38 protein-coding genes (2 of these 38 cut by a window edge) are annotated in these 57,671 nt (G+C 55.6%); 20 read left to right on the forward strand and 18 right to left on the reverse strand.

Annotated elements, in window-relative coordinates; genetic code table 11:
- From IPM39_15470 to IPM39_15485, 4 genes are all read left to right on the forward strand, one after another.
- Window positions 1–484, forward strand: partial view of a type II secretion system F family protein gene (locus IPM39_15470; GenBank protein MBK8987451.1) — the 3' portion only. It extends 458 nt beyond the left edge of the window; only the last 484 of its 942 coding nucleotides appear in the window; its start codon lies beyond the left edge, outside the window; it ends in the stop codon at window positions 482–484.
- Window positions 485–873: 389 nt separating this feature from the next.
- Window positions 874–1,389, forward strand: coding sequence for a ComF family protein (locus IPM39_15475; GenBank protein MBK8987452.1), 516 nt, complete (start codon window positions 874–876; stop codon window positions 1,387–1,389).
- Window positions 1,390–1,433: 44 nt separating this feature from the next.
- Window positions 1,434–1,997, forward strand: coding sequence for a ribosome-associated translation inhibitor RaiA (gene raiA, locus IPM39_15480; protein ID MBK8987453.1), 564 nt, complete (start codon window positions 1,434–1,436; stop codon window positions 1,995–1,997).
- A gap of 51 nt (window positions 1,998–2,048) precedes the next feature.
- Window positions 2,049–2,561, forward strand: coding sequence for a hypothetical protein (locus tag IPM39_15485; protein MBK8987454.1), 513 nt, complete (start codon window positions 2,049–2,051; stop codon window positions 2,559–2,561).
- Here IPM39_15485 and IPM39_15490 read toward each other — a convergent pair.
- The gene (locus IPM39_15490) at window positions 2,545–3,048 is read right to left on the reverse strand and encodes an HNH endonuclease (protein MBK8987455.1); all 504 of its coding nucleotides are present in this window, start codon (window positions 3,046–3,048) and stop codon (window positions 2,545–2,547) included. The two genes, IPM39_15485 and IPM39_15490, sit on opposite strands and share 17 nt — an antisense overlap.
- A 109-nt stretch (window positions 3,049–3,157) precedes the next feature.
- Here IPM39_15490 and IPM39_15495 point away from each other — a divergent pair, with 109 nt between their 5' ends.
- Both IPM39_15495 and IPM39_15500 read left to right on the forward strand, forming a co-directional pair.
- A complete protein-coding gene (locus IPM39_15495) occupies window positions 3,158–3,913 on the forward strand; it encodes a Nif3-like dinuclear metal center hexameric protein (GenBank protein MBK8987456.1) in 756 nt (251 codons plus the stop codon).
- A 73-nt stretch (window positions 3,914–3,986) separates the two neighbouring features.
- A complete protein-coding gene (locus IPM39_15500) occupies window positions 3,987–5,168 on the forward strand; it encodes a glycine C-acetyltransferase (GenBank protein ID MBK8987457.1) in 1,182 nt (393 codons plus the stop codon).
- A gap of 94 nt (window positions 5,169–5,262) precedes the next feature.
- Here the strand turns inward: IPM39_15500 and IPM39_15505 are convergent, their stop codons facing one another.
- The 3 genes from IPM39_15505 to IPM39_15515 form a co-directional block, all read right to left on the reverse strand.
- The gene (locus IPM39_15505) at window positions 5,263–5,559 is read right to left on the reverse strand and encodes a hypothetical protein (protein ID MBK8987458.1); all 297 of its coding nucleotides are present in this window, start codon (window positions 5,557–5,559) and stop codon (window positions 5,263–5,265) included.
- Window positions 5,560–5,801: 242 nt separating this feature from the next.
- Window positions 5,802–7,211, reverse strand: a complete 1,410-nt coding sequence (locus tag IPM39_15510; protein MBK8987459.1) for an MBL fold metallo-hydrolase — start codon at window positions 7,209–7,211, stop codon at window positions 5,802–5,804.
- 27 nt (window positions 7,212–7,238) lie between these two features.
- Window positions 7,239–8,372 carry a ribonuclease D gene (locus IPM39_15515; protein MBK8987460.1) on the reverse strand — a complete coding sequence of 378 codons (1,134 nt, stop codon included), beginning with the start codon at window positions 8,370–8,372 and terminating at the stop codon, window positions 7,239–7,241.
- A 218-nt stretch (window positions 8,373–8,590) separates the two neighbouring features.
- On the opposite strand from IPM39_15515, the gene IPM39_15520 reads away from it, so the two are divergent.
- The gene (locus IPM39_15520) at window positions 8,591–9,844 is read left to right on the forward strand and encodes a response regulator (protein MBK8987461.1); all 1,254 of its coding nucleotides are present in this window, start codon (window positions 8,591–8,593) and stop codon (window positions 9,842–9,844) included.
- Window positions 9,845–9,853: 9 nt separating this feature from the next.
- On the opposite strand, the gene IPM39_15525 is transcribed toward IPM39_15520, so the two are convergent.
- The 4 genes from IPM39_15525 to IPM39_15540 form a co-directional block, all read right to left on the reverse strand.
- Window positions 9,854–10,804, reverse strand: a complete 951-nt coding sequence (locus IPM39_15525) for an SDR family NAD(P)-dependent oxidoreductase (protein MBK8987462.1) — start codon at window positions 10,802–10,804, stop codon at window positions 9,854–9,856.
- On the reverse strand, window positions 10,801–12,546 hold the full coding sequence (gene recJ, locus IPM39_15530) for a single-stranded-DNA-specific exonuclease RecJ (protein MBK8987463.1): 1,746 nt from the start codon (window positions 12,544–12,546) through the stop codon (window positions 10,801–10,803). Before recJ ends, IPM39_15525 begins: the two co-directional genes overlap by 4 nt.
- 35 nt (window positions 12,547–12,581) lie before the next feature.
- The gene (locus tag IPM39_15535) at window positions 12,582–14,060 is read right to left on the reverse strand and encodes a GAF domain-containing sensor histidine kinase (protein ID MBK8987464.1); all 1,479 of its coding nucleotides are present in this window, start codon (window positions 14,058–14,060) and stop codon (window positions 12,582–12,584) included.
- 170 nt (window positions 14,061–14,230) lie between these two features.
- Window positions 14,231–15,142 carry a pseudouridine-5'-phosphate glycosidase gene (locus tag IPM39_15540; GenBank protein MBK8987465.1) on the reverse strand — a complete coding sequence of 304 codons (912 nt, stop codon included), beginning with the start codon at window positions 15,140–15,142 and terminating at the stop codon, window positions 14,231–14,233.
- Window positions 15,143–15,629: 487 nt separating this feature from the next.
- Here IPM39_15540 and IPM39_15545 point away from each other — a divergent pair, with 487 nt between their 5' ends.
- The 13 genes from IPM39_15545 to IPM39_15605 all read left to right on the forward strand — a co-directional run bounded on the left by IPM39_15545 (window position 15,630) and on the right by IPM39_15605 (window position 36,215).
- Window positions 15,630–15,929, forward strand: coding sequence for an isoamylase early set domain-containing protein (locus IPM39_15545; protein MBK8987466.1), 300 nt, complete (start codon window positions 15,630–15,632; stop codon window positions 15,927–15,929).
- 136 nt (window positions 15,930–16,065) lie between these two features.
- On the forward strand, window positions 16,066–16,929 hold the full coding sequence (locus tag IPM39_15550) for a transporter substrate-binding domain-containing protein (protein ID MBK8987467.1): 864 nt from the start codon (window positions 16,066–16,068) through the stop codon (window positions 16,927–16,929).
- 267 nt (window positions 16,930–17,196) lie between these two features.
- On the forward strand, window positions 17,197–17,988 hold the full coding sequence (locus tag IPM39_15555) for an amino acid ABC transporter permease (GenBank protein ID MBK8987468.1): 792 nt from the start codon (window positions 17,197–17,199) through the stop codon (window positions 17,986–17,988).
- 1 nt (window position 17,989) lies between these two features.
- Window positions 17,990–18,730, forward strand: coding sequence for an amino acid ABC transporter ATP-binding protein (locus IPM39_15560; GenBank protein MBK8987469.1), 741 nt, complete (start codon window positions 17,990–17,992; stop codon window positions 18,728–18,730).
- 113 nt (window positions 18,731–18,843) lie between these two features.
- Window positions 18,844–19,749, forward strand: a complete 906-nt coding sequence (locus tag IPM39_15565; protein MBK8987470.1) for a hypothetical protein — start codon at window positions 18,844–18,846, stop codon at window positions 19,747–19,749.
- Between the two features lie 105 nt (window positions 19,750–19,854).
- The gene (locus tag IPM39_15570; GenBank protein ID MBK8987471.1) at window positions 19,855–21,531 is read left to right on the forward strand and encodes a CHAT domain-containing protein; all 1,677 of its coding nucleotides are present in this window, start codon (window positions 19,855–19,857) and stop codon (window positions 21,529–21,531) included.
- Window positions 21,532–21,768: 237 nt separating this feature from the next.
- On the forward strand, window positions 21,769–26,139 hold the full coding sequence (locus IPM39_15575; GenBank protein MBK8987472.1) for a CHAT domain-containing protein: 4,371 nt from the start codon (window positions 21,769–21,771) through the stop codon (window positions 26,137–26,139).
- 15 nt (window positions 26,140–26,154) lie between these two features.
- Window positions 26,155–28,119: a CHAT domain-containing protein gene (locus IPM39_15580; GenBank protein ID MBK8987473.1), complete on the forward strand. Its 1,965-nt coding sequence runs from the start codon at window positions 26,155–26,157 to the stop codon at window positions 28,117–28,119.
- A complete protein-coding gene (locus tag IPM39_15585; GenBank protein MBK8987474.1) occupies window positions 28,104–29,090 on the forward strand; it encodes a MoxR family ATPase in 987 nt (328 codons plus the stop codon). Before IPM39_15580 ends, IPM39_15585 begins: the two co-directional genes overlap by 16 nt.
- A gap of 120 nt (window positions 29,091–29,210) precedes the next feature.
- Window positions 29,211–30,632, forward strand: a complete 1,422-nt coding sequence (locus IPM39_15590; protein ID MBK8987475.1) for a hypothetical protein — start codon at window positions 29,211–29,213, stop codon at window positions 30,630–30,632.
- Window positions 30,629–34,180: a CHAT domain-containing protein gene (locus tag IPM39_15595; protein MBK8987476.1), complete on the forward strand. Its 3,552-nt coding sequence runs from the start codon at window positions 30,629–30,631 to the stop codon at window positions 34,178–34,180. The genes IPM39_15590 and IPM39_15595 overlap by 4 nt, the downstream gene beginning before the upstream one ends.
- Window positions 34,177–34,995, forward strand: a complete 819-nt coding sequence (locus IPM39_15600) for a PD-(D/E)XK nuclease family protein (protein ID MBK8987477.1) — start codon at window positions 34,177–34,179, stop codon at window positions 34,993–34,995. The genes IPM39_15595 and IPM39_15600 overlap by 4 nt, the downstream gene beginning before the upstream one ends.
- A 50-nt stretch (window positions 34,996–35,045) precedes the next feature.
- On the forward strand, window positions 35,046–36,215 hold the full coding sequence (locus IPM39_15605; GenBank protein ID MBK8987478.1) for a methyltransferase domain-containing protein: 1,170 nt from the start codon (window positions 35,046–35,048) through the stop codon (window positions 36,213–36,215).
- 35 nt (window positions 36,216–36,250) lie between these two features.
- Here the strand turns inward: IPM39_15605 and IPM39_15610 are convergent, their stop codons facing one another.
- The 10 genes from IPM39_15610 to IPM39_15655 form a co-directional block, all read right to left on the reverse strand.
- Window positions 36,251–36,640 carry a response regulator gene (locus IPM39_15610; protein MBK8987479.1) on the reverse strand — a complete coding sequence of 130 codons (390 nt, stop codon included), beginning with the start codon at window positions 36,638–36,640 and terminating at the stop codon, window positions 36,251–36,253.
- Window positions 36,641–36,783: 143 nt separating this feature from the next.
- Window positions 36,784–40,266: a GAF domain-containing protein gene (locus IPM39_15615; protein MBK8987480.1), complete on the reverse strand. Its 3,483-nt coding sequence runs from the start codon at window positions 40,264–40,266 to the stop codon at window positions 36,784–36,786.
- Window positions 40,267–40,281: 15 nt separating this feature from the next.
- Window positions 40,282–42,696, reverse strand: a complete 2,415-nt coding sequence (locus IPM39_15620; protein ID MBK8987481.1) for a GAF domain-containing protein — start codon at window positions 42,694–42,696, stop codon at window positions 40,282–40,284.
- A gap of 48 nt (window positions 42,697–42,744) precedes the next feature.
- The gene (locus tag IPM39_15625; GenBank protein ID MBK8987482.1) at window positions 42,745–43,107 is read right to left on the reverse strand and encodes an STAS/SEC14 domain-containing protein; all 363 of its coding nucleotides are present in this window, start codon (window positions 43,105–43,107) and stop codon (window positions 42,745–42,747) included.
- A 19-nt stretch (window positions 43,108–43,126) separates the two neighbouring features.
- Window positions 43,127–47,497, reverse strand: a complete 4,371-nt coding sequence (locus IPM39_15630) for a PAS domain S-box protein (protein ID MBK8987483.1) — start codon at window positions 47,495–47,497, stop codon at window positions 43,127–43,129.
- A 30-nt stretch (window positions 47,498–47,527) separates the two neighbouring features.
- Complete coding sequence (locus IPM39_15635; GenBank protein MBK8987484.1) at window positions 47,528–49,030, reverse strand: GAF domain-containing protein; 1,503 nt, start codon at window positions 49,028–49,030, stop codon at window positions 47,528–47,530.
- Complete coding sequence (locus tag IPM39_15640; protein ID MBK8987485.1) at window positions 49,027–51,096, reverse strand: PAS domain S-box protein; 2,070 nt, start codon at window positions 51,094–51,096, stop codon at window positions 49,027–49,029. Before IPM39_15640 ends, IPM39_15635 begins: the two co-directional genes overlap by 4 nt.
- Before the next feature lie 92 nt (window positions 51,097–51,188).
- Window positions 51,189–51,983, reverse strand: a complete 795-nt coding sequence (locus tag IPM39_15645) for an SAM-dependent methyltransferase (GenBank protein MBK8987486.1) — start codon at window positions 51,981–51,983, stop codon at window positions 51,189–51,191.
- Between the two features lie 6 nt (window positions 51,984–51,989).
- Window positions 51,990–55,961 (reverse strand): GAF domain-containing protein, encoded by a 3,972-nt coding sequence (locus IPM39_15650; protein MBK8987487.1) that lies wholly within the window; start codon window positions 55,959–55,961, stop codon window positions 51,990–51,992.
- A 40-nt stretch (window positions 55,962–56,001) separates the two neighbouring features.
- Window positions 56,002–57,671 carry the end of a GAF domain-containing protein gene (locus IPM39_15655; GenBank protein MBK8987488.1) on the reverse strand. It continues 2,707 nt past the right edge of the window, so the window shows 1,670 of its 4,377 coding nt (coding positions 2,708–4,377); the start codon falls outside the window, past its right edge; it ends in the stop codon at window positions 56,002–56,004.

Here is a 57,671-nt window from a genome sequence, read left to right on the forward strand (position 1 = left end):
TATGGTAGACCGGCGCAAACAAGCAATCCTTAAGAAACTGCCCGACGCTCTGGATTTGATGACCATTTGTGTGGATGCCGGTCTGACCTTCAACGCCGCCATGCAAAAGGTAAGCGAAAAATGGGACGATCCCCTTTCTGATGAATTTGGCCGAGTTATCTATGAGATGCAATTAGGTAAATCTCGAAGACAGGCAATGAAGGATATGTCTGACCGCACAGATGTGCCAGATGTAACCAGCTTTATCGCCGCCATTTTACAAGCCGAACAACTGGGGGTGGGCATAGGCAAGGTACTGCGCATTCAATCGGAACAAATGCGCGTGCGCCGCCGCCAACGCGCCGAAGAACGCGCCCAACAAGCGCCGGTTAAAATGACCTTCCCATTGGTATTTCTGATCTTCCCGTCCATCTTTATTGTTTTGTTGGGACCAGCAGGTATTCAGGTTGCCCGCAGTGACGCACTAAAAGGTTTGACCGGTTAATTACGTAGTACCCGTATTCGGTAATCCGTATCCCGTAGGGCGGCGCCTCTGGCAACTGTCAACAGAAAGCGGCATACGGACTTCGGTTTACGACTCGTAGGCTCTTGGCAATTTGCAGGGTTGCGGCCTGTTTGCCATAACCCCGCCATTTATTTACAGGCGAATCATTGCTTACTGGAGACTTCGAAATGTCGCCTTCATCCTGGCTTGGGCAGGTCAGGAATCTGACGCATCAGTTTTTTAGCTTCGTCTTGCCGCCTGTTTGCGCCAACTGCCAAAAGGTGGGTGCGCTTCTGTGCGAAGAGTGCCAGACTACTGTCCCGTGGGTAGTAGAACCCATATGTCCGGCTTGTGGACGTATCCTGGAAAAACCAACCTCGCTTTGTATTGTGTGCCAACGAGAGCCTCTGCCTTTAAAGCAAATTCGCGCGGCCGTTGTTTTCCAGGGCATCATCCCCCACGTTATTCATCAAATGAAATACAATGGCGCATTTGCTCTGGCAGATCCTCTGGCTGACATGATGGTGACGGGTTGGTCAAGGTGGCAGTGCCCGGTCGGGCTGGTGATGCCTGTACCGCTGCACCCCCAGCGGCAGAAGAAACGCGGGTACAACCAATCCGAGCTTATCGTGAAACGATTCTGCCAACACCTGGGGCTGCCGTATGATGTCCACAGCTTGCAACGTGTGCGCGCCACACCACCGCAAGTGGGTCTGGACGCGGCGGCCAGGAAGTCCAATGTCCAGGACGCTTTTGCTGTGCAAGACGGTGCGGCAGCCGGCAAGGATATATTGTTGGTGGACGACGTTTGCACAACGGGGTCCACATTGGCCGCAGCGGCGGAAGTGTTGTTAACTGCTGGAGCCAACAACGTATCAGCTTATTGTGTGGCACGGGCCATATAGTAGTGGGATAATAATTCCTACATTCAATTCGAGGAGAGACTGAGATGGTAGACGTTTCAATACATAGTCACAACTTAGAGGTTACACAAAGGCTTGAGAATTATGTGGAGAAGAAAACGGAACGGTTAGACCGGTATATGCCCAATCTAACCGAAATCCAGGTGGATCTCAGTACCGAAAACACACGCAGCGCCGTAGAGCGGCAGGTGGCTCAGATTACGGTTCGTGATGATCGTGGCACGATCTTGCGGGCTGAAGAACGCAGCAGCGATATTTTTGCCGCTATTGATTCCGTAGTAGATAAGCTGTACCAGCAAATCAAACGGTATCGTGGTAAGCGGCAGCGGCGTTGGCGCGGTACCGGCAGTGAAGAGCAATGGGTAGGTGAACCTTTGCCGGTGGAGGAAGAAGAGGATTCTGCCGAACAGACGATTGTGCGCTATAAGCGATTTGCGCTGCAGCCGATGGCTACTGAAGAGGCGATTGAGCAAATGGAGTTGCTGGGGCATGATTTCTTTGTTTTCTTTAATGCGGAAGTGGAGGCTATTAACGTGCTTTACCGGCGCCGGGATGGCAACTATGGCATGTTGCAGCCGGAACTAGACTAAGTTGAAGATGTAAGCAAAGCTCCCTCATTCTTTATAGGGAATGAGGGAGCTTTGTTTGTTGTGGATGTCATGGCGCATATTTTGGTTGTTTGTACGGCAAATATCTGTCGCTCGCCGGTGGCGGCGGCTTTGCTGCGGGACCGCTTGCAGAAACGAGGACTGACAGATTGGGTGGTACGTTCGGCGGGGACGTGGGCGCAGGAGAAGCAAAGCGCGTCGCGTTATAGTGTGGAATTGACGGCCGTGCGTGGGTTAGATATTTCTGACCATCAATCAGAAATGGTTGGTGGGCAGCATTTGAAGGCGGCTGATCTGGTGCTTTGTATGGAAACGGGGCACGCGGAGGCGCTGCGCATTGAATTCCCCGGAGCCGCGCACAAGATTTATTTGATAAGCGAGATGACGGGCAAACGCTACAGCATCAGCGACCCCTACGGCCGTTCCCGAAACGCTTATGAATCTATGGTAACTGAACTGGCAGACATCATAGACGCCGGGCTAGACGAGATCATCGCTAAAGCGCAGGCGGTCGCCTCAACCCATCAGCCTACCAGCCTTCAATGAACGCGGCCCATTCCTGATGGGTTTCCAGATGAGAACCAAAACGGTAAACGGCCGTTGGCGTCGGCTCCGTTGGCTGACGATGCAGCGTCATGCTGATTTCATCCGTCAGTTTCCCTCCCTTCTGACGATTACAGGCTGGACAGGCGGCAACCAGATTATCCCACGAGTGCGGCCCCCCCAAATGGCGCGGCACAACATGATCAATGGTCAGATGGCGCGACTTTCGGCCGCAATATTGGCAGGTATAATTATCGCGCCGCAAGATTTCCCGCTTAGACAAGGCAATACGTGGCCGCGGACGCCTGATCATGGCGCTCAGTTTAATAACAGAGGGGATTTCAAACTCGGCCGTGCTGGTGCGTAAATAACCACGGCCGTTTAAGATAATTTCCGCTTTGCCAGCCAAGACTAACGCCAGCGCTCGTTTTGTGTTGCAGACGTGTAGGGGTTCAAAGTTCACATTGAGCAAGAGCACCGGCTCGTGCAAAAGTTCCTCTTTACTCATGACGCAAGCAGTATACATGGGATAAAAAGAGGCGTCAATCCCACAGCTTGTGGGCTTGAGTTAAAAATTCGTTAAGAGATGGTTAACTCATATGTTAAGAAACGATTTGCTCTCTTACCTGGATGCTTATTTGCGTCTGGCTGAATTTAAAGACTACGGGCCTCAGGGTTTGCAGGTAGAAGCCAGCGGCGAAGTGATCCGCAAAATTGCGCTGTCGGTGGATACTGCGCCGCCAGTGATTGCCGCGGCGGCCGATTGGGGCGCGGATATGCTGCTGGTGCATCATGGCATTTTGTGGCGCACGGTGGAACGGCTGGCCGGGCCGTTGGGGCGGCGGGTGCGGCTGCTGCTGCAACACGACATTCATCTATATGCCGCCCATTTGGCACTGGATGGTCATCCAGAGGTGGGAAACAACGCGGTCCTGGCGCGCCTGTTGGATGTGACGATAGATGGCTGGTGGTGCGCGCCCATGGGACTGCCGATTGGCGTGTGGGGACAGGCAGCAACCGCACCCACCCTGCCCCAATTTGTGCAAACCATCGAAGAGCAGTTGTCCACCACCGCCCGCGTGCTGGCCCATGGGCCACAAACTGTCTCCCAGGTCGCCATCATCTCCGGCTTCGGCGCGGATGAAGTCCACGAAGCCAAAGCGCTGGGCTGCGACACGCTGCTGACCGGCGAAACCTCCCACGCCAACTATTGGGCCGCCGCCGATTATGGCCTGAACGTCATTTACGCCGGCCATTACGCCACGGAAACGGTGGGTGTGCAGGCGCTGGGTCAGCATCTAGCGGAAAATTTCGGGCTGGAAGCGAAGTTTTTTGATTTTCCGACGGCCATGTAACGGCCGTTGCCCATTGTTTTATACTTGAGCGTGTAACATCACGTATACTTCCCACACCCACAAAGGAGAAACCATGAGTAACCACCGAACCGATTGGATTTCTGACGAGATAGCCGGGCTAAAAGAGGCCGGTTTGTTTAACGTGATTCGTACCATAGACTCGCCGATGGATGCGCGGGTGGTGATAGACGGCCGTTACCTGCTCAACTTCTGCGCCAACAATTACCTGGGACTGGCAAACCACCCCCGCCTGCGCCACGCGGCGCAGCAGGCCATCGAAACTCACGGCATCGGTCCAGGCGCGGTGCGCAGCATTGCCGGAACCATGTCCTGGCATGTGGAATTGGAACGCCGCCTGGCCGAATTTAAACGAGCCGCCGCCTGCATCACCTTCCAGAGCGGTTTTGCCGCCAACATCGCCACCCTGCCAGCGCTGGTGGGGCGCGGCGACGTGATTTTTTCCGACGAATTGAACCACGCCAGCATTATTGATGGTTCGCGCCTCAGCCGGGCCGACGTGGTGCGCTACGCCCACAACGATGTGGACGATTTGCGCCGCAAAATAGAGGCAACCACCGAATACGGCCGTCGCCTCATCGTCACCGACGGCGTGTTTAGCATGGATGGCGATATCGCCCCGCTGGACAAAATCTGTGACGTAGCCAACGAGTATGACATCTTACTGATGGTAGACGACGCCCACGGCGAAGGTGTGTTGGGCGAAGGTGGGCGGGGCATTGTGGACCATTTTGGGCTGCACGGCCGTGTAGACGTAGAAGTTGGCACCCTGAGCAAAGCGTTTGGCGTAGTCGGCGGGTTGGTCGCCGGGCGACAAGAGATTATAGATTGGCTGCGACAGCGGGGACGGCCGTTCCTCTTCTCCAGCGCCATGACCGTGCCCGACGCCGCCGCCTGCCTGGAAGCCGTCAACGTCTTACAAGAATCCACCGCCCTGGTAGACAAACTATGGGCCAACGCCAAACTCTTCAAAGAAGCCATGCAATCCTTCGGCTTCGACACCGGCCACAGCCAAACCCCCATCGTGCCCATCATGCTGGGCGAAGCCAAACTAGCCCAGGCGTTCAGCCGCCGCCTCTTTGAAGAAGGCGTGTTCGCCATGGCTATTGGCTACCCCACCGTGCCCCAGGGCAAAGCGCGCATCCGCGTGATGAACTCCGCGGCCCACAGCCCCACCGACCTGGAAGAAGCGCTAGAAATCTTCCGGCGCGTCGGCAAAGAGATGGCGGTGATCTAACCACCAGCCTGACAGCCGCTGCCAGACAAACAAAACGCCGCCATTGAGTTTGCAACCCAATGGCGGCGTTTTTATCCTCATCAAAGAAGTACAGTTATTGTTTCAGCAGCCCATTGCCATTGGCGCTGTACCCATTGCTGCGCATCTGCAATTCGTCCAAAAAAGCCTGACGCAAATTCTGGTTGGTAATAAGCTTCTGGAAAAAAGCCGGATAATTCGCCCCAATATCCACACCCTTTAACACAGCCTGAACCACAATCAACAGCCACTCTGCATCTTCGTCGGTTAAAGCCGGCGCGTGCCAGCGCGAGCCAGGCAAAAGGGCTAAAAATTCATCGCCGGCTTCTGGCCAGACGTTGAGCGCCAACAGTTTCTGCCGTAGATCGGCCACATCAGCTTTAAGAGGAGCGTTGTGTTTGGATTGTCTTAAAACGGGGGTTAAAGCCGGGTCTATTATCATTTTGTCTGCCCTTTACCCAGAGATTGCTGCGGTAGTAAATTCAAATATCACCCCCTGAATGGTGGGGCATAGGTGTACTATAACAAACTTACCGGCGTAAAGGGGATAGGAATCTTGGACTATGTAAATCTCCAGGTTCCTGGCCATTGGGGAGCGCCAGGAACCTGGAGCCGCTAAAACGAAAAAGCTTGCCCTAATTCAGGCACAAAAACGTTGGGCAAACCCTGCTCCTGCTGCAAAGCGGCGGCAAACGAGAAAGACGCTTCTTCTTCGCCGTGGACGATGAAGGTGTGGTGAGGGCGCGTTTGCAGATGGCCGGTCCACTGGAGCAGTTCTTTGCGGTCGGCGTGGGCGCTGAAGCCGTTGATGGTCTCGACTTGCGCTTTAAGCTGGTATTCCTCGCCAAATATTTTCACCTGGGGCTGTCTTTCCACCAAGCGACGGCCGAGTGTGTTGGCTGCCTGCCAGCCGACGATGAGGATGGTGTTGCGCGGGTCTTCGACGTTGTTTTTCAGGTGATGCAAAATGCGACCAGCTTCGGCCATGCCGCTGGCGCTGATGATGATGGCCGGTTCACGCAAGAAGTTCAGCTCTTTGGATTCGCTTGTGGAACGGGTGTAGCGCATCATATCGAAACCAAAGGGGTCGTTGCCCCGACTAGAGAGCATAAACTGAGCGATTTCTTCATCATAGGCTTCCGGGTGCAAGCGGTAGATGCCGGTGGCGTCTATGGCTAATGGGCTGTCTACGTAAATGGGCAAATTGGGCGGGATGTCTCGCGATTGGACCAATTGGTGAAGCCGGTACACCAGCTCTTGGGTACGGCCGACGGCAAAAGCCGGTACGATGACTTTGCCGCCACGAGCATAGGTCTCGTTGATGATTCTTTCCAGTTTGTTGTTGGCTTCTTCCAGTTTAGCGTGTAGGCGGTTGCCGTAGGTGCTTTCGATGATGAGGACGTCGGCGCGATCCAGAAAGGTGGGGTCGCGCAAGATGGGGCGGTCTGGCCGGCCCAGGTCGCCGCTGAAAACCAGCCGCACATCTTGCCGACTTTTTTCATCTTCCACGTCTAACACGACGATGGCCGAGCCGAGGATATGCCCGGCGTCATAGAACGTAAGGCTAACGCCGGGAAAGAGGTTGTAGCGCCGTTCATAGCCAATGCCGATGAATTGTCTCAGGCTCTCGACAACATCTTCCAGATCATAATAGGGTTCGAGGGGCGGCTGGTTTTTGCGTTCGCGCTTTTTATTCAGGTATTCGAGATCCTGGCTTTGGATTTTGGCGCTGTCGCGCAGCATGATGGCGCACAGGTCGCGGGTGGCGTAGGTGCAGACAATATCGCCCCGGAAACCGTTTTTGACCAGATTAGGCACGTTGCCGCTGTGGTCTATGTGGGCGTGGGAGAGTACCAGCACATCCACACTGCTGGCGTCGTAGGGGAGGTGTTGGTTGCGCCGGTAGCTTTCCTGGCGCGAACCCTGGTATAGGCCGCAGTCGAGGAGAATTTTACGGCCGTTTACCGTAACAAGATGCTGCGAACCGGTGACTGTGCGCACTGCGCCATAAAATTGAATGTCCATAACATCCTCCCGAAACGCCAACAGGTTTTATTGTTTGTGATTGGTCAGCAGTTTAAGAATGTCACTGCCATAAGTCTGACAACGCCAGTGGCCCATCTCCGACAGTTGAGCCAATTCCTCCAGTGTGCGCGGGTTGCGCCGGGCAATCGCCCACAACGCCTCGCGGCTGAGAATGACGTCGGATTCCACGCCCCGTTTTTGGGCGCAATGTTTGCGCCAGTTATGCAATTTTTCGTAGCGGCACAAAATGTCTTCAGACGGACGCGACGGCCGTTTGGGTTGCTGTGGCGCCGGGGCAGCCTGATTCTCCGCCACAATTTGCAGCAGGGTTCGGCCATAGCGCTGAACCTGGCTGGCAGACATGCCGTACACCTGTGATAAATCACGGACATTTCGCGGTTTTTGCCGGGCTATTTCCAGCAGGGTGCGGTCGGAAAAAACTTTGAACAGCGGTTGGTTGCGGCGCTGCGCTTCCTGATCGCGATAAATGGTGAGGGCTTTTAGAATGGCGCGTTGTTCACCGCCCAGTTCATGGACGCCATGGATGGTCCAGAAACCATCGGGGTCAAAGTCGTGGTTGCCGGGTTGGACCCTGGTCTGGTCCAGGAAGATTTCCTGGGCTTCGGTCAGGCGGTTGGCGGCTGCCAGTTGGCTGCCCAGAAAATCACGCAGCTGCAGCAGGTGATGGGTATCGTGCTGGGCGTAAATGAGTTGGGCGGGGGTTAACGGCCGTTTACACCAGTTAGATTTTTGGTACTGTTTATCCAACTGCACATCGAACAGTTGGGTCAATAAGCTGGCTAATCCATACTGTTTGTAACCGAGGATGCGCGCCGCCCACATCGTATCAAACAGGTTATTCAGTTCCCAACTGTATTCCCGCTTCAAAAGAATCAGGTCATATTCAGCGGCGTGGAATACTTTTTCAACGGCCGTATCCACCAGCAGTTCACCCAACCCACTCAGGTCCAGTTTAGCCACCGGATCAATGATATAGTCGTGCGTCGGAATGGAAATCTGAATCAGGCACACCCGCTCCCGGTAGGCGTACATGCTGTTGGCTTCCAGATCAATGGAAAAACGAGGCTCTTGTTGAAGGGCGGCAAGGCACGCTTGCCAGGCGGTTGGTGTGGTAATCAGTTGGTGGGGTGGCAACGGCACAAACAATCTCCGTGTATTGCATTTGCTAGATTGATGATGGATGGCATGATCTACTGCAAAATTTACCATCCCAAAACTCAACTGCCATTATACCATTTGTGTCAAATAGGACGATTGGCAGCAAGGCGCGCTGCTGTTTGGCTTGTGTAATGGGCAAATTAAGAAAGACACGATACAAATAGAAGTCATGACTTTGGACAGAGACGGAAGGCCCGGCAATGAATAAGATGACCAGAGTGCTTTATATAGAAGACGACAACGACAGCCAGCGGCTGGTGTCGCGCGTATTGGGCAAGCTGGGTTACGAGGTGTTTTTGGCGGCCGATGGGCTGGAGGGGGTCACGATGGCCTGCGCTGTACGGCCGCAGTTGGTGTTAATGGACATCAACCTGCCCGGTTTAGACGGCCGTGCTGTTACCACCCGTCTGCGAAGTATGCCTCATCTGGAAAACATCCCCATCGTCGCCCTGACGGCCAACGCATCACCAGACAGCCGGGAATTGGCCCTGGCCGCCGGCTGCACCGGGTATCTGACCAAACCGATTGACGTTGATTTCTTGCCGGGACAGGTGGAGGCTTTCTTAAACGGCCGTCAACACACTCTAAACGACGACGCGCGCTGCCAGCAGCTTGAACGCCATGCTCAGGATATGGTGACACAATTAGAAGCCAAGCTGCGGGAATTGGAGGCCACCAATCAGCGCCTCTACCGACTGGATCGTTTGAAGAGTGATTTTATCACGCTGGCTTCGCATGAATTACGCACACCCCTCACCCTTGTGAATGGCTACGCCCAATTGTTAGAGATGCAGCTCCGACAGCTTCAAGAGGAAGATACGAATGGTCGGGTGGATTGGCAACGGCCGTTAACTTCGGCCGATAAACTAAACCGGGGCATGGCCCGTCTGGCCCAGGTGGTGGATGAAATTATTGCCATCTCGCGTGTCGCTACCAACCGGCTCGATTTAGCAGTACAAGCCGTCTCTCTGGCCGAGGTAGTAGATGGGGTGGTGACCGCCTTACAGACTGTGTGCCTGGAACGGGACCTCCAGGTTCACGTCAGCAGCCTGGAAAACCTGCCACCCATTCAGGGTGACCGTGAACATTTGCAAACGGCCGTCGCCAACGTCGTTGAGAACGCCATCAAATTTACACCAGACAGCCGTGCCATCCACATTTCCGGCCAGGCACAAGAAGATGCCGTCATCCTCAACATCCAGGATTCCGGCATTGGCATTGCCCCCGCAGACCAACCATACATTTTCGACAAGTTCTACGTTGTTGGCTCCATAGACCACCACTCCAGCAGCAAGTCGTCGTTTTTGGGTGGCGGCCTGGGCGTCGGATTGGCCCTGGCCAGAGGCATTATACAGGCGCATAACGGCCGTATCTGGGTAGAAAGCGTCGGTCAGGACTTCGACACCCTCCCCGGCAGCACCTTTCACATCCTTTTACCAATAGCCAATGGCTAATGGCCACAACTAATAGCTTATATACCATTCCCAAAACCGTTTCACCCCTTCGGCCACCGACACCTTTGGATCATAACCCAACAGCTGCCGCGCTTTGGTGATGTCGGCCTGGTTCAAAACAAAATCGGCCGCGTGTTTCGGTTTGTTAACCAGATTCGCCTTGGCGCCCGCCAGGGTCTCGATCATCGTCACAAAATCACGCAGCAGCGTTGGTTCGCCCCGCCCCAGGTTGATAATTTCGTAGCCCAATGGCCGGTCTAGGGCGGCCACCACGCCATCGGTCGTGTCATCCACGTAGGTCCAGTCACGGTACATTTGCCCACCATCATACAGGGGTACCTCCGTGCCTTTGGTCACGCTGTCGGCCAGCAGATAGGCCATCATATCCGGTCGGCCGCTGGGACCATACACCGTAAAGAAGCGCACCACTGTGAAGTTCAGCCCAAACAGGTGATGATACGAGTGCCCCAAAATTTCCGCGCCCCGTTTGGCGGCGGCATAGGGCTGCAAGACCCGGTCGCACGGGTCGGTTTCCACAAAGGGCACAACCTTACTGTTGCCGTAGACCGAGGAAGTAGAGGCAAACACAAAATTCCCTACTGTTTCAGCGGCCAACGCCGCGTCCATCAGGTTTTGTGTGCCGTTTAAGTCCACCTGCACATAAAGCGCCGGGTACTTAACGGCATTGCGCACCCCGGCCAGCGCCGCCAGGTGGGCCACCGCCTGGAACTTTTCCTCGGCAAAAATGGCGAACATCCGCTCCCGGTCGGTGATGTCGGCGGTGATCATTCTGAAATTGGCATATTGGGCCAGTTGTTGAGCACGGCCGTGTTTTCGTTCCGCGTCATAAACAATCGCGTTAAAGTTGTCCAGACCCACCACTTCATCGCCCCGCCGGGCCAATTTGGCTGCCAGATGGCTGCCGATAAAACCGGCCGCGCCGGTAACAAGCACCTTCATGTCACTATCTCCCCTTCGGCCCCAGCGGGGCGCATATCCTGGACCATCAGTTGGAGGCTGCGACGGCCGTTCCATTCATTGACCCCCACCGTGTACACCAGGTCCATAAACTGCGGCATCCGCGCCGCCCACGCCCCCTGCCGAAAGGCAATCGCCGCCACCTCCCGGTAGCTGCCCGACGGCCCCGGAGCGGCGACGCGCATTTGCAGATGAGAACCATCCTGCCCCACCACCCGATGGCTCAAAATTTCCACGTTACGGCTCATAAATACCGGGGTCGGATTCGCATATCCTGTCGGCTCCAGCGGCCTCAGGCTCTCATACAGCGCCCAATCCACCGCTTCCAGCTCGATTTCCGCATCCACCGTCAGCGTGGGGTACAAATCTAAACCGGCCAGTTTTGTTTCGGCCACGGCCGTCATCTGCCGGATGAATGGCTCCAGGTTTTCATTGCGAATGGTGAAACCGGCCGCCTGGGCATGGCCGCCATGCCGCACCAACAAATCGGCCACCCCATCCAGCGCTTCGGTAATATGAAATTCGGGGATAGAACGGCAGGACCCTCGGCTCTCTTCCTCGCCCATCTCCATGACAATGGCCGGGCGATAATGCACTTCGGCCAGGCGGCTGGCGACCAGCCCCACCACGCCAGAGACAAACCCAGCGTCGGCAGCAATGAGGATGGGGGCATCCGGTGTGATCAAGGCTTCCGCTTTGGTCGTCAATTCGGCCGTCAGCCGTTGGCGCTGCTGGTTCAATTCGTTTAGCTTGGCCGCAAGCTCGTTAGCCTGCGGCCGGTTGTTCACCGAAAGCAGTTTGGCGGCGGCGTAGGCGTGCGCCAGCCGCCCGGCGGCGTTGATGCGCGGCCCCAGGCCAAAAGCGATAGACTCGGCCGAAAGCTGGCCCGGCTTCAGGCGAGACACTTCGGCCAGAGCAGCGACACCGGGACGGCGCGCTTCATTCAGCACGGTTAACCCGGCAACAACAAGCTGCCGGTTCTCGCCCAACAGCGGGGCCAAATCGGCCACTGTGCCGATGGCGACCAGATCGAGCAGGTCGGTCTCGTTGAATTGGGCGCGTTCAGGCATGGCCTGGCGCAGCGCCTGGGCCAGTTTGTAGGCGATGCCCACACCGGCCAGCATGGTTTCGGGATATGGGGAAGACGGCCGTTTCGGATTAATCACCGCCACTGCTGGCGGCAGTTCCGGCCCCAGGCTGTGGTGGTCGGTAATGATCATGTCCAGGCCAATGGCCTGAGCGTGCCGCGCCTCGGCCACCGAACGAATGCCACAATCCACGCTGATGACCAGGTGGGCGGCGAATTCGCCTCTGATTTTGCTCAGGGCTTCTATATTCAGGCCATAACCTTCGTCTACGCGGTCGGGGATATACGGCCGGGCCTTTTCCCGATCCAGGCCACAACCACGCAGCGCCTCGGTCAGCAGCACAGTGGAGGTCACGCCATCAGCGTCGAAATCGCCATACACGACGATAGTCTCTTCATTTTCGATGGCCTGCTGGATGCGGGCCACCGCCTTGTCCATATCCATCAGCAAGAAGGGATCGGTGCTTTCCAGGTAACGGCGCTCAACAAAAGCCTGTAAATGGGCCGGGTCTATGATGCCCCGGTTGTAAAGTACCTGAAGCAGAGTAGGGTTGATGTGGCTGAGCTGCTGCTGAACAGCGGCTGGCACGGGTGGGGCTAACTGCCATCTGTTGGGTCGGATGTTGTCTGGTCTCATAATGGGCGAATGGTAACACGGATGGGGGCCTGGGGCTACCGGCGGGAGCCGGCGACAAAGGGACGGCCGTGTTTTTCCAGGGGCACAACCAGAGTAATTTTGGTTCCCTGTTTGGGAACAGACTCCACGCGCAAAGAGCCATTAATGCGCTCGGCGCGTTCACGCATGTTCACCATGCCCAGACTGCCGCGCGAACTATAGTCGCGGTTGACGTCTTGGGTATCAAAACCAACACCATCATCCTGAATCAGGGCGACAAACAGGTTGTCTTCTTTCCAGAAGCGCACTTCGATGTGGTTGGCCTGGGAATATTTGCGGGCGTTGCCCAGCGCTTCTTCAACGATAGAGAAGACCACACTCTGACCGGCGTCATCAAGCAGATCGGCGTATTCACCGCCATTAAACTGAATGTTCAGACCATCCGCTTCTCGCAGGCGGCTGATGACCGCTTCGATGGCCGCTTGCAGCCCTTGTGTTTCCAGGATTAACGGCCGTAACGTAAACAACATCCCCCGAATATCTTTCGAGGTCTGTTTAGCCAACTCTTCCACCTTCTGCAATTCCATAATCGCCTGGTCTGGATCGCGACTGACCAACGAACGAATAAAGTTGATGCGCATGGCGATGGCCGCAATGCTTTGGGTGGGACCATCATGTAAATCGCGGGCCAATTCTTTGCGCGCATTTTCGTTGGCGTCTATCAGGCGCTGCTTTTCAGCTTCTAATTCCTGGTAAAGGCGGGCATTCTGCAAAGAAATAACGGCCTGGTCGGCCACCGAAACGAACAGTTCATGATGCTCATCGTTGAGCTGCAAAGTGGCTTTGGAGGCGATCAGCATCGCGCCGAATATATTGAATCCGGCGCGCAGCGGGATACAGATTGCCATCTGGCAGTTTCTAAAGGCGATGAAGGTACGCACTTCTGGGTCTCGTTCCAGATTGTTGGAGACGACAATTTCCACATCGCGCAGGGCCTTGCCGACAATGCCCTTTTTGCCGGGAATATGCCGTTCCAGGTCACTGCCGGAAAAGCTGCGGGTGGGCACGGGGCGCAAGCTGTCTCCAGCGAACAAAAAGACGGTGCTGACCAGAGAATCGCGTGCTGCGCCAGAATCAAAGAGGGACTGGTTACAGACGTTGAGCGCTTCCTCGACAACTCGTTCAAAACTGAGGGTAGCCCGCATGATGGAAGCCAGCTCTTGCAACGACTTGAGCCGCTTGTTGGAGGCTTCCAGCGCATAGGTCTCGGTATGGACGATTTTATTAACGGCCGTATCCACCCGCTCACCAGACTGCGCCATGAAACTAAAAATAATGATGGTTACGCCCAAAAACAAGAGTGTGGTAACAGCCAGAGCAATCAACCAATTACTAAGCGTATTGCCCAACAGAACGCCGATAACCCCGTAAAAAGCAGCTACCAGGGCAAAAAAAGCAATCACCAACACGGTTAGCGAGAGCCATTGCAGGCGGCTAATTTCCTTTTTGATTAGTGCGGTCAGCTGCTCTTTCATGGATCTTTTGCCCACTGGAAACGGCGTTGAGACAAGGTATTATTTTGCCGCAGGCTTTTAGTACCATTCGATTATACCCAATGGCCTTAAAATAACGATAGGAATCAGGTGGGATAGGCCATAAGTCATGGGTGGGTGATGGGTTGCTGATGGGTTGCTAATCGAACTATTTATCGCTGTGCCAGGGCGGCAGCGATTTGCCCGGCCGTCCGGCCATTGTTGCGCAGTAATGCGGTGTTGGCGTTCATGCTGCGGCCGTCTGTCAGAACCACCACCCGGCTTAGCAGCCAGGGCGTAGCCGCCGGCCCATGAATGCCCAGGTCGTCGGCTTCACGGGTGGCCTGGGTGATGGCCGCTTCCATTTCATCCGGGTCGGCGGCGGCTTCGGCGGGTACGGGCACAGTCACCAGCAAACCGCTTTGCAGCCCCAACCAACGGCGCGCGGCAATCACCGCAGCGACGCTATCCGGGGTGTCCAGGCGAATGTCTACCGACAAGCCGCTGTGCCGCGTAAAAAAAGCGGGCATCTCGTCTGTGCCATAACCGATAACAGGGACGCCGTGTGTCTCTAGCACTTCGCGCGTGGCCGGTAAATCTAGAATGGATTTGGCGCCGCTGCTGACCACCGTGACCGGCGTGCGGCCCAGTTCAGCCAGATCGGCGCTCACGTCGAAGGGGTGGCCGCGATGGACACCGCCGATGCCGCCGGTGGCAAACAGCTCAATGCCCGCCAGATGCGCCAGGATCATCGTGCCAGCGACGGTGGTGGCCCCATCCTCAGCGCGTGCCAGGGCCAGGGGCAGGTCGCGGCGGCTGCATTTGCGCACATCTTGCCCGGCGCGCTGCCCCAGGTATTCGATCTGGTCGGCGCTGAGGCCAATATGGACCTGCCCACCAATGATGGCGATGGTGGCCGGGGTGGACCCACCTTCGCGCACGGCCGTTTCCATGGCGACGGCCGTTGCCACATTCTGTGGGTAAGGCAGTCCGTGGGTGATGACGGTGCTTTCCAAAGCGACGATGGGGCCGTTGGCCGCCAGAGCCGCAGCCACATCGGGGTGGTAGTGAAGATGTTCGGACATGGTTCAGTCACTTGTTCCTTTTGGGTTTCACTGCCCGGTAATAATGCCTTTTCTGAGCCGGACACGCAAGTAAAATGGGGGAAACGGCCGTGTCCAGATATTTGCCAGACCATTGCCGTTCAGACGCTCTATACAACTACGACCAGGGTAATTCTGCCAACTTACCTCTTGCCTGTCGCTAAATGCCAATTTACACTGTATTTATGCCCAACCTGAACAAACTGGCAGCGGTATTCAGAAGTCAGCGCTCAGTGTTCGGTTTTCAGTACGTGTTTTCCAGAGTTAACGCCGACTGAATACTGAATTACTGAATACTGATCCCAGTCTAGTCTTGCCATCGGCATAGAAGTGGATAAGATGATAGTCAGAGTTGCATTCTCAGGATAAAGTAAACTTGGACCTGACAGATTTTTGCCAGCCGTCAGGTCTTCATAAGTGGCGGGCGGCATCATGACCGTCATGGTTAACTTCAAAAAAGGAGAGAAAAATTATGTTAAGCAAGAATTATTCAAAAACAGGCTCGGTGTGCCGGGTCACGTTCAAGTTGCCGGCGGATGTGGGGGCAGAAACGGCCGTTATCGCAGGTGATTTTAATGGGTGGAGTACTGAAAGCCACCCAATGAAAAAGTTGAAGGATGGTAGTCTTAGCGTTGTGCTGTCCCTGACGCCGGGAAAAGCATACCGTTTCCGCTACCTGCTGGACGGAGACCGCTGGGAAAATGATTGGGAGGCCGACGCCTACCTGCCCAATTCTTACGGCGAAGACGATTCCGTTGTCCAGGTGTAAAACAGGATGTGGGCCGGTGGACTGGTAGGCAAATTTGACAAATAAAGTAGCCTATGAAAAAATGTGCATCATTGGAAAATAGCCCGTACATCCTTGTTCCACCATTAAATTAAGGCACTATGAAAGGAGAAAGAAGATGAAAAAGAAATGGACGTTAGCAATTGTTTCCTTGCTGCTGGTATTTTTATTGGCAGCCTGCGGCGGTGGCGCCAACACGGCCGAACCGGTTGCCCCAACACAACCGGCTGCCGAACAACCCGCCGCCAGCACCGGTCTGCCAGACCTGGGTGGCCGTGAAATCACCATCGCCGTCGAAAACGCCTACCTGCCCTTCAACTACATAGACCCCACCACCAAAGAACCGGCTGGTTGGGACTATGAAGTGTGGAACGAAATTTGCCGCCTGCTTAACTGCACGCCGGTCTACATCGAAGCTGGTTGGGAAGGCATGATCCAGGCCGTAGCCAACGGCCAGTACGACGCCGCCGCCGATGGCATCACCATCACCGAAGACCGCACCGAAATTGTGGATTTCTCCGAAGGTTACATCAACATCGAACAACGCCTGCTGGTGCGTGTGGATGAGACACGCATCAACAGCATTGACGATATCGTCGCCGACACCAGCCTGGTACTGGGCACGCAAACAGGGACGACGAATTATGAAACGGCCAAATCTTTCCTGCCCGAAAGCCGTATTCAAGCCTTCGAGCAGTTCCCCTTCGCCGTACAGGCCCTGCTGTCTGGCGACATAGACGCCGTGATCATTGACGAAGTGGCCGGACAAGGCTACCTGGGCGAAAACGCCGACAAATTGACATTGGTCGGCCCCTCCATGTCCAGTGACCAACTGGGCTTCATCTATCCCAAAGGCAGCGATCTGGTCGGGCCGGTTAACGCCGCCCTACAACTCTTGAAGAGCAACGGTTTCCTGCAAGCGGTGAACCTGCGCTTTTTTGGCCCCGACTTCGACATCACCTACGACGATTTAGAAGGATAGTGACAGTATTCCGTGTCCAGTGTTCAGTATTCAGTGTTCCGTCAACTGAACACTGAACGCTATTCTTAATGGGGAGCGCCAGGGTAATCCACTCTGGCGCTTCTTTGTTTTATGCACTTTTCAAGGTATTATTTTGTACTTCACGTAAGCAGCCCTAAGTTCCAACAGGAGATTTCATGCGTGTGACCTAACCCACCACCACGAATGAAAAGGTTTAGAGTTGTCAAATCTTAAAGATTTGACAACTCTATTTTCAAGGGAGACATAATGGCAGGTCCAGAAATTCAAATCCCGGATGCAACCTGGCGTGATAATTGGCGAGAGTTCCCGTGGTGGCTTTTCGCTATTTTTGGTTTTCTGATTATCATGGCCTTCTTGATTTTTACAGACCCGGAGATAAATGAAGCGTTTCTATTCATTATCCCTGGCATCCAGCTTACGTTGTCCATTACACTGGGGGGGTTTGCGCTGGCTATGGTTTTGGGCCTGCTGGCTGGATTAGGGCGGATTAGCAAAAACGCGCTGGTACGCAACATTGCCATCACCTACATCGAATTTATTCGCGGTGTGCCAACGCTGGTATTGGTTCTGACATTGGCGTTTGTGCTGGTTCCGGCCGTCAGCAATGCCCTGGGAATTGACATCCGCAATGTTTCGATGGTGGCGCGCGGCATTTTTGCCCTGGCAATTATCTATGGCGCATTCTTAGCCGAGATTTTCCGGGCGGGAATTGAATCTATCTCCCATGGGCAAATGGAAGCGTCTCGCTCTTTAGGGATGAATTATCGTCAGGCCATGCAGTATATTATTTTGCCACAGGCGATTCGTAATATTTCACCAGCGTTAGGCAACGATTTCATTGCCATGCTCAAAGATTCCTCGCTGATATCGGTGTTGGCAGTGCGCGAGCTGACCCAGCGCGCCCGTTTGTACGCCGGCAGCACCTTTCGCTTTCCAGAATCTTATTTGGTGCTGACGTTTTGTTATTTAGCCATGACAATCGCCCTGAGTCTGCTCTTGCGCTGGTACGAGCAGCGGTTGGGCAAGGATTCACGCTGAGATGGACGATGAAATCATTGTAGTAGACGGCCTGCATAAATACTTTGGGCACGTACAGGCAGTGAAGGGCGTAGACCTGCGGGTGCGGCGCGGTGAAGTGGTGATTGTTGTGGGGCCAAGTGGTTCTGGCAAAAGCACGGTGCTGCGCTGCATCAATCATCTGGAAGTGCCGACCGGTGGCGCGGTGTACATTGATGGCGTCCATTTAGAAGATAAGAAGACAAATATCAACGCGGTGCGGGCGGAAGTGGGTATGGTGTTTCAACAGTTTAATCTGTTTCCCCACCTCACGGTGCTGCAAAATGTGACCATTGCCCAAGAGAAGGTGCGTAAACGCAGCAAGAGCGAAGCCGAAGAGATTGCCATGGAGCAGCTGCAGCGGGTGGGCATCCCGGAAAAGGCGGGGGCATATCCGCGACAGTTGTCGGGCGGGCAGCAGCAGCGGGTGGCGATTGCCCGGTCGCTGGCGATGGAGCCGAAGATTATGCTGTTTGACGAACCGACGAGCGCCCTGGATCCAGAGATGATCAAGGAAGTGCTGGACGTGATGCTGGACCTGGCGAAGGGGGGCATGACGATGGTGGTGGTGACGCATGAGATGGGCTTTGCCAAGGCGGCGGCCGGCCGGGTGGTATTTATGGATGATGGGCAGATTGTGGAGGTTGGGCCGCCAGACCAGATTTTTAGCACGCCGACGCATGAGCGGACGAAGCTGTTTTTGAGTAAGATTTTGGCGCATTGATTGACAATGGAGTGGCGCTGATTAAGATACAGGTATTGTTGGGGAACGGCCGTTAGCCCCAGGTTTGCGCTGGATACGGCCGTTCTAAACATCTCAAGACCAGGAGGTAAAACATGATCGATGAAACACCAACTCCCCCCGATTTGACCGGTTCCGAAGCGACGCTAGATAAATTGTTTACCGAAGTGACCAAATGGGAAGGCACATTGGCCGGCGGCGAACACCTGGACGTTGGTGGTGAGGCGCTAGACAGTTTGCGTAAAACCAGAGTTTTGTTTGGCAATCCCCGCGCCAACCTGGTTGCCCTCACCCCCGACCAATTGCATGGTTCTGGTTTGGAATTAACCAGCATCCAAAAAGATCAGTTTGCCGGCAAATATGACTTTTATTACCTGACCATCACGGTTGACATGCAGCCCAGGCCCGGAGCGCACTTTAAATCGCTGACTTGTAAGCTCAGTTTTGGTCCCAAAGGTCAAGAAGAGCCGATTGTGCAATCTATTTTCCCGCAAACAAATTGGAAGAGCGTGATGGAGTGGGGCGGTGGCATGACTTTAGGGTTGGACGCCGACCTGAAATGGAAGGTAGGTGTTGATGCCACCAAACTTTCTGAGCTATCTGGACAGATGCCGGAATTGAAAGCCAACCTGGAAAACAAGAATGAGATGAAATCTCACATCGTCTTGCGTGATTTTTCTTATGACCTGGGCCGGTTTGAAATTGCCGCCTTCGGTGAAGATAACTCCGAGTGTTACTGGTATATCCAAAATGCTGACCTACAAAAAGTGTTGACGGTTAAATTTGGCGTCGTGTTCAAAGTGCCCAAAGGCACAAAATCGGTCACGTTGGAAGGATTGGCCTGGGCCGAACCGAGTATGCACTGGTTGATAGAGCATGTGCGTAACGTGTTTGCCGATCTATCCGAAAAACTACAAAATCTGCTGCGCCGCCGCGAAGATGCCAGCAAAGATCTGTCGCGCGGGGCGCGGGAAATGTGGACGTTGGAACTGCCGGGGTAACGGCCGTTTTCCACACTTGAGACTGGAGACTGGAGACTAAAGATTGATGCAGTTTCCAGTCTCCAGTCTCCAATCTCCACCTATCTTCACAGGACACAGTCGCCCATGAGTGAGTATTACACCTACCGTATCCGCCTCAATACCGATAACTTCGTGCGCGTGGAAAAACGCAGCCCGGCCGGCGCCGTTCTCGGTGAACCATCCGGTCAGTTCCGCTACACCGGCGATCTGAAAGCCACCATTGACAGGCTGACCCAAAAAGCCTACGCCAACGAGCTAAAAGACGACGAACCGATCAAGCAGTTGGGTGAAGCATTGTTTGAAGCGTTGTTTGACGATGTTTTGCGCAACGATTTTGTCTCGCTTTACAACACGGCCGTTCACCAGGAAAGCAGCCTGCTCCGCCTGGAATTGGACATTAACGAAGCGCTGATGCCGGCCGTGGCCGCCTTGCCGTGGGAGTTTTTGCGCCTGCCACTTAAGGCCAACCTGGGTACGCTCTGGTTGGGCAGCGCCCCCGACGTTATTTTTTCCCGGCGGCGGCAGCAGTGGTTCATGCCCCGGCCGATTCAACTGAGCGCCAACGAAAAGCTCCGCATTGCGCTGGCAGTGGCCGCGCCGGCCGATCTGGGCAAAGTTGAATACGAAAAGGTTGTGGCCGGGCTGAAAAAGCTGGTGGAAAGCCAGCCCGACAAGTTTGACCTGCTGCCCGTCGTCACCGATGCTGATGCCGACAAGATTGACCAACTCCTGGCGCAAAATCCGCACATTTTCCATTTCATCGGCCACGGCCGTTTACCCGCCGGCGACCACACCGAAGGCCAGATTGCTCTGGTGGACGGGATATTCGGTGAAGCCTACTGGGTAGACGCCGACTTTTTCAGCGACTTGCTCAACACCCACCGGCCCGGCGTGGTTGTCTTGCAGGCGTGCGAAGGCGGGATGCTGTCGGCGTCGCAGGCATTTGTGGGCGTGGCCTCGCGCATTGTGCAGCAAAACATTCCGGTGGTGGTGGCGATGCAGTATGAGGTGTCCAACACCACGGCCGTGCGCTTCGCCGTCAAGTTTTACCAAAATCTGGCCGAAGGCTACCCGGTGGACTGGGCGGCGCAAAACGGCCGCCGCGCCATCGCCCTCAACACCCAATACAAATCCCGCGACTTTGCCACCCCTGTCCTGTTTATGCGCGTGGCCGATGGGCAGTTGTTCACCCGGCCGTCCAGCAATTCACAGGGCAGCCCCATGGCCGTTACTCCCGTTGCCGGTGACACAATTGGCGGTCCCCAGGCGCCAGTCCCGCTTACCGCCGAGGCGGCTTCCCTGCCCAAACTCATCGCCGACAAGTTTGATTTAGAGGGAATCCGCACCCTCTGCGAGGCGGTGGGCGTAGACTTTGAGGATTTGGGTTCGCCCAGCAAGACGGCCAAAGCCCAGGACTTATTTGGTAAAGCTGAGCGCATCTATCGTCTGGATGCGCTGGCAAAAGCAATGGTCACAACAACTCCCGGTCTGCTTCCCCACATCAAGGCTAATTTGTACGTCTTTATGGAACGGCTGAAGTCCCGCGAGCTAACGAGCGTATGTCAGGAGTTAAGGCTGGATTGTGTGGCCCTCAAGCTCGATTCGGCCGGACTGCTGGGCTATGAAGCCAACAAATACATTCGCACCGAGCGCACGAAGGGGTTGCAGGATTTTATGGTGAGCAACGGCCGTTACCCCGAACTCGTTCAGGCCGTCAAAAAATACCTCCCCTCAGTAGACTTCACGCTTTTCGAGATGTAATCTTTGAAAACACTATGGCCAGGTGAGTTGTATGTCCGATAACGCACAAGATTTTATCGATTACATTATTGAAGTATCTATACAATAAGTGTCAAAGTTTGTGTTGGAGGCAATGAAAAAAACCCCCCTTATCGCTTAGACTTCAGTAAAGTCCGAGAGAAAAAGCTAGACGGCTACACTGAAAAAGCCAGAAGTGGAACGCTTAAATCTGATGAAGTAAAAGATTTCGGAGCAGAGTTGTTCAAGACTCTCTTTGATGATGCTCATGAAAGAGACTTTAGCTTAACTCACTCCACTGAGAAAAACAGAAAGATCATTCTTTTGCAGTTAAGGATAGATGAGCAAGCTTTGCCAAAGCTAGCCGCTTATCCGTGGGAGTTTATGCGCATTCCCACAAAACCGGGCAACTCAATTATTTGGGTTGCTGTTGACGAAGGAATTGCTTTTTCTAGACGTCGAATCTATGTTTTTGGACAAAAGCCTATTACCCGAGAAAACAAACAGGCGCTTCGCGTGGCTTTGGTCGTGTCGCTCCCGAAACCTACTGGGGAAGATAAACTAGGCCCTATCGCATATGATGAAGTTTTAAACTCTTTGAGAACGCTAGACGGTGAGGGAAAAATCAAACTACTGGGCGTTGTTGGTATAGCTGGAATTCAAGCCAAGCCCGACAAAATCAATGAGATCAATCGTTTGAAACCGGATATATGGCACTTTATTGGCCACGGTCGATTGGTTCCGAAGAAGGATGAGAAAGGAAACGACATAGAAGTTGGGGAAATTGCCTTAGTCGATGAGATAGATGAAAGCCCTTTTTGGGTTGACGCAGACTATGTTTGCAATATTTTATCTCGCAGAACAGGTTTGGTGATATTACAAGCCTGCGAAAGTGGCGCGTTATCCCAAAAGCACCCTTTTGTCGGGGTAGCTGCCACTATATCGCAACAGAATGTGCCAGCCGTGGTGGCCATGCAGTATGAAGTCTCCAACTCTACAGCGAAGCGATTTATAGAAGGATTTTATAAAAGTTTTATTGAAGATTATTATGTTGATCGGGCAGTGCAGCGTGGACGTCACCAAATTACGCTTGGACCGACGAGGTTCAACAAGCGAGATTTTGCCACGCCAGTTGTGTTTCTTTCTGTGGACAATGGTAAAGTATTCCATTTTGAGGAATTGCCATCATCTCAATCGCTTTCATCGCCTCAACAATTACCAAAACCTATAATACCAAGAGAAGATGATTTTTCACAAATTGATATGACTGGTCGTTTTCCTAACGTGCACTACGTAGAACGTAGAAATTTGTTCCGAGAGCTGGAATCGCGCATTTTAGGTACATCTTCAGTCATTGTGCTTTCAGGTCCGGGCGGTAATGGGAAGACAACTTTAGCCAGGGAATTGTGCAAAAGCCAACGGACAAAAGAACATTTTACCGGCGGCATTTTATGGATTGAACTTGATCAAAGGGCAGATAGTGTACTCGATGGGCTGAAAATATTAATCAGTCAACTGAAAGGCCAGGAAATCAAAGATGTTACCGAGGATATAGAAAAAGCTCCAAATACGCTGGCCGATTTATGGCTTAGTACCCGGTTAAAAGATCGAAGGGTTCTTTTGTTTATTGATAATGCGCAGGATGAAAACCAGATCCGTCCATTTTTGCGGGGAGGGGAAAATGTTGTTCGTCTTGTAACAACCCGCAACAGAACATTAGCAAACAGATTGCATAATGCTGATGAAATAAGCATTGACCAAATGGAGAATAAAGAAGCGGAAGACCTACTATGTCTAGGACTGGATCGGCGGCAAATTGATAAAAATAGAGCTGGAATTCAGGATTTGGTTAACCAATTAGAATATTGGCCATTAGCAATAGAAATCCTGAATAGAGTCTTGAAGGATCGCGTTAATGTCTATAAACAACCCTTAACTGACACATTAGAAAATGTGCGAACTCAAATCAACGCAGCAGGCCTAATTTCAGTCGATAGGGATCACATTATCTCTACGTCAATAGAGGTTAGTTTAGATTGGTTAGGTGCCAAAAAATTTAAACAAAAACCAGAAGAGCGATTCAAAGAATTGGCTGTTTTTCCTAAAAATGCAGATGTTCCTTTAGAAACCCTTCAAAAATTGTGGCACACAACGGGGGGGCTTGAGGCATCAGATATTGATAATGTTTGCCAGACTCTCTTTGAGTCATCATTGATTGTAGAGCTTAATTTTGGTCAAAAGCACATTCGCTTGCATGATGTTGTTCAAGATTATTTGGTACAAAATATAGGCAGCCCTAAAAATCTACACGCCCAATTTCTCAATTCTTTCGGAGAACAGGATTGGTCAAATATACCTGTCGATGATCGCTACTTATGGAAACATTTATTTCATCATCTTAAAGAGGCAAACCATAATGAGGAGATTATAGCTACTGCTACCAACTTACAGTATCTGGCAACTAAGATTTTGAGAGCTGGCGCGTTAGCTGTAGAAGCTGACTTGAATGTGGCAAAGGAAATAGCGGCCAACGAATCAGAATTCCTCCAACAAAGGAAGCTTCTGGAATATTTAACGCAGGGTATTTCTCAGTATGGTCATATTTTGGCAAGCTGTAACCGCCCAGAAGATGTGTTAGCTACTTTGTATAGCCGATTTCCAGATGATATGAGGAAATCATGGAGTAATCTCCAAGTCCCATACTTATCACCGTGGCACCCTTTGCCGGACATCTCACATCCCGCTTTGATTCGTACGTTTCAGACAGAACGATTCCCTGACTTAGTGGATGTGGATTCTGGTATGTATTGTGCGATTAATTCTAACGGAGAAGTTGTGGTTGCTGCTGCCAGATATGGAGATGTCGTCGTATGGGACGCCACTCTTGGGATTGAAAAACATTCGTTCAATCTAAATGAAGACGTGTCAATCCCCAAAGGAGACATTGGAGCCAATCCATTGATCAACGATTGCGCGATTAATGACGCCGGTGATTTGATAATCATTGCGTATGGTAATGTCCTGATATTAAAAGACAATAACAGTGGCAAAACCAGGCAAGTTTTGTTACCTCAAGCTGGAGTAGTGAATGCGTGTAATTTTATCAGCGGTGGTCATTTAATTGTTACTATTGCCGGGGAGACATGCATAAAAACCTGGCAGCTAAATGAAGATTCTGGCCATTTTGAAGAAAAGAAATCGGTAAAACTGCCTGAAATAAATGTCAAGTCTTGCGCCGTTTCGCCGGATGGTAAGTTTGTATTGCTTGGATTAATTAACAGCCTGAAATTGTTTGATTCTAATGATCTAACCGAAAAGGATACATTTTGGGGTCAAAAAGAAAAAGAAGACGAAGACATATTATTTCTTGACTGTTGTCTGAGCAACAATGCGAGAAACGTTGTTGCAGTGCTAAGCGATGGAACTATTAAAACTTGGCAATGGGACGAATCGATAATAAGCCATGAAAGTTTCCAAGGTCACGAAGATGCCGTTTTGAGCTGTGCTTTAAATCGTGACGGGACAAAGTTGGTTTCAACTTCACGGGACACTCGCGTTAAGATTTGGGATTTAGAGCAACTTGGTGAAGGGGTGGTTTATGAAGGGCACACGGATTCAGTAAATAAATGCGCAATCAGCGATAATGGGTTGATCGCATCTGTATCTGGAGGTGGAGAACGAAGAACAAAGTTGTGGCGCAGCGATATCAATGAAATACCTGTTCATGGAACCAAGCAAGAACGAATTCGTGCGAACAACTGTGTAATAAATGCTGACAGGAAATTTGTTGCTGTTGCTACACATAGGGGTTCTGTGACTATTCTAGACACACAGACTGGCGATAAACTGTTCTCTCTTGGCAAATCAGATGATCCCATCAAGGGTTGTACAATCAGTCACGATGGTGAGTTCATCATTTCAGCCTCGTTCGATCGCCGGTTACAAACATGGAATATTGGGGCGCGAACAGGGGGAAACACTTATTTTCATGACGGACCGACAAATGCTTGTATGTTAAGTAATGACAACTCTTTTATGGTGTCGGCTTCGTCTGATCGTACGCTTAGGATTTGGGCGGTCAGTAAAGATGGTCAGGGGCAGGTCACATTAACAGAGAGCATTCCGCCGTTAAAAGGACACGAAGGAGCAGTCAATAGCTGTTTTATTAGCCCAGACGATACGTTCATAGTGTCAGCTTCCCAAGACAAACGGTTAGGAATTTGGGAATCGAAAACGGGAAACCATGTCAAGTGGCTTATCGGGCATGAAGGGGTCGTGTATGCCTGCACGGTCGGTAAAAACTTTATTGCTTCGGCCTCAGCGGACAAAACGTTAAAGATTTGGGATGCAAAAAGTTACAAGTTAAGAAAAACACTAGGTGGAGAACACAAAGAAAGAGTCAATGGTTGTGCCTTTAGTCACGATGAGCGTTTGTTGGCATCTGTATCTTCTGATCGAACTCTTAGAGTTTGGCAGGTTGATTCGGGCGAATGTTTGTGTGCTATTGCTGTAGATGGCGCTTTATATGATTGCAAATGGTTTCTAGATAACGAATCAATAGTTGCAGTTGGTTCTGGCGGCACTTATTTTTTTCGTTTTAATGAACAGTAGTTTTTTTCGAATTTTATGTCCGAGGACCACTACACCCTCCGCATCTATCTCACCGATTACGATGATCTGGTGCGCGTGCAGTTGTTTGACCCCGCCTACCAACTCCTGAAAGAACCCGGCGGAAAATTCCGCTATGCCCAGCTTCGCGCCGAAATCGAGGCGCTGAATCAAGTGGCGCGGGACTTGCAGTTAACGGCCGTGCAAGTCAAATCCCTCGGCGAAACCCTCTTCAACGCCCTGTTCGACGACGTATTGCGTGTGGCGCTGGTTGATTATTGCAACCAATTCATTCACGCCGAGAAAAAGCGGCTGCGGCTGGAACTGGACATCAACGAAGAAAAAATGCCCGACGTCGCCGCCCTCCCCTGGGAGTTCATGCGCCTGCCCACAGAAGCCAATCTGGGCACGCTCTGGCTGGCGACCGCACCCGACCTGGTTTTTTCACGCTATCGCTGGCTCACCCACGTGCCGTCACCTATCAACTTGCGCCAGGACGAAAAACTGCGCCTGGCGCTGGTCGTCGCCAATCCGTCCGATAATTTGCCGGGACCGGTGGCTTACGAAGAAGTGGCCGACAATCTGGCCAAGCTGGTCGCCAGCCAGCCCGCGCAGTTTGAACTGCTGCCCATCGTGCTAAACGCCAACGCGCTGGCGATTGATGACCTCTTGAGCCAGTCGCCGCACATATTGCACTTCATTGGCCACGGCCGTATGCAAACTATTCACGGCCGTCTTACCGGTCAGGTGGGGCTGATAGACGACCTGGGCGGCATAGACTGGGTGGATGAGGACGTATTTAGCGATTTGCTCAACACCCACCGGCCTGGCGTCGTCTTTCTTCAGGCGTGCGAGAGCAGCGCCTTCGACGGCGTCCAGGCTTACACTGGTGTCGCGGCGCGGGTTGTCGGGCAAAACATCCCCGTCGTCGTCGCCATGCAGTACAAAGTCACCAACAGCGCCGCCACGCGCTTTGCTCTGCGATTTTACCAGCAATTGGCCGCCGGCGATCCGGTAGATCGCGCCGCGCAATACGGCCGTCGTGTCCTCGGTCTGCAAAAAGCCTACGCCACCCACGACTTCGCCACCCCCGTCCTCTACATGCGCGTCCGCGACGGCCGTCTCTTCCAACGTCGCCTCACCAACACCACCCCGCCCCTCGCCATCCAAAACGAGCAAAAACTGCGCGACGCCCTCTGGCAGCTTAATTTCAGCCAGCAGCGCAACAAATTCCTCGACCTGCTAGACAAACCGCGCATTGGCGCCTTCCTCATCAGCGGCCCCGGCGACGAATGCGGCCAGCGCTGGCTGCTCAACCGCCTGGTGCAAAACGAGCTCGAAGACGCCTATGAAGCCAACATCACCGACCGCTGCCAGACGCTTCGCGCCAGCTTCAGCGGCGTCCTCAGCCCCACGCTGGATCGCCTCTGGCGACAGTTGCGCAAACAACTGCCCGACGTAGACGGTTACGCCGCCACCCCCGATGACATCCTGACCAGTCTGGCCGCCACCTGGCAAGAACGCGACGTGGTCATCATCCTGGAAGAGGTTGGCAATCCCGGCCCGGATTTCCCGGAGAAGCTGTTGCAGGAATTCTGGCAGCCATTGGTGCAAAAATTAGCGCCCTCCGGCAGCGCGCAAAACTGGTTCCTGCTGGTGCTGGTAGACAACAAGGGCGTCATGCCCGCCCCGGTCGCCGAGCAGCCGGGCGACGCGAGCAATCCCCTCAAACTGATCTGGCTGCCCTCGTTGTCGCCCCAAATGCCCCGCCAGGAATTGCTCGACTGGCTGCGTGATGGTCGAACGCGCCGCGTTGTGTTACAACCGGCTCAGACCAAATTACACGTCGCCACCGTCAACGACGTCCTCGACGCGCTGTTGGACGAAACCGACAATGGCGTTACCGATTATGTGATTGAGGAATTGTGCCGCCTGTGCGATTACGAATGGAGCGCGCTCCAAAAGAAATGGTTGAAACTATGACGACGTTACAATACGAAGGCAAAAAGCGATTACGGAAAATGGTCAACGGCCGTGAAATCCTGGTCGAACCCTACATCCCGCACCAACACTTAATTGAAGCGGTGAACGTGGCGATTGATCTGGAACGGCCGTTGCTCCTCAAAGGCGAACCCGGCTGCGGCAAAACCAAACTCGCCAAAGCCGTCGCCGACGAACTGGACCTGCCCTACTTCGAGTGGCCGGTCAAATCTACCAGCCGCGCCCAGGACGGCCTTTACACCTACGACACCATCGGCCGCCTGCGCGACGCCCAACTGGCCGCCAACCCCAATCTCAGCGCCGCCGAGCGCCAGCGCATCACCGAAAAATTCGAGAATCCCCGCCAATACATTCTCTGGGGGCCGATGGGCGAAGCCTTTCGCAGCGAAAAACGCGCCGTCTTGCTCATTGACGAAATAGACAAGGCCGACATAGACTTCCCCAACGATTTGCTGCACGAACTGGAAGAGAAAAAATTTGCCGTGCAAGAGCTGTCGGCCATCGGCCAGAACGACGCCCAAAACAGCTTCGACAAAGGCGGCAATCTGGTGCAGGCGCAGCAGCCACCCATCATCTTCATCACCAGCAACGCCGAAAAAGAGCTGCCGGCCGCTTTTCTGCGCCGCTGTCTCTTCTATTACATCACCTTCCCCAACGCGCCGCGCCTGCGCGAAATCGTCAGCCTGCACCTGGGATTGAACGCGGAAGATGCGTTTCTGGTAACGGCCGTAGACAAATTTCTGGCCCTGCGCACGACCATGGAAAACGACAAAAGTGGCAAAAAAGTCTCCACCAGTGAACTGATAGACTGGATCAAAATCATGAAGCTGCGCTACCACGCGCAGGGACAATGGCCCACCCTCACCGACGAATTGCTCTTCCCCAGCGTCCTGCTCAAAACCCTCACCGATTACACCCGCTACGCGCCGCGGGAAACCGAAGCGGGGGAATAATTGTCAATTGCCAATGGTCAATGGTCAACGGCTAAATCTGTGTAATCTGCGAAATCTTTGACGATATTCTTGCTTACTGTGCAAAAAGTTGGCTCGTAAGGTACCAACTCTACCAACCCTATGGAAACGGCTCGAACCGACCTGATTTCGGCGACGACACGCTTCATCCATTTTCTGGAAGAGGCTGGGCTGCCCGCCGGCAGCGACGAATACCGGCTGTTTTTGCCTGCCCTGATGTTTGCCTGGACGGGTGAAGCCGCCGACCCGCTGCCGCCGGGCCTGCTGCCGTCAGACGTAGACGCCGCCGCGGTAGAGCAGGCGCTGGCCTTCAGCCGGTTGGTGGGGCAGGTGACGCGCCTGTTCGACCAGTTGCGCCGCGCCGCCGACCTGCCGCTGGGCATTGATGGTTACATGCTGATGTTGCAGGCCTTGCAAAAAGGACACGGCCGTTCCACTCCCACCGACCCCGATGCCCTCAAACGTCTCTGCCGCATCGTCTGGGCCAACTCCCCCACCGAGCAGGCCATCATAGACGCCCACTTCGACCAGCTTGTCACCATCCAGCTACCCGCCGACCAACCGGCCGACGCGCCAGCGCCGGAAGGCCCGGCCGCGCCCCCGCCCGAAAGCCAGCCCGACCAGACGGCCGTTCGCCCCACGACAACCGAGCCATCACCGCCGCCGCTGCAAAGCCAGCCAGGGCAGCGCCCGAAGCCGCAGCCATCCCTGCCCGCCTCCTCCACCATGACGCCGGGCGACCTGGTCATCGAAGCTGCGCCGCTCTTGCTCAGCCAGACCGAAGACCGCGAAGTGGCTTTGCAGCAATATCTGCTGGTCAACGAATACCTGCCTGTCACCCGCCGCCAGATGAAACAAAGCTGGCGCTACCTGCGCCGCCCGCGCCGCGAAGGGCCGCCGGTGGAGGTAGACGTCGCGGCCACCATTCACCAGATCAGCCAGAACGGCTTCTTCCTGACGCCGGTTTTGCGGCCCCGGCGCGTCAACAAGGCCGGTTTGCTGCTGCTGATAGACCAGGAAGGCTCGATGGCTCCCTTTCACGTTCTGGCGCGGCGGCTGCGGGAAACGGCCGTTGACGCCGGAAAATTAGGCCGCGCCGACACCTACTACTTCCACGATTGCCCGCCGCCGCCCAAAGACGCGCCGCGCCCCACCGCCGCCAATCCCTACCGCGAACATCTCCTCTATCGCCGCGAACAACTGCGCGACGTTCGGCCGATCAGCGACATCATCGGCGATTTCCAGGGGTTGGAGACCGGCGCGCTCATTTTCAGCGACGCCGGGGCCGCCCGCGGCGGTTGGGATGAGGCGCGCATCGAACACACCGCCATTTTCCTCTACCAGCTTAAAAGCGTCGGCGTTGAACACATCGCCTGGGTCAACCCCATGCCCGAAGAGCGTTGGGCGAACACTAGCGCCGAAGCCATCGCCCGGCTGCTGCCCATGTTCAGCATGGACCGGCAGGGGCTTTACCAGGCTATAGACGTGTTGCGAGGCCGCGCCGCCCGCGCATTTACCCTATGAGTACCTACAAAACCCGGCAGGCGCAGCGCGCCATCCAGCAATTTAAGGCGCGATTTGGCCCGGCGCATTTCGATTTTGCCGCTCATGCCGCGCTGCCTCTGGCTCTGTCGCCCGACCTGCTGTATGCGCTTTGGTTTAATTTCAACGAAGACGTGAACGGCCGTCCCCTCACCATTCCCTGGATTGCCGTCGCCGATTTGCTGCTCTCGCCGCTGTGTCAGGAGATCGGCCACGAGTTGTACGCCATTGCCGAGCCTTTGCGGGCCGAATTGATGCAATCGTTGGTCGCCGACCCGCGTTTTGGCCTGCTGCGCGCCCAACAGGTGGCCCAGTTTTTGGACCAATACGTAGACCGCTTTTTCACCAGCCCGGACCCCGACCTGCAAGAGTTGGGGCAGGCGCAGCGATTGGCCGCTTACGCTTACGCCAATCCGCCGCAGTTGATGAGCTATCTGGACACGGTGTATGGACAGCCGCTCGACGCCGCGCAAATGATTCGTCTGGCGACGCTGGTGGAGGCGGTCAGCCATCCCATCGCCAACTGGCCGACGGCCGCGCCGGAGACGAAAGCGCAGTTTGCCCGCGCCCAAACCATCAGCCAAAGCCTGGCGACCTACGCCCGCGGCGACACGGCCACGGCCGTTGCCACCCTCCAGGCCGCTTTTGCCACGCCGGACGAAATCGCCATTGGGGAAACGGCCGTTCCCCTGCCCGCCGATTTGCGCGCCGAACTGGCCCCGGAAACGACCGGCGAAACCGGCCCCGATGCCGCCGCCGACCTGACCGCTTTTTTTGCCGATTTTGTCAGCCGCCAGCTTGATGATGGTTCCGGCAAGTTGGAAGCCGCCTTGCGCGCCGTCGCCCACTGGTTGGACGATCCGGCCAGCGGCCCGCTGCTGCTGATCACCGGGCAGGTTGCCAGCGGCAAAACGGAACTGGCCGTCAACGTTGTCAAAAACACGCCGCCGGGTGGTTATCATTTCTGCATGGACGGCCGTCCGGAGACTCTGGCTCCCCATTTGTTCGTGCGCAGCCTCAGCCGCCAACTGGCCGACCGTTACCCGACCTTCCGCGCCGCCCTATCCACCGATCCACCCCCAGACGCCACAGCCGGGTTAGACCTTCTGCTAGAGCGCCTGCTGCTGCAACCGTTAAATCGCTTGTTTCTGCCGACGGTTAGTTTCTCCGTTGAGTCGCCCGTCATGCCCGGCTACGTCCTGATTTTGGTGGATGACCTGGACGCTGGTACGGAACACGCCGGCGAAGCCACCATTTTGGATGTGTGCCTGCGTTTGCAAACGGCCGTGCCGCAACTGCGCTTCTTGCTCACCACCCGCCTCTCCAGCCCTGTGCGCGACGCCCTGGCCGCGACCACTTACGCAAGCTATACCCTGGATGTGGTTTATCAAAACTTCGACCTCCGCATTCAGGACGCCGCGACCAAACGACCGGCGTATGAAGTCACCGTCATGTCTTCTCCGGCGGGCGAATTCAAACAGCCGCTTCAGCGTTACGACGCCGAATCGCTCGTCCGGCGCATTCTGGACGAACTGCGCCACGTGCATCCCAATTCACCTCGCCAACCCATCGGCGCGGATTTGTTCCGCGCGTTTTTTGCCGGCGAGGTGGAGTCGCTTTTCCGCGCCAGTTATGCGCAGGCGCAGCAGGCCGGCGAACGGCTGCGCCTGCGATTGTTCCTCTCCGGGGCCGACCTGCTGGCGCTGCCCTGGGAATGGCTGCACGACGAGGCGTTGGGCTTTCTGGCCCAGCAGGAAGATATTTCTGTGGTGCGCTATACGCCGCAAACGGCCGTGTTCCGCACCCGCGCCAATCCTAAACCCATCGAAATTCTGCTGGTTACACCCAACCCAGAGCAGGGCAAAATCCTTTTCGACCCGGATAAACTGGCCTATGAACTCCAATCGCGCCTTTCGCGCCTCTCCGGGCAGGTAAATCTGACGCTTCTCAACCAGACCTCTCTGTTTTTTGACCAAATTCTGGCCGCCAACCCGGTTCATGTTTTGCATTTGATGGTCCCCATTGTTGCAGAGCGGGATGAACTGCGGCTGCTGTTCAACGTGTCCGGGCGGGGGCAAATGCCGACGGTGGATGAACTGGCGGCGATGGTGCAGGGGCGTGACGTGGCGCTGGTGGTGCTCACGGCCGTCAACGACGAGCAATGGTCGCCCACGCTGCAAGCTGCGCAAAAGCTGACGGCGGCGGGCATTCCCGCCGTTCTCGCCTGGCCGAGTCTGGCGCGAGAGCAGTTTGATTTGCTCCTGACCGCGTTCTACGAAAATTTGGCGGCTGGTGCATGGCTGGACGAAGCCATCACCGACTTGCGCCGCGCTTCGGTCACCGCCGTCGAAGGTGACGAAGCCGGGGCCGACCTGGTGCTGTTCACCAGCACGCCGCATGGCAATGTGTGGCGCAGTGAGTTAACGGCCGTTGACCTCTACGAAGCCCTGGCCGAACATTTTACCCTGACTGATTTGCAAGATTTGTGCTTCCGGTTGCAAACTGACTACGACGCGCTGACCGGCGAAGGGCGGCGCGGCAAACTGGTAGACCTGGTCGGCCTCATGCAGCGACGCGGTCGCTTGCAAGAATTGGCCCTGGCGATTTTGGACGCCCGCCCCACCGTTAACTTTGCTTATCGCCAAAAAGAGGCCGCGCCGCCAGCACCGGCCGCCACAGTGGATTCCACGACCCTGCGCCAATGGCTCGACGACTATTTCAACTTGGAAGAAATCCGGCTGCTTTGTTTTGAACTGGAAATTGACTTCGATGCGCTGCGGGGCGACAGCAAACGGATCAAAGTGGTCGAATTAGTCCAATACGCGCAGCAGCGTAACCGGCTGCCGGAGTTGCAGGCGTATATCTTGCGGCAACGGCCGTCGCTGACCCCCGCGCCAACGCCACCCGTTACCCCAGAACCACAGATTGATCCAGTAGCGCTCTATCGGCTGCTTACCGAAACCTTTACCCTGAACGACCTGCAAGAGCTGACCCTAAAACTCAACGTCTGGTATGATGATCTGGCCGGCGACAAGCTCAATCAAAAAGCGCGGGAACTGGTGCTGTATATGCAGCGACACGGCCGTTTGCCGGAACTGCTGTCCGCAGTGCAGGCGGCGCAACTACCTACAGCCCCCAAAACGCCCGCCAATGTAGAGATCGGCGAAGAATACGTCACCATTGGCGGTGTCCGCGTGCCCATTCAGCCGGAGCGCGGATCTGCTCCGGCTGTTCCCAAAGGCATCGGCGTAGAGGAGGAGTATGTAATGTTTGGCAATACGCGCCTGCCTCGCCACGACGCTGTGGATCGGTTGACGCCTGTCTTAACGGAGGCCTTCAGCAGCGATGATCTGCGTACGCTGGCCTTTGAATTGGGCGTGGATTACGAAAATCTCACCCGCACCACCCTCGAGACCGAAGCCGCTTCCCTGGTAGATGAAATTCAACGTCAGGGACGCCTGACGGAACTGATTGACCTTGTCGAAACGCGCCGACCTTCGGCTCCAGACAACTTTTCGGAGGCTGCATGACCGAATCTCTCCTCCTCAGCCAGGGCAAACTGGCCGCCTTCCTCACCTGCCAGCGCCGCTTCTACCTGCGCAGCTTGCGCCACTTGCCCTGGCCCGATACCCCCTTGGGCGACGATTCCGAAGAATCCCTGGTCCGTGGTCAGCAGTTCCACCTGGTGATGGAACGCCATTTCCTGGGCCTGGCCGCATCGCCGACAGACGTCCCCGACGGCCGTATCCAACAGTGGTGGCGCGCTTTCCAAAACCACCCACCGGCTGTCCCGCCGGGCAACCGCCTGCCCGAACATCGCCTCACCGTGCCCATCGGCCGCCACCTGCTGCTGGGCCGTTTCGATCTACTGGTGGTGGGTAAAGCCCAAGCCGACGGCCGTCCCTTCGCCCACATTTACGACTGGAAAACCGGCCACCCCCGGCGCGAACGCGACCTGCGCCAGGATTGGCAGACACGCCTTTACCTGGCGCTGCTGGCCGAAGGCGGCGCGGCGCTGGGGGGCAACGGCCGTTCCCCATCTCCCGCCGACGTCGCCATCACCTACTGGTACGCCGCCGAACCCGACGCCCCGCGCACCATCGCCTACTCCGCCGCCTGGCACGCGCAAAACTGGGCCGACATCCAGGCCATCGTCGCCCAAATAGACACCGCCCTGACTCAAGACAACTGGCCGCTCACCGACGATTGGGCCGCCTGCCGCCAATGCGCTTACCAGGTCTACTGCGGCCGTCAGGCGGCCGGGCTATCCCACCTGCCCCCACCCGACGATGCGGAAGCGCCGGACGAGGTGGATTTTCTCAACCTGGAGCCGCAAACCCCCTGAAAAAGATTTGTCCAATCTTGGAGATTGGACAAATCTCACCCCACCCTGTCATGGACTTAAGCGCATTTCGTTGGTTGTTGTCGTCGGAAGGGCAGCGTGTGTTGGCAGACACGGCCGTTCCTACCCCTGCCACCCACCTGTCCATCGCCGCTGACCTGCGCCGGCAGATTGCCCCGGCGCTGGCCCAGGCGGTGCTGGATACCGTCCTGCTGCGCCAGAAAGCGGCCGCCAAATTCAGCCGCGCCGACCAGATGTACTTCACCCGCGGGGCGTTGGAGCAGGCGTCGGGCGAGGGGATTGGCGCGTACCGGGCGCGCCGTTTTGCCGGTCTGGGCGCGGCGTGGGTGGCCGACCTGGGCTGCGGCATCGGCGGTGACGCGCTGGCGCTGGCGGCCAACGCCCATGTCATTGGCGTGGATTTGGACCCGGTGCGGCTGGCGATGGCGCGGCAGAACGTGCAAGTGTATGCGGGCGACGGCCGTTTCCAGCCCCTCCAGGCCGATTTGCGCCAGCTTGCCCCCTTGCCAGCCGACGCCCTCTTTTTCGACCCGGCCCGGCGCGACGCGCACGGCCGTCGGCTCTTTTCCGTGCAGCAGTACCAGCCGCCCCTCAGTCTGATAGAGGGGTGGCGGGCAAAGGTGGCGGCAGCGGCCGTTAAGATCAGCCCCGGTGCAGACTATGCCGAACTGCCGCCGGACGCCGAAATAGAATTCATCTCGGTAGATGGGGAAGTCAAAGAGGGGGTATTGTGGTTTGGGCCGCTGCATTCCGGCGCGGCGCGGCGGGCGACGCTGCTGCCCGGCGGCCATTCGCTTACCAGCGAACCCGGCGACCCGGTGACCATCGTCGCGCCGCAAGGCTACCTATACGAACCAGATGGCGCGGTGATCCGGGCACATTTGGTAGAAGAGTTAGCGCGCCTATTGGCAGCGGCGAAGATTGATGCGGAGATAGCTTATTTAACGGCCGTGACCCCCCAACCAACCCCTTTCGCCCGCTGCTACCCCATCGAAGACGCCTTTCCCTTCCAGCTCAAACGGCTGCGTCATTACCTGCGCCAGCGCCACGTCGGTCACGTTGTCATCAAAAAGCGCGGCTCACCCCTGGAGCCGGAATGGCTGCAAAAGCAGCTCCGCCTGCAAGGTGACGAACAGCGCACTATATTCTTAACGCAAATAGAGGGCAAAGCGGGGGTGATTGTGAGTGGGCTGGTTATATAGTTGGTCAGTTGGTTGGTCACAAACTAACCAACCAACTAACCAACATCTTCCCGATTCAAATACGTTCGCATCACTTCGCGTAATTTGCGGATGTCCAGCGGTTTGGGCAGGTAGTCATCACACCCAGCCTCCAGGCAGCGCTCCCGATCACCCACCAACACCTGAGCCGTCGTAGCAATCAGGGGTATAGACGCCAGACGCGCATCCGCTTTGAATCGCCGGGCCAACTCCAGCCCATCAATGCCCGGCAAGTTAATGTCTAACAGAATAATGTCCGGCTCCATCTTCTCTAAAATCGAGAGAGCGGCGGGGCCATCTTCAGCCCTGATCAACTCATGCCCTTCAGCCTCCACAATACGCGAGACTAAAAGCATATTAACCGGATTATCTTCGACGCAGAGAACCTGCTTACGTTCATTTGGCATAACAATTCTTGGTGTTGAACCTCACTAAAATAGTATCTCGCCCATTTTAGCAGGTATCAGAAATTTATGTAAGACTTCTTCGCTTCGGCCCGAAGGATTTTCAGGAACCCTTCGGGCCGGCAAGTAACCATAAAACAGTGGGGCTATTCCATATCCAGCGGCGCTGTGTCGCGGCGACGGCGAATATATTGCACATTAGGAATGGTAAACCAAAACGTGCTGCCCTTGCCCACCGCACTTTCTACCCAGATTTCGCCGCCATGCAGTTCAATCAGTTTCTTGGTAATCGGCATGCCCAGGCCCGTGCCACCGGCGCTGCGGTTCAAATTACCGTCAATCTGGCGGAACTGCTCAAATACAATGGAGACGTTCTCTTCTTTAATGCCAATGCCGGTGTCTTCGATAGCCACCAACAAATTGTTGTTACGCATCTGTAAGTTCAAAGCGACGTGCCCTTTCTCCGTGAATTTGATGGCGTTGCCGACAATGTTCCACATCACTTGCCGCAGGCGGGTGCGGTCCGCTTCAACAATGTCCACATCGTCGTCAATGTTGCAGTACAGAGCGAGTTTTTTGGCTTCGGCCAGGGGCGCGGCGGTGGCAATGACATCGTTCGCCATCTGGCGCATGTCTATCTCTTCATAGCGCAGCTCCATGCGGCCGGCTTCAATTTTGGACATGTCCAAAATATCGCCGATGAGGGCGCGCAAGTGATTGCCGCTATCCCGAATGAGGCGCACGTCTTCTTCCATACGTTCGTTTAAGTCGCCATCCAGCCCTTCCAGCAGCACGTCGGCAAAGCCAATGATGGAATTGAGCGGCGTGCGCAATTCGTGGCTCATGCTGGCTAAGAATTCAGATTTCAGCCGGTCAACCTCGCGCAGCTTATCGGATGCTTGCACCTGTTCGGCGAACAGGGTGGCATTTTGTACGGCGACCGCCACCTGGGAGGCCAGCGTGCGATGGATGTTCACGTCTTCTTCGGTGAAGTAATCCACCCGGTCTGCTTGCAGGTCTAGCACGCCGATAAGCCTGTCGCCCACAACCATGGGCACGGCTAATTCCGCCCGCGTGTGGGGCAGAAGCGGGTTGGGCAGGAAGTCTACAATCTTGCGCACATCATTCTCCACAATACCAACGCGGGTGCGGGCGGCGCGGGCCACCAATGATTCGGCGTTCAGGTTGATTTCGCGCCCTTCGAGGGTCATGAGTCGCCCAACCTGGTCGGCGCCGGCGCGCAGTACCAGGCGGTTGCGGTCTTCGTCTAGCAGGTAGATGTGGGTATGGTAGAGGTTAAAGCTGGCTCTGGTCAGGTCCACCACTGCCTGGAGCAGGGCGTCGGCCTCCAGCATGGTAGAAGCGGCCGTACTTACCTGAGCGACCGTTTCCAGTTGGGTGGAGAGTCGTTCTTGCTCGTTGAGGGATTCCTGGGTTTGTTCAAACAGGCGGGCCGCTTCCAAAGCCTCGGCAACCTGGGTGGAGATGGACCGGAGAAATTCCAGTTCGTCGTCACTGAGGGGGTTTTCGGGGTCGGACTGAACACCCAACTGGCCGATGATTTCGCCACCCAGTACCGTGAGGGGGATGTCCAGGCTGGCAAATGGGGCGATGGCATTGGGGTTGGCACGGCCGTCGCCATTGGTTTGGGCCGCGTTGGGCGCGGGCTGCGCTGACAGCGTGGCAACCCCCTGATGATCAAATTGATAGCCGGAGAGTGTCTTTTCTTTGTGAGCGCGGTAAGTCTCCCAGCCTTCACGGCTCATATACCGTTGAAGGGTGGTCAGTTCACTCATACGGGCGTCCATTTCTTCTCGCAGGCGCGTACTTTCAATGGCGATGGCAATCTGCCCGCACAACCCTTCCAACACCAGTTGGTCGTTGTCGCTGAAGGCGTTTAGTTTGTCGCTTTGAATGTCCAACACACCCAATACCTCATCGCGCAGTTTAATGGGCACAGCAATTTCGCTGCGGGTTTCGGCGAGAAGGGGATTGGGCTGCCAATCTGGCGCACTGGCAACATTGTCGCGTCGAACAATCTGGCCGGTGGCCGCGGCTGTACCAATCAACCCAACACCCATGGGCATGGAATGATTGAGAGCCAGCATTTTTGCCCCTATCTCACCATAACCGTAAATTAAAGCCACGGTGTCCAGGAATGGATCATAGCGCAGCAGTTGGACGTGGTAGAACTGGTAGCTTTCTTTTACCTGGTTGACAACCCGTTCATACAACCCACTTAAGTCGTGGGCTGTGGCGATTTCTTGGGCGATCTGCACGCTCAGGGCCACTTCGCGGCTGCGCGATTCCAAAGAGGCCTGGATGTTCGCCAGGAGACGAGCAGCGCGCAGGGCAATGCCGGCCTGTTCCGCCAGATTGCGATAAAACGGCAGCACCGTCTCATCGAAGAGATGTTCATCTTTGCTCATGACGGCCATGTTGCCCAACCATTCACCGCTGGCGACCAGCGGCAAGATGGCGAAGCTCTTCACGCGCGAAGTGGCGAACATTGTCTTGGTTAACTTGTCAATTCGGCCATCGGCGCTGACGTCACCACTGACAAAGATAGTTTCTTCGGCATACAGCCGGGTGATGGGCGAATCTTTCCACAGCGTGCGCATACCTAACGGCATCAGGTGGATGCCGCTGTTGAAGGTGTTTAAGGCGCGGACCACGTCTACCCGTTCGCCACCGTCGTATTCGATGAAGGCGAATGAGAGGGCAACGTTGGGGAAGTAACCGGCTTTTTGCACGATGATGTCCAGAATTTCTTGCTCGCTTTGCGCGGTAGCCAACGCCTGGTTGATTTCTAGTTGGCGCTGATTGATTTGCAGCGATTCCTGGACCTGGTTTTCGAGTTCTTTGCGTTGGTGGATGTCTTCCATCTGGACCAGGAAGTAGGTGACACGGCCGTAAATATCTACAATTGTCGAAGCATTTAAGTTGGCCCACATGGCACGGCCGTTTTTGTGGACAAACTGAAGCTGCTGGTTGATGGAGTGGATTGCCCCCGATTGCAGTCTTTGTAAGGCAAGCGTGATTTCCTGGCTGCCGTCGGCCTGAAGCAGGTCGAATAAGGCAAGGCTGAGAAATTCTTGTTCATCGTAACCCATCTGGGCGCATAAGGGATCGTTCACTTGCAGGAAGCGCCCTTCTGTGCTGACAAGCGCCATGCCCAGGGAGGTGTTTTCAAAGGAGCTGCGGAAGCGGGTTTCGCTTTCCTGGAGGGAGGTTTCCACCCATTTGCGTTCGGTGATGTCGCGGGCGAAGATGACCAGCAATGGATTTTCTTCATCGCCGACGGCCGTGTTGATGATTTTCTGCGAGATGGGAATTTCCAGGCCATCCTGGCTGAGGTAGGTCAGTTCGCCCTGCCAGGAACCCTCTTGGAGGGCGGTGGGGATGGCGGTATTGACCTGCAACGGCCGCTGCCCTTCCGCTACCAAATCGGCAATAGTCAGATTATCCAGGTCGGCTTCGTCCCAGATGCTCAGCAGCATACGGCCGTTCTCATTCACGTAAACAAGCTGGCCGTCTGGTTTGATGAGGGCAACAAAGTCGGTGGCTTGTTCCAGAATTTGCTCAACAAACCATGTTTTTATGACAGACTCAGGGAGGCGGGTATTCATTGATTGCATATCCTATCACGCTCCGTCTTTGGTCTTGCTGGGCGAAGGAGTGTTCGGGTCGGGTTCATTACCCAGGTAGATGAAGGTGCGCCGGCCAAGCGCCTGACCGATTTCTTGTACGGCCGTTTTCATAATGGTATCTACGTCGGCCGAACTGCGCACCCGGGCAGCAATCTCGCGCAGCATTTGTTCGCGCTCTGCCTTACGCGCCGTCTGCTGCAACTGCCGAATGTTTTGGATCGCTACCGCCGACTGGCCGGCCAGAGCCATCAGCCGCCGCACATCTTTTTCCGAAAATTGTGTGGCCTGCTGGTAAATGGCATTGATATAGCCCACCCACCGTCCGCCAACTACCAGCGGCACAAAGATAGTAGACTTTGCGCCAAAATGCTGTGTGTATAACGCACGCGACATTTCATCCAGGTTGGGCGTGGTCGCAATGTCATCAACGGCCGTAGCGGCATCCGGTCGCAGCATGGTTTGAGCTGACGGAAAAGCCGCCAGCGGATAGCGACTCAACACGGTATCGGCCGGCAGTTCGTTATAATTGGCAACCACCTCAATCCATTCCGGTAGTTCTTGCTCCGTCCACGGGCGGTCGAAATAGTTCAGGCTGACGATTTGCGCGTTTTGTCCGGCTACCGTATGGCGGCGAATGACCGCCAACACGTCGTCGAAGGTTTGGGCGGCGTTCAACTCAGCGCCAGCTGTATACAGCCCTTCCGTTTCAGTGAGGGCTTCCTGCTGGGCCAGTTGGGCGCGTCGGGAGGCAATAACGGCCGCTACAGGTTCCATCAATCGGTTAAACAGAAACTCGTCATCTTCGCTAAATTCTTGCGGTTCAAGCCAGTTGAATGTGATAATGCCTTGCCACAAACCGCCACTACGCAGTGGCATCTGCACGATACTGCGCCAACCTCCTAATCGGTTGGCTTCTTCTATTATGCGCGGTGTAACCCGGTTGTCTGCAAGAATGTCCATGACCAGAGTAGGTGCGTAGGCGTTTTCTTGCCACAACTCTGTGGTAGCAAATTGATCCAGGCGGATACTGTGGTATTGATTGATAAGTTCCGGCATAAATGCGCCGAAGGTCCACAAACTGACCAGGGAGAGCGGCGTATCACCATCCAGCGCTGTTTCATTTGCCGTATGAAAGTAGGAAAGCGAAGCGGTGGCGACGTTCTCATGGGGTATATGATTGATGATCGCTCCAAGAATCTCATCTTCTGTCTCGGCCAGGGATAGCGCTGTCTCAATTTCCGCCAACGTTTGCAGGGTGGCGGCGCGTTGTCTTGTTCTGGCGAAGAGGCTGGCATTTTCCAGAGCGACAGCGATGTAACCGGCAATACCAGTGAGAAGCTGTAGATCCTCCTGACCGTAAGTGTTGAATTTATAGCTTTGCACAGAAATGATACCCAGCATACGCTCACCGACGCGCAACGGGGCAAAAAGCAGCGAGGCAGTGACGTCATCCGTCTCGCCAAACAGGATGTGGGGGGTCTTTGCTTTAAGTTGAGTCACTTCTTCTTCGGCAAGGTGTCGCAGTAGCGCCTCGCCTGTTTGTATCACCTTATAGCTGTTGCTTTCTGGGTATAAGGGGAGAGTGGTTCCTACCTGCCGCTCACCGCCTTCGTACAAAACTGGGTAATGGATGGTGTTGTTAGCGGCGTCGTACAGGCCGATGTGGAAGGTGTCAATTTCCAGGACGAGCTTGATTTGCTGGTAGACCGCGTCGAGCATTTCGCCACGGTCCAGCGTTTGCGAAATTACCTGGGCGATTTGATTGAGCAGGGTCAGGCGCTCGGCTTGTTCGCCCGCTTCGGCCAGAGCGGCCTGGGTTTGGTCGAAGAGGCGCTGGTTTTCCAGGGCAAAACCAACCTGTTCCATGATGGTTTCAACGGCCGTAAAGTCACTTTCGTCCCAATTCACTTCATCGGTATCGCTGCCAAAGCCCATCAAGCCAATCACTTCATCGGCGTAGCGCACGGGCACAGCCAGGGCCGTCTCGCCATTGCTGTGCAGCGTGGTTTGCTGCTGCAGAACGGCCGTTTCCACCATCGGCGCCCACGTTTCCGGGAACAGCGCATCGCCAATCACCGCGTCGGCGGCATAAGCGGACCACTCCCGTTCAACATAGCGGCGCTGCACAGCGCGGACCTCTGCCAGAGCGTTTTCCAGATCTCGTGTACGTTCCGCCACACGCTGTTCCAAAACCACCTGCGCCTGACGTTCGCGTTCCACCAGAACGCGCAGATCGTCAATGAGGTAACTCAGACCAATGGCGAGATCCGTGAAAACGTCAATTCCTTCCGGGACTTCGATCTCTTGGTTTAGATCACCAGAAGCGGCAAAAGCCAGGAAGTTCAGCAGACCTTGTGCCTGTTCTTCTACCAACTGTTTATACTGCTCGTAGGTTAACTCTTTTGTCATAAGTTATCCCTGCCAGGCGGCGGCCGCCTGGCTGCCTGTTTGTGCCTGTTAGTTATGATTGCTCAGCCAATCCATTGCTGTGGTTTTATCAGTAAAATAACGGATGTGATCTCGTCCGCTGGCGCGCATGACAAAATCAATCAATACTTTGACGAAACGGCTCTTGCCGAGTACGGCCGTCTTGCCAAAACGCGGGTCACTCACAAAATCATTGATCGCCCGGCGGGCATTGGGGGAAACGTTTTCCAACTCCGTGGCATCCATAAATGAAACCAGGCGTTCGTCCATGCTTAATGGTTCAACATACGATTTTAGCTGCGCCAGGTAATCCCCCAAGTCATCTTCGGTGAAATCACCGCTTAGCGTGACATGAAGGATGCCGTTTGCATGCATTTGAAAAATGTGGGCCATAATTCCAGCGTACTCCTTTTTATGATTCAACTGTGCCGATAACAACTTCAGTTTCGGCCGCAACCTGGCCGTGTAGGCGCTGTAACAACTGCGCCGATGTGCCTAACTGACCAACGGCCGTTGTCGCCCCCAACATCTGCCCAATCTCTTCCCGCGCCAGGCGCAAAATGGTTTCCCGGTCTACGCCGCGCCGGATTTTATCGGTAATGGTACGGATTTGCCGTTCGCGTTCCGCCCGCTGTTCAGCTTCTGTCAGCAAACGTTGGCGGTCAATGGCAATGGCTAACTGCCCAGACAACGCCTGGTATGGCTCCAGATCCACGCCGCGGAAGAGATAAGGCTCGGTTGTCTCCAGAAAAAGACTGCCCAACTGCTGGTTGCCTACCCACAAGGGCAAGATGGCTAACGAAGGCGTGCCCATCTGCTGGAACATAAACCGCATCAATGGACTTAGCCGTTCGTCCTGCGCGACATCATTAACGGTGATTATCTCGCGTGTGTTAAACGCATCCATGTTTTGCAATACGTCCCGCGTGTAGCGCGCACCGGCGGTCGGTGGCCGGTTGCCTTTACCGCTGTACCAGTTGGCAACATGCCGGATGGCGGCGGGATTGCCCCCCGTGTCAAATTCCGTCAGGAACAAAATCAGCCGGGTCACAGCCGGGATGGGCGCGGCTTCGGCCACAGCCGCCACCGCCTCCTGCAAATTTTCGCCCGCCGTATTCAGGCGACGGCCGGCTTCATACAGATTTTCTGTCAGCAGCAGCGCCGCCTGCGTCTCATCGGTCAGGCGGATATTTTCAATACGCGCACTCAACTGCTCGGCAACGGCGGCCACGATAGCTTCAATTTCGGCCGTGTCTAGATCAGATTGGGTCGTTTCGTCCTCTTCCTGGTAAAAGGCCAGGTGGCCGATAGGCTCGCCATGCACGGTGAGCGCCTGCGCCAAATAACCATTGCCCGATGGCTGACCGGCAGTCGGCGCCAGTCCGCCATCGCCAGCATCATCTAGCGGCCGCAGTTGGCCGTAATCATAGACATATCCCTTTTCCTGCTCGTCGAAATTTTGCAAGTAACTTTCCCAGGATTCGCGGGTCAGGCGGCGGGTAAGGGCATCTAACTCGGTTACAGCCTGCTGCGATTCAGCCAGCAGCCGGGCATTTTCCAGGGCGATGGCAATCTGGGCCGCCAGCGTAGTCTGGATATTGGCATCTTCGGCCGTAAAGTAATCCGGCTGGTCGGATTGAATGTCGAGCACGCCGATCACCTGGTCGCCGATGAGCATAGGCACGGCCATTTCCGCCCGTGTATGCGGCAGCAAGGGGTGGGACAGGAAACCGGGGTCGGTTTGCACGTCGTTGATGATAACGCCCTGCCTGGTGCGGGCGGCGCGGGCCACAATGGATTGTTCCTGGTCCAGAGAGATACGCCGGCCTTCGGCGGTCATCGTCTGCCCTACTTCGCCGGCGCCGGCGGTTAGCGCCAACCCCTTGCCGGGGGCGTCCAGCAGGTAGATGTGGGCATGGTAAAGGCCAAACCGCTCTTTGGTCAGGTTAACCACTTGCTGCAGCAGTTCTTGTTGATTTTGCAAATTGGCGCGTACGGCCGTACTCACGTCGGCTACGGTTTGCAGGTCGGCGGCCTGACGGGCGAGCTTTTCTTCGGCGACAACGCGATCCGTGATGTCAATGAGGCTGGTGATAATGGCCGGCTCGCCTTCAAACTCAATGAGTCGGGCCGAAAGTAAAGCCGAGAATAATTCGCCATCGCTGCGCCTGAGCTGCAATTGGTAATTTTGTACGCTCCCCTGGCTTTGGATTTGGCTGATGACGGCCGTTCTATCTTCGCTTCTTACATAGAAGTTCGGCGTGGCATTGCCTACCAGGGTATCCAAAGGCTGGCGCACAATCTGCGCCAGGTTTTCGTTGGCGTAAGCGATTTGTCCGCTCTGTATTTTGGAGATCAACATAGGCACGGATACAGAACGTAGGATAGTCTCCGAGCGTATTTGCGCGTCGCGCAGCGCCTGTTCCGCTTTCACCTGTTCGGTGATGTCTTGGTTGGCCCCAATCGTTTTAATGGTGCGCCCTTCGTTGTCTTTAACGACGCGGAAGCGCACGCGAATGGGGATGACACGGCCGTCTTTGGTCATGTTCAACGAATCAAACTCGCGGCTGAAATTTGGATCCGTGGTCTCAAGCGCCGCAATGGTCTCCTTCTGCACAATCGCCGACTCAGTCTCCGGCACGTATTTACGGGCGTAGTCGGCGGCCAACATGGTATAGCCACCTTCCTCTTCGGCCGTTGTGCCCAACAACTTATAATATTCCGGCGTGAAGGTAAACTGCTGCGTGTCTATGTCCAGTTCCCAATAATACAAACGCGCCGCGCGTGTAGCTTCAAGGAGCCGCGTTTCATTTTCACGCAGAGTCTTTTCTGTTTCTTTGCGCTCCGAAATGTCACGCTTAATAGCAACGAAGTGGGTGATTTCACCGGCGGCCGATTTCACTGGGGTGATGCTCATATCTTCCGGGTAAAGAACGCCATCTTTACGCCGGTTAATAATTTCACCCTGCCACGCTTCGCCCTTCAGCAGAGTACCCCACATCTGCCGGTAAAACGCCTCATCATGTACGCCAGATTTAATCAGGCGGAGGCTGTTGCCGACTGCTTCCTCCCGCTCATAGTGCGTCAGACGGGTAAAGGCGCTGTTGACGTAAAGAATAGTCCCGCGCGGATCGGTGATGACAATGCTGTCGGCGGCCGCTTCCAGCGCCGAGTTGCGCAATTGGAGTTCGCTTTCAGTCTCCTGGCGCTCGGTAATGTCTATGACGATGCCCTGATAATGGGTGATTTGCCCGGCGTCGTCGTGGATGATCACCGTGCGGCTATCGGTCCAGCGCACCTGACCATCGCGGGTGACAATGCGATATTCTTGCGCAAACCGGTCCACGCCGCTGGCTGAATAATCTCTCATTTCCTGAGCTACCCGCGCCAGGTCTTCGGGGTGAATGAGAGTCGGGTAGGAAACCCGGCCGCTGAGCAGGTCTTCGGGTGTATAGCCAAACCGGGCCACGTTTTCTGAAACGTATTCCACCGTCCACTGTTCATCAGCGCGCCAACGGAAAAGGATGGCCGGGCTGTTTTCCACCACCTGATTGGCTTGCATCAAACGAAGCTGGTTTTCAAGCAGCTCTTTTTCGGCTGCTTTGCGGGCGGTGATTTCTTCTGAGACGCCGACTGTCATGATGATCGCGCCGGATTCGCCCAGAATAGGTGATTTAACGGTATGAAAAACGCCGACGTAGCCATCGTGCCGCGTGACAAATTCTTCGGGAATTTCCAGAATCTCACCCGTCTCAAAAACGTAGGCGTCGTCGCGGATATATTGTTGGGTGTAGTCTGGTTCGTTGAAGGGTGCGTCAATCAGGCCCTGTACTTCTTCGCTGCTCATGCCATAATAATCGCGGAAGGCTTTGTTGGCCCACACAATGCTGGACTTTGGCCCTTTCACCAGCACCATCTGAGTGATGGCGTCCAGGATTTGTTTGTAGCGGTTTTCGCTTTCACGCAGCGCCTGTCCGGCGATTTTTTGTTCGGTAATGTCCTGCGCAGAAGCTACAAGACCGACGGGATTGCCGCTGCCGTCTTTCAGCAGGCCAATGGTCATGAGTGTGGGGAAGGTGGAGCCATCTTTGCGCACGTGGCCGATTTCGGCGCGCTGCGGTTGACCGCTGGCGATGGCCTGTTGGTTAACCGGTTCCACCTCCTGAGCCACCTGCGCCGGGGTATGGAAGATGCTGAGGTGCTGGCCGATGAGTTCTTCGGTGGTGTAACCGTGCATGGCCGCCCAGGCGGGGTTGACAAATTGAATAATGCCATCCAGCCCGGCAACGGCCGTACCGTCTAACGACTGCTCCACCACATAACCCAAACGTCGCACCTCTTCCTGGGCGCGGGCGGCGGCCGTGGCGTCGCGGCTGATGCCGATCAGCCCCAGCAGCTTTTTGTCGGCGTCGTAAAAGGGGGTTTTCAGCGTATCCAGCAGCACGCGACGGCCGTCCGGGTAATTTACCCATTCTTCATTTTGCCGCGCCTGACCCTGAGCCATCATCTGGGTATCTTGCTCGCGGAAGAAGGCGGCCACTTCGTGGGGGAACATATCGAAATCGGTCTTACCCACAATATCGGCCGTCGGCCGGCCAGCAAATTCGGCAAAAGATGTATTGCAGCCCAGGTAGACGCCAGCCACGTCTTTGTAGAAGATCAGGTCGGGAATAGAGTCTAGCAGGCTGTTGAGTAAAGCGCGTTCCTGGCGCAGCGTATTTTCACTCTGCTGGCGCTCTGTTTTGGTTTGGGTATGGTTGTTTTGGCTGTTGCTGTCGGCCATAGTTACGGTCTCCAATCTCGCAAGGACTGCTTATCTCTTGGGCAGCGGTCCGGTCTGGCTAAGTTCCACTACAGCGCGTCTCACGTGCAGGGCATTGCCCAGTTCGGTGACGGCCGTTTGCATGGCGCTTTGTATCGTTGGGGCATTCTGAATTTTCTGGCTGATGGCGTTGACCAACGCTTCGCGTTCGGCGCGTCGGCGGGTCTCATCAAACAGGCGGCGGCTTTCCAGGGTGGCCGCCAACAGAGACACAATTTGCTGCACCAGGGATATATCGGCTGCGCCATAGGCGTGGGCCGCGCGGCTGCCGATGTTGAGTGTGCCCAACTGCCGGTCACCGACCATGAGGGGGGCGCAAATGTAGCTCTGGATTCCTTGCCGAAGAAGTATTTCAGCTTTGACATCAACTAAGGAAAAATCTTGTGGGGCGACGACCGGTTTTTGTTGTTCCAGGGCATAGGCTACGCCCGTGCCCGCCAATGGTAAATGGACGGTATAGGTGTCCCCGGATTCCAGAAAGCCGATGCCGGTAAAAGTGTCACCGCCGGCATCGAGCAAAGAGAGGGAGGTGTGGTCTCCATGTAAAATCTGGCGGGTATATTGTCCGGCCAGACTGTAGATTTCCGCCAGGCTGGTGGCGGTGTTGATGGCCGCGCCCATATCATTGAGTATGGCTAGGCGCTCGGCTTGTTGTTCTGTCTGGGCCAGGGCGGCGCTTGTTTGGGCCGACAGACGCAGGTTTTCGATGTGACTGCTCAGGCGTTCGGCAACGGCCGTCATGATGTCATCGGCGTCACTGGCGAAGGCTTGTGGTTCGGAAATCACCAACTGTCCAATCGTCTCCCCCTGTACCACCAAGGATTGGTTGAACGCCGCTCCATTGGTTGGCGATTGCCCGACGGCCACGTTTATTTGCGGCAGATCTTGCTGCGCCAGATACTCTTGCCACCCTTCATGGGTCAGGCGGCGGGTGATCTGGCTGAGTTCTTGCCGCGCCGCTTCCGATTCAGCAAACGAACGTGCATTCTGCACGGCCACACCAATTTGCGTCGCCAACGTGGTCTGAACAGTAACATCCTCTTCGGAAAAATAGTCCTCTTCGGCTGCTTGCACGTCCAACACACCGATAAGTTGATCGCCCAGAACAATGGGCACAGCCAATTCGGCGCGGGTTTCTGGCAGCAAAGGGTTGGGCAAAAAGTCTGGTTCGCCGCGCACATCGTTGACGATGGCCCCCTGCCGGGTACGCGCCACGCGCGCGACCAACGAGCGCTCCTGGCTGAACGGTATTTGCCACCCCTCGGCAACCATGGCCCGCCCTACATCACCCGCCCCAGCCATCAATACCAGGTTGCGTTCCATTTCATTCAGCAGATAGATGTGGGCATGGTATAGGTTGAACCGCTCTTTCGTCAGGTCCACAACCTCTTGCAAGAGGGCTTCTGCCTGGAGGATGGTGGAAACGGCCGTGCTGACTTCAGCCACTGCTTGTAGTTCACGGGCGCGTTTAGCCAGCGCCTGCTCCGCTTTCACCTGTTCGGTAATGTCCTGGTTAGCGCCGATGGTTTTGATTGTGCGGCCTTCCTGGTCCTTAACGACGCGGAAGCGCACACGAATGGGGATGACACGGCCGTCTTTGGTGACATTAAACGAATCAAACTCGCGGTAGTAATTCGGGTCGGTGGGTCCAACACCGCGGCGTTTTCACGGCCGACGATTTCCGCTTCTGCGGCAGGCACATATTTCCGCGCATAATCGGCGGCTGTCATGGTAAGCCCGCCTTCCTCTTCGACCGTCGTACCCAGCAGTTCATAATACTCCGGCCGGAAGGTGAACAGCCCTGTGTCAACATCAAATTCCCAGGAGTGCAGGCGGGCAATTTTGCTGGCTTCCAGGAGACGAGCTTCGTTTTCACGCAGCGCCTGCTCTGCCTTCACCTGTTCAGTAATGTCCTGGTTGGCGCCGATGGTTTTGATTGTGCGGCCTTCCTGGTCCTTAACGACGCGGAAGCGCACACGAATGGGGATGACACGGCCGTCTTTGGTGACATTAAACGAATCAAACTCGCGGTAGTAATTCGGGTCGGTGGTGGCCAACACCGCGGCGTTTTCACGGCCGACGATTTCCGCTTCTGCGGCAGGCACATATTTCCGCGCATAATCGGCGGCCGTCATGGTAAGCCCGCCTTCCTCTTCGACCGTCGTGCCCAGCAGTTCATAATACTCCGGCCGGAAGGTGAACAGCCCCGTGTCCACATCAAACTCCCAAGAATGCAGTTTGGCAATGCGCGTGGCTTCTGCCAGGCGCGCTTCATTTTCACGCAGGGCGGCTGCGGTCGCTTTCTGTTCGGTGATGTCCTGGATGGCGGCGACCAGGCCAATCGGCGTGTCATCGCTGCCTTTTAGCAGACCAATGGTCATCAGAGTGAGGAAGGTAGAGCCATCGCGGCGTACATGGCTGATTTCGGCGCGCTGTGTCTGGCCGCTGATGATGGCTTGTTGGTTGACTGGTTCTACTTCGTTGGCTAACTGCTCCGGGGTGTGGAAGATGCTGAGGTGTTGGCCGATGAGTTCTGCCACTTCGTAACCGTGCATGGTCGCCCAGGCAGGGTTGGCGAATTGGATGATGCCATTGAGGTCAGCAACGGCCGTGCCGTCCAACGATTGCTGCACCACATAACTCAACCGCAGCACTTCCGCCTGGGATTGATAAATAGACGTGATGTCGCGGCTGATGCCGATCAGGCCCATCAGGTTTTTGTCGGTGTCGTAAAAAGGGGTTTTGAGGGTGTCTAGCAGCACACGACGGCCGTCTGGGTAATCCACCCACTCTTCATTGTGCCGCGACTGTCCCTGCGCCATCATCTGTGAATCTTGTTCACGAAAAGCGGCGGCCACCTCGTGGGGGAACAGGTCAAAATCCGTTTTGCCCACCAGGTCGGCTTCTGTACGGTCGGCAAATTCGGCAAAAGCATCGTTGCAGCCCAAATACGCGCCAGCCACATCTTTGTAGAAGATGAGGTCGGGAATGGAGTCTAACAGGCTGGTAAGCAGGCCACGCTCGCGGGCAAGCTGATTGCTGCGCGCCAGAAGCTCCCGCCGTAAGACCCGCTCCTGTTCCATCTGTTTTTCCAGCGCGAGCTGCACGTTCTGGTACAGGTTTTCGCGGGCAATAATGGTCGCTCGCTCGCGTAAGCCCATGTATTGGAACAGGAAATGGTGGTGGCATTGGCTGAGCGCCTGGTGGGTGGCCTCTGGCAGGGTATCTGGCAGCAAAGCAAGGCTGGTTTTGTAGAGAGCGTCACTGACGGCCAGGGCAGCCAGATGCCCCAAACCCTGGGATACCAGCATTTCCACCTGCTCAGTCAGGGGAGCAAGATCGGCGAAACGCAGGCTTTGCAGATAACCTTGCACCACAATCTGGCTGACCTCCGGCAAAATGCGGGGAGTCATGAGCCGCCCGTGGTTGTTGAACAGATTTTGGCGTAGGGCGGCGTGTACGGCCGTTTGCAAAACATCTGCCTGTTCGGTCAGCAAGGTCACGGCTTCTGGCAGCGCCAAATCGGGCGCCGCTTGTAATTGCATGGGTAAGGTCGTCATAGACAGCTTCTCTCAGGAATGTTGGTGGGTGGGTCAGGTTGGTTGGTTAGACAGTCCGCCAACCAACCAACCAATAAACCATCAACCTTTTCTCACTTCACCAATATAGCGCCGTAAAACTCCAATTCAACGCCGGCGCGATCTGCTTCCGTAATCAATTCTGGCGCGCCCAGCCAATCGGTGATGGTCTTGTATCGGTCGCCATCAATTCGCCAGGGTTTGATCAGTTCCTTTGATTGCGCCGCCGTGAGGAAGTAGTAGGGCGAACCCATCTTGGCGAACATGTCCACGAAGGCTTCCAGGCCAGCTTCGGTGAGGTTTGGGTTTTTGGTCTCGAAGGTGCAGAAGAGTTTGCTGCCAGGGGCAGCCCAGTCATACAGCGTTGTAAACAGGTGTTGCAGCTCTTCCTCCGTGAAAAAACAGGTCATGCCGTTCATGCCAATCACCACCTGGCGGTCATCGCCAAACAGTTCGGCGACCGCTGGCGAGTTTAGGAGCGCATCTATGTTACGCACGTCGGCTTCTATCATGCGGGCATTGGGGTTGCCTTTCAACAATTCCTGACCATAGGCGACGGTGATGGGATCAATGTCGGTGTAGATAACACGGGCGTTGGGCACAATGGCGTGAATGTGGTCCACTGTCGGCAAACCAGAACCGAGGTCCAGGAATTTATCAAATCCTTCCTGGCCCAGTACGGCGGCCGCTTCCTGGAGGAAGGTACGCAGCAAGCGTACCCATTTGCCGGTCGAGGGCAGCAGGCTAAACATATATTCGGCTGCCTGCCGGTCGGCTTCAAAGTTATGATTGCCGCCGAGGGTGTAATCGTACACACGGCTGGCGCTGGGAATATTGGTGTTAATTTCGTGGGTTTCAATATTACTCATTGCTCGTTACTCCTTATGCGTAATCGGATTTTCTCGGCCGTTTTGCTGGCCGGATAAAACAATTTCAACAGCGGCGTAGGGGGATTGGAAAACACGGCCCAGTTCCGTTACGGCCGTTTCCAGCGCATTTTCCACCGTCAGCGTACTCTGAATCTTTTGCGTGATGGCGTTCACCAGCGCCTCGCGTTCGGCGCGGCGTTGGGTTTCCGAATACAGCCGGGCGTTTTCCAACGCCACAGCCACATGGTTGGCAATCCCCGTCAGCAGCGCCAGGTCACGCTCATTATAAGCGGCATGGGCATAACTTTGCACCGACATCGCGCCAACGGGCCGCTGCCCCAGGAACAGTGGCACGAAGATCAGTGACGCCGACACTTTGCCCGGCTGACCAAGACGCTGCTCTGGCGCGTCGGCCAGGTTTGCCAGACGTTCGGCCACCTCTTCCGGCGTGCGGTTGAGCAGACGCGCCTGGCCGCTGTGGACCACTTGCAGCCAGGGGTTGTCGGCGGCCGGGCGGCCAGCGGGCGGTTGGAAGCGTTTCCCCTCATCGTACACCAAAGGATAAGCGAGGGTTTCGGTGCGGGCGTCATAGGTCGCCACAATGAAAGCGTCGGCGAGTAGGGCGCGCTGCACCTGTTTGAAGATGGTTTCCAGAAGGTCGGCCGGCTTCAGCAGTTGGGAGACGGATTGGGCCACTTCGTTAATGACGGCCAATTCACGGGCCTGGGTGTCTACACGTTGGCGACCTAGTTCCGTTTCTTCAAAGAGGCGGGCGCGTTCCAGCGCTTCGGCAACCTGAGCGGAAAGGGCGTTCAACAAAATCTGTTGTTCGTTGGTTAATGGCTGGCCATCGGCCGACCGCGCACCGATGACGCCGATGGTTTCGCCGTGTAATGTTAACGGCGTAGACATCATCAGGTTGCTGGGATGGCGCATCGGTTCGGTTATTTGGGTCAGATCAATGGCAGCCATAGGTATGGCTTCTTCCAGGCTGGAGTGGATGGGCTGAAGGGTGTCCTGGCTGAACATAAATCCCTGGAACGGCCGTTCCGCCGCCGTGAGGAATGCTTGCCAACCCTGGTGGGTCATGGCGCGCTGGAGGGCGTTCACCTGTTCCAATCGTTCTTCCAGTTCACGCGCCAACAGGATTTGCGTTTGTTGCGCTTCTGTTTGGGCAGTAATATCATGCACAAAACCGACAATGCCTGTTACAGTGCCGCGCGCATCTTTAAGCGGCACCTTGATTGTGTTCAAAACTCTGGGCTGCCCATCAATAACAGCCGGTTCGGCGTCAATCACTTTCATCTGTCCACTATCCATGATTGCCCGGTCGCCGGCCCAAAAACCAGGAATCCCTTTTTCTGGATTTCCGACAACGATGTCTCGGGGAAAGCCAATCTCCAAATCGTTTTTGCCAATAAAATCGGCCGTTGCTATATGCAGCGAATTGGCATACCCCTGGTTAACCAACCGATAACGGTGATCGGTGTCTTTGACAAAAATCCAGTCTGGCGTGGAATCAATGATGGTGCGCATCAGCGTTTCGTTTTGCTGGATGACCTCTTCCCTTTCTTTGCGCTCGGTGATGTTGGTGACGCTGTTGCCCAGGAAGAGGGCACGGCCGTTTTCATCGCGCACCAGGAAGATGGAGTGGATGGTGGGCACCGACTCGCCGGCTTGTGTGTTGAGGTCCACTTCACCGGTCCAGACGCCTTCGGCCATAACAATGGGCAGAATTTCATTTAAGACACGTTCCGCCTCGTCCGCTGAATAGAGTTGGGCGATGCTGCGGCCTTGCACATCGCTCAGATCGGCAAAGCCGAGCATTTGGATGAGCGCCGGGTTCATGTAGATGACTTCGCCGGTCAGGGTGGCCAGGCCGATGCCCTGACCGGTGACCTCGGTGATCTGGCGGAAAGTGTTGGCTTCGGCCAGGGCAGATTGGGTTTGTTGGTATTGGCGCACGTTTTGCAGGGCAACGGCCGTTTGCGCCGCCAACGTCGTCTGAATCTGCACATCTTGCACCGTGAAACGGTCCACCGTATTGGCCTGAAGATCCAATATTCCCAATAGATTCTCACCGGCGATCATCGGCACAGCCATTTCGGAGCGTGTTTCCAGCAGCAGGGGGTTGGGCAAAAAGCCGGGATCAGCCATGACGTCGTTTACAATGACACCCTGGCGCGTCCGCGCCGCCCGCGCCACCAACGACCTATCCTGATGTAAGGGAATCGCGCGCCCTTCTTGCACCATCATCTGCCCCACTTCCCCAGCGCCGGCAGCCAGGGCCAACTGATCGCCATCCAGCAGATAAATGTGGGCGTGGTATAGATCAAACTGCTCTTTTGTCAGGTCCAATACGTCTTGCAGCAGTTGTTGCTCATCGCGCGCGGCGGCCACTTTGGTAGATACCTCGGCCACCGCCTGCAGTTCTTCAGCCAGTCTGGTTAGCTTCGCTTCGTCTTGCTTGCGAGCCGTAATGTCCACCATCACGCCTACCAGCCCCCCCACTGAGCCGTCGGCGTTACGGAAGGCGCCTTTGTTAAAGATCACGTTGCGCAAGGTACTATCGGCATAAGTCACCAGGGATTCATATGTCTGTGGCTCATCCGGGGTTTCAAACAGGCTGACATCCATGGCATGATACCTGGCCGCCAATACCTGGTCCGTTTGCAGGTCAAAGACCGACTTGCCCAGCAGCGCTTCGGCTGGCTGACCCAGATAATCCAGGAATGCCTGATTAAAGCCGATGTAGGCGCCTTGGATATCTTTGTAAAAAACCGGGTTGGGAATGTTGTTGATGAGTGTATCCAAGAACTGCTGCGACTGTTGGACTTCTTGCAGCGCCTGTTGGGTGGCTTGATTCTGGTATTCGTTTTGAATGGCAATGGCTAACTGGCCGGCCAGCACGGTGAAGGCGGCCAGGTTTTCTTCTGTCAGGCCGCCAGTCTGGCTGCTTTGCAGGTCCAAGACGCCTAATACCTCTTCGCCCACCATCAGGGGGACAACCATTTCCGAGCGGGTGTCGGGCAGCAGGGGGTTGGTGTGGAACAGATCGCTCTGGGTGACGTCGGGCACAATGACCGTTTGTTTTTGCATAACGGCCGTGCCATTCAGCGAACTCTCATCCAACGGCAGTTGATGCCCGGCAGCGAGCAGTTGGGTACCGGCGTGACCTGTGCTGGCGCGCAAGACAAGGTGCTGCCGCGATTCATCGGCCAGGTAAATCTGCGCCTGGTACAGGTCGAACGCCTCGTAAATAAATTCAACGGCCTGAGGCAGCAGACGGTCCAGGCTGCGCGCCAGGGAAATCTCCTGCCCAATTTGCGCCGCCAGATTCAAATCCTTTGTGCGCGCCGCAACCCGATCCTCCAATTCGGCGCTCAACGCAGCCAGTTCCTGATTGCTTTGGCGCGCGCGCCTTAGACTTTGCTGCAAGCTGCTAATAAGCAGATAGATGAGCAAGCCAACGATAAGGAAAATAGCGGTCAGTTCTTGGGCTTGAGAAAGTGGAGAGTCTGCATCGGCGGGAATGAGGCCAACGGTTTCGCTGTAGGCTAAAAACCAGCCCACGCCGATGGTCGACACTGTAAAAAACAAAGCGGCGCGCCAGCCCACCAGCAGCCCGGCGGCCAGAATAAGGACAAAAAAAGCGGTGTACGCGCTGTCGCGTACCCCTTCGGCCTGCCAGGCCAAATAGGCAAGTCCAAACCAACTGGCGATTAGAAAGGTATAACTGGCGAGCTGCACATGCCGCCGCCGCAAGACGACCAACAAAGCCACCATCAGGATAACCATGCTGCCCAAGATGGTGGTGTTTAGCTGGAAGCGCAGCCCATTGCCAACAAGCATCACCAAGGTCAATGCAGCCAGGGAAACGGCCGTCACAAGCAGAATAGCGTTCAGTTGGGCAGCGGTACGCGCTTTGTCTTCGTCGGCAAAAACCGGTGGGCGTAGAATCTCTTTAAGCGATGCCATAGGTTGCTCTCTTTCTCAATCGTTCTATCAGGCGCATCATTTACTCCGGCGACCCGTTGGCCGCCGCTGGCTCCGGCCGAACCGGATGGGCAGAATCGGCCGTTTCCACCATCGGCTGACCATTGCCGCCAGTTTGCTGGTTTTTCAGGTAGATGAAGGTCTCCAAACCCAGCGCCCGGCCGATCTCGCGGGCAGCGGTTTTTAGCACCGACTCGGCGTCTACGGTGGCGCTGACTTTAGCCGATACTTCGCGCAGCACTTGTTCCTGGTGGGCGCGTTTGTCTGTGGCTTCAATCAACCGGGCGTTTTCAATGGCAATGGCTGACTGGTTGGCGATGGCCGACAATAAGCGCAGGTTTCGTTCATCGTAGGCATAGGGCGTGTTGTAGCTTTGCAAAGAAATGAGGCCAATGACCTCATCGCCATATTGCAAGGGGCAGCCCATCCAGGACGCCGCCGTTCGGCCTATTGCTTCAATGCCTATCTCTTGCAGATAAAGGTCAATGTCGTTGGCAATGAGAACGGGGCGGCGCTGCTCTAAGACGTGTTCGGTCAGCCCTCTGCCGGCCTGGCGGCGGCCATAATTGCGAATGATTCGGCCTTCGGTAACACCATAGGCAAAGACAATTTCGTTGGTGGCGGCCGTAAAGAAGGCGACGTAGAACTCGTCGGAGGCCATGAGGCGCTCGGTGTATTCATGTATGACGGCCAACACGCCATCAACTGTGGTTTGGGCAGTAAGTGACTGCGCCATCGCATTGAGGACCGCCAGTTCTTGTTCGCGGTGTTCAGTTTCCGTCAGGGCCATTTGTGTTTGTTCAGACAGGCGGGCGCGTTCCAGGGCGTCGGATACCTGGGTGGTGAAGGCTGCCAGTAGGTGGCGTTGGTTTTCGGTGAGGGGCGCGCCAGAAGGATTGCGTACACCGATCTGGCCGATGGTCTGGCCGCGTACAGACAGGGGCAGAATCACGTCGCCCGACACGGTTTCTTGCCGGATGATGGGGTGAGCTACCTGCCGGTCGAAATGGAAGCCTTGTAACGGCCGTTCCTGGGCCAACAAAAATGCCTGCCACCCTTTGCCCACCAGCGCCTGCTGGATGCGCGTCAGTTCGGCCAGAGCGCGGTCCGTCTCCTTATAACGACGAGCATTTTGCAAAGCCACCGCCACCTGGGAGGCCAACGTGGTGAAAATACTCACCTCTTCTTCAGTGAAACGGCCAACTTCGGCTGCCTGCACGTCCAGCACGCCCAGCACCTGCGACCCGGCAATCAGCGGTACGGCCATTTCGGCGCGCGTGTCTGGCAGCAGCGAATTGGGTAAGAACCCCGGCTCCAGGCGCGCGTCGTTGGCCACAACACCCTCTTGGCGGCGCGCCGCCCGCGCCACCAACGATTGTTCCTGGTTGAGGCTGATATGCCGCCCTTCGGCGACCAACTGACGGCCGATTTCGCCCGCCCCGGTATGCAGCAGCAGCGTATCACCCGCCTCGTTAAGCAGATAAATGTGGGCATGGTACAGGCTAAACTGGTTCTTGGTCAGGTCTACCACCTCTTGCAGCAGGCGGTTCGGTTCCAAAATAGTGGCAGCGGCCGTGCCGACCTGGGCCACTGTTTGCAGCTCACGGGCGCGCAAAGCCAGGGCATCCTCGGCTGCACGCCGCCCCGTCACATCAATCACCGAGGTGATAAGCGCTGGCTCACCCTGATATT

It is taken from the genome of Candidatus Leptovillus gracilis (assembly GCA_016716065.1).
In the GTDB taxonomy this organism is placed as follows: domain Bacteria; phylum Chloroflexota; class Anaerolineae; order Promineifilales; family Promineifilaceae; genus Leptovillus; species Leptovillus gracilis.

Excerpts from the sequence above, each read along its gene's own strand:
- IPM39_15640 (MBK8987485.1), bottom strand. The coding sequence starts at position 51,096 with ATGACGACCTTACCCATGCAATTACAAGCGGCGCCCGATTTGGCGCTG.
- IPM39_15585 (MBK8987474.1), top strand. The coding sequence starts at position 28,104 with ATGGTTGAAACTATGACGACGTTACAATACGAAGGCAAAAAGCGATTA.
- IPM39_15560 (MBK8987469.1), top strand. The coding sequence starts at position 17,990 with ATGGACGATGAAATCATTGTAGTAGACGGCCTGCATAAATACTTTGGG.
- IPM39_15525 (MBK8987462.1), bottom strand. The coding sequence starts at position 10,804 with ATGAAGGTGCTTGTTACCGGCGCGGCCGGTTTTATCGGCAGCCATCTG.
- IPM39_15600 (MBK8987477.1), top strand. The coding sequence starts at position 34,177 with ATGACCGAATCTCTCCTCCTCAGCCAGGGCAAACTGGCCGCCTTCCTC.
- IPM39_15570 (MBK8987471.1), top strand. The coding sequence starts at position 19,855 with ATGAGTGAGTATTACACCTACCGTATCCGCCTCAATACCGATAACTTC.
- IPM39_15550 (MBK8987467.1), top strand. The coding sequence starts at position 16,066 with ATGAAAAAGAAATGGACGTTAGCAATTGTTTCCTTGCTGCTGGTATTT.
- IPM39_15605 (MBK8987478.1), top strand. The coding sequence starts at position 35,046 with ATGGACTTAAGCGCATTTCGTTGGTTGTTGTCGTCGGAAGGGCAGCGT.
- IPM39_15615 (MBK8987480.1), bottom strand. The coding sequence starts at position 40,266 with ATGAATACCCGCCTCCCTGAGTCTGTCATAAAAACATGGTTTGTTGAG.
- IPM39_15535 (MBK8987464.1), bottom strand. The coding sequence starts at position 14,060 with ATGAAAGAGCAGCTGACCGCACTAATCAAAAAGGAAATTAGCCGCCTG.
- IPM39_15595 (MBK8987476.1), top strand. The coding sequence starts at position 30,629 with ATGAGTACCTACAAAACCCGGCAGGCGCAGCGCGCCATCCAGCAATTT.
- IPM39_15520 (MBK8987461.1), top strand. The coding sequence starts at position 8,591 with ATGAATAAGATGACCAGAGTGCTTTATATAGAAGACGACAACGACAGC.
- IPM39_15645 (MBK8987486.1), bottom strand. The coding sequence starts at position 51,983 with ATGAGTAATATTGAAACCCACGAAATTAACACCAATATTCCCAGCGCC.
- IPM39_15540 (MBK8987465.1), bottom strand. The coding sequence starts at position 15,142 with ATGTCCGAACATCTTCACTACCACCCCGATGTGGCTGCGGCTCTGGCG.
- IPM39_15630 (MBK8987483.1), bottom strand. The coding sequence starts at position 47,497 with ATGGCCGACAGCAACAGCCAAAACAACCATACCCAAACCAAAACAGAG.
- IPM39_15590 (MBK8987475.1), top strand. The coding sequence starts at position 29,211 with ATGGAAACGGCTCGAACCGACCTGATTTCGGCGACGACACGCTTCATC.
- recJ (MBK8987463.1), bottom strand. The coding sequence starts at position 12,546 with ATGAGACCAGACAACATCCGACCCAACAGATGGCAGTTAGCCCCACCC.
- IPM39_15510 (MBK8987459.1), bottom strand. The coding sequence starts at position 7,211 with ATGGACATTCAATTTTATGGCGCAGTGCGCACAGTCACCGGTTCGCAG.
- IPM39_15495 (MBK8987456.1), top strand. The coding sequence starts at position 3,158 with ATGTTAAGAAACGATTTGCTCTCTTACCTGGATGCTTATTTGCGTCTG.
- IPM39_15625 (MBK8987482.1), bottom strand. The coding sequence starts at position 43,107 with ATGGCCCACATTTTTCAAATGCATGCAAACGGCATCCTTCATGTCACG.
- IPM39_15555 (MBK8987468.1), top strand. The coding sequence starts at position 17,197 with ATGGCAGGTCCAGAAATTCAAATCCCGGATGCAACCTGGCGTGATAAT.
- IPM39_15650 (MBK8987487.1), bottom strand. The coding sequence starts at position 55,961 with ATGGCATCGCTTAAAGAGATTCTACGCCCACCGGTTTTTGCCGACGAA.
- IPM39_15620 (MBK8987481.1), bottom strand. The coding sequence starts at position 42,696 with ATGACAAAAGAGTTAACCTACGAGCAGTATAAACAGTTGGTAGAAGAA.
- IPM39_15565 (MBK8987470.1), top strand. The coding sequence starts at position 18,844 with ATGATCGATGAAACACCAACTCCCCCCGATTTGACCGGTTCCGAAGCG.
- IPM39_15610 (MBK8987479.1), bottom strand. The coding sequence starts at position 36,640 with ATGCCAAATGAACGTAAGCAGGTTCTCTGCGTCGAAGATAATCCGGTT.
- raiA (MBK8987453.1), top strand. The coding sequence starts at position 1,434 with ATGGTAGACGTTTCAATACATAGTCACAACTTAGAGGTTACACAAAGG.
- IPM39_15500 (MBK8987457.1), top strand. The coding sequence starts at position 3,987 with ATGAGTAACCACCGAACCGATTGGATTTCTGACGAGATAGCCGGGCTA.
- IPM39_15580 (MBK8987473.1), top strand. The coding sequence starts at position 26,155 with ATGTCCGAGGACCACTACACCCTCCGCATCTATCTCACCGATTACGAT.